Here is a 57,671-nt window from a genome sequence, read left to right on the forward strand (position 1 = left end):
CTCAACCATCAACGGGTGCAGCGAGTTTGGATGGTTTGGTTTGGGCATTCGGCTCAACCATCAACTGGCGCACTATTCTTGGATGGTTGAGCCGGGACCGAGCCGTTAGGCGAGGACCCGTGTCGAAACCCGGTGAGACGAGTGTGTCCGCAACCACCTCCGGCGGCACCGATCACGCGCGACGCAAGATCGCCACCGGGTGGTGGGCCCGTAGGGTCGCCACATCCACCGTGCCACTGTGGGTGTTGTCGTCGAGGACGTCGACCCACGAACCGGGCGGCAGGGTCACGGTGGTGGCGGCCGCGTCGGCCTCGAGCAGGCTGTGGGTGAACCGTGCGGTGATCATCACCACCGACGGGGCCTCGCCGACGACGCCGCGGGCGAACGCGATGATGTGGTCGGCGGCGGTGCCGTCGGCGTGGATGGGCCGGTAGTCGCCTCCTGGGCCGAAGGCCTCCGGGTAGGTGGCGCGTACCCCGAGTGCGGCGGCGACGAGTCGTGTCTTCGGGTGATCGACGGAGCGGTCGTAGTCCACCGGCCGACGGTTGTCCGGGTCGACCAGCGAGTCCTCGAACCATTCGGTGCCCTGATAGATGTCGGGAACCCCGGGTCCGAGTAGGCCGATCGCCTTGCGGGCCAACGCCTCCTGCTCCCAGGCGCTCGCGATCCGGGCGACGAAGGCGTCGATCGGTGTCGAGACCGGCGCGGTGGTGAGGGTGTGAACCCAGGCGTCGAGCGCGGCTTCGAACTCGGTGTCCACATCGATCCACGACGTCCGCAGGCCGGATTCACGTGCTGCCTTGCGTGCGTACGCGCACAGCCGCTCGCGCAGCGCGTCGTCGACGGCCACCGGACGGCCGAACTCGACGGGCCACACGCCGATGACATTCTGTAGCAGGAAGTATCCGGTCAGGTGGTCGGGCGGCGGTGCGGCCGCCCACACCTGGCGCACCAGCTGTGACCAGCGTTCGGGCACCTGGGCGAGCAGGGCGATCCGGGCGCGTACGTCCTCACCGCGCTTGGTGTCGTGGGTCGACGCCGCAGTCATCGCACGGGGCCAGTCGGCGGCGCGGACCACATTGTGGGCGTGGAAATCCCGCAACGGCAAGGTCGGGTCGGCCGGATCGGAGCCCACCTCCTGCGCCGACACCAGTCGCGCCGTGCGGTAGAACAGGCTGTCCTCGACGCTCTTGGCGGTGACCGCCCCACAGGTCTGGGCGAGCCGAGCGGTGGCCGCCGACCCCGGGTTGGTGGTCGCGGTCACGATCGTCGCGAGTGCGTCGGCCAGGTCGGGTCGCCGTTCGGCGATGCGTGCGGCGGTGGCCTCCAGGCGTGGCCGCAGCGACGGATAGTCGGCGCGATACACGCCCAGGCCGGCGATCAGCTCGGCGGTCGCCGCGGTGACGGCGGCGATGTCGGCACTCGGGTCGGAGTGGGTGACGGCGCGCACCAGGCGACGATGCTCGGCCGGGAACATCTCGGTGAGGGTGCTCAGTTTGCGGTTGTGCTCGCTGTCGCGGAGCCAGCCGGCATCACCGGGGATGCCGGTGGTGTGTTCGTGGATCTCCGACAACTCGACGATCCCCGACGGCGCGGTGAACAGGGCGTCGATGATCCGCATCTGGTCGTATCCGGTGGTGCCGTCGACCGGCAGTGCGGGTTCGAGTGGTTCGTCGGCGGCGAGGATCTTCTCGATCCACAGCAGGCGGTCGGTGCCGAGATCGCCGCGCAACCGGCCGAGGTAGTCCACCGGATCCCACAGTCCGTCGGGATGATCCACGCGCACACCGTCGATCAGGTCGGCCTCGACGAGGTCGCGCAACCACGCATGGGTGGCGTCGTAGACCGTCGGGTCCTCCTGCCGTAGCCCGGCGAGCTGGTCGATGGTGAAGAACCGGCGGTAGCCGATCATCCCCGAATCCCAGGGGACGAGCCGATAGTGCTGGCGCGCGTGGACCTCCTGCGGTGTGCCGCCGAGGGTGCCGGGGGCGGTGGGGAAGGCGTGGTCGTGGTACCGCAGGACACCGCGGGTGTCGACGGTGAGCGGGCCCAGATCGCCGTCGGAGGCGAGGACCGGAAGTGCCAGGGCGCCGTCGCATCCGTTGTCGACGGAGAAGTCGGCGTCGAAGAATGCGGCGTACCGCGAACCGGGACCGTGTTGCAGCAGGTCGGCGAACCACGGATTGCGCAGGACCTCGGCGACGCCGGTGTGGTTGGGCACGATGTCGATCACCAGTCCGAGGCCGCGCTCGCGGGCCGCCGACCGGAGGACACGCAGACCGTCACGTCCGCCGAGCGCCGACGCCACCCCGGGTGGGGGGACCCAGTCGTACCCGTGTGTGGAGCCGGGCATCGCCGTTCCGATCGGAGACAGATAGAGATGCGAGACCCCGAGTGCGGCAATGTGATCGAGTGTGTCGATGACGTCGGCGAACCCGAAGTCCGGGGTCAGCTGCGCCCGATAGGTCGCGATCGGCTCCGGTCGGATCATCATGTCAGGCCCTCTTGCGCAGGACCAGCAGTGACCGTTCCCGCACCGACAACACCGACCCCGACACCGCGGAGGTGACCGCGGAATGGCCGGTGGCGTCGGCGGTGTCGAGGACGCCTTCCCATTCGAGGCCGTATCCGGTGGGGGGCAGCCGGAAGTCGATGCTCTCGTAGTGGGCGTTGAAGCAGATCAGGAAGCTGTCGTCGATCACCTTCTCGCCGCGGTCGTCGCTCTCGGCGATCCCGGCCCCGTTGAGGAACACCGCCAGCGACTTGCCGAAGCCGCTGTCCCAGTCGGCGGTGGTCATCTCCGCGCCGGAGGGGGTGAGCCAGGCGATGTCGAGTGCCTGATGTCCCCACCGGATCGGCTTCCCGGCGAAGAACCGGCGCCGTCGGAACACCGGATGCTCGGTACGCAGGGCGATGGCACGCCGGGTGAAGGCCAGCAGGTCGGCGTTCTTCTCCGCCAGTGTCCAATCCATCCAGGCCAATTCGGAGTCCTGGCAGTAGACGTTGTTGTTGCCGAGCTGGGTCCGGCCGATCTCGTCGCCGTGGGCGAGCATCGGTGTGCCCTGCGACAGGAACAGCGTGGCCAGGATGTTGCGTTGCTGGCGGGCTCGCAGCGTGAGGATCTCCGGATCGTCGGTGGGTCCTTCCACGCCGCAGTTCCAGGACCGGTTGTGACTCTCGCCGTCGCGGTTGTCCTCACCGTTGGCCAGATTGTGCTTCTCGTTGTAGGACACCAGATCCCGCAAGGTGAAGCCGTCGTGGGCGATGACGAAGTTGATGCTCGCCGACGGCCGGCGCCCGGTGGCCTCGTACAGATCCGACGACCCGGTGAGTCGAGAGGCGAACTCGCCCAGCGTGGCCGGCTCACCACGCCAGTAGTCGCGGACGGTGTCTCGGTACTTCCCGTTCCACTCGGTCCACAGCGGCGGGAAGTTGCCCACCTGGTAGCCCCCCTCGCCCACGTCCCACGGCTCGGCGATCAGCTTCACCTGGCTGACCACCGGATCCTGTTGCACCAGATCGAAGAACGCCGACAACCGGTCGACGTCGTGGAGTTCGCGGGCCAGGGTCGAGGCCAGATCGAACCGGAATCCGTCGACGTGCATCTCCAGCACCCAGTAGCGCAGCGAGTCCATGATCAGCTGCAGGGTGTGCGGATGCCTGCCGTTGAGACTGTTGCCGGTTCCGGTGTAGTCCATGTACATCGCGGGATCGCCGTCGACGACGCGGTAGTACGCCTTGTTGTCGATACCGCGGAAGCTGATCGTCGGGCCCATGTGGTTGCCCTCGGCGGTGTGGTTGTAGACGACGTCGAGGATGACCTCGATCCCGGCCTTGTGGAACGCCCGTACCATTGCCTTGAACTCGGTGACGGCACTGCCCGGCTGGTGGTTGTAGGCGGCCGCGTACTCGGCATGCGGGGCGAAGAACCCGAAGGTGTTGTAGCCCCAGTAGTTCTGCAGGCCCTTCTCCCGCAGCACGAAGTCGTTCATGAACTGATGCACCGGCATCAGTTCGATGGCGGTGACACCCAACGACTTCAGATGGTCGATGATCACCGGATGGCACAGTCCGGCATATGTTCCGCGCAGGTGCTCGGGGATGTCGGGGTGGGTGGCGGTCATGCCCTTGACGTGGGCCTCGTAGATCACCGTCTGGTGATAGGGCAGGCGCGGCGGACGATCGTTCTGCCAGTCGAAGAACGGGTTGATCACCACCGACAGCATCGTGTGGTGGCGCGAATCGAGCTGTGGCATGGCCGATGACGGTTCGGGGTCGACCTGCCGGTGATCGTCCGGGAACGGCGATTCCGGCTCCTCGAAGATCTCTTCGCCGGTCTCGTCCGGATCGGGGTCGAGGGAGGTTCCGGTCTCATCTGCCTCGTCGGCCGTGTCGGCGGGTCGGCTCTCGGCATCGACGACGAGGCCGTCGGGGTCGGATGCGGCCGCGGCGATGGTCAGGGCGATGTGGTCGGATGAGATGGGCTCGGCGCCAACGGAATCGGGTGAGCTCTCGGGGACGGAGGGGTCGACGGCATCCGACGATACGGTGGACATCGACGCGATCTCGCCGTCGACCTCGGCGTCGACCACCGTGCCGGCGTCGACCTCCGTGCCGGTGGCCTCGACCGAGGTGGCGGACACATCGACGTCGTCGGCGGCCCCGTCGGTGTCGGGATCGGCGGCCGCGACCGGATCCTGCGGTGCGCCATCGGGATCGGGCGCAGAGGGTTCGGGCGCAGAGGAATCGGGCGCAGAGGGTTCGGGTACAGAAGGATCGTCGTCGGCGGTCATCGGGTACGAGAACAGCGACGGGTCGGGATCGAAATCCCCGTAGAAGGCCTTGCCGTAGGGGTCGAGCAGCAGCTTGCTGGGATCACATCGCAGCCCCTGCGACGGGTCGAACGGTCCGTGGACCCGGTACCCGTAGAACTGACCCGGTCCGATCCCCGGCAGGTAGCAGTGCCAGCAGTAGCCGTCGACCTCCTCGAGCGGGATCCGCTGTTCGCTGCCGTCCGGCTCGATCAGGCACAGCTCGACCTTCTCGGCGACCTCGGAGAACAGTGAGAAGTTCGTTCCCGCACCGTCATACGTCGCGCCGAGGGGATAGGCCTGGCCCGGCCACACCGGGAGCGGATGCGGTGCGTGCACACCGGGTCGCGGCGCGGCACCACCGGCTGCGGGGGTGCCGGCGAGGCCGGCGGGATCGAGTGGCGCCTCGCCCGTGGACCGGTCGTCTGCGGTGGGCGGTACGGTCATGCGCGCCGTCCTGTGTTCATGTGTCGACCCTAGCGGCGAAACCGCAGGTCTACATCTCGGACAGGCGTCCCGGCCGTACCGGCGTGATCGGCGTCGCAGTCGGTTCGGCGACCGGTCGGGTCAGGGCTGGGCGCCGACGGTCCACGGCATCGCCCGGCCCATCTGCGCACCGAGTCCGTCGGTGAGGCTGCGGACGTAGGTGGCGCTGAGGTGATGCCAGTCCTTGTAGACGATGATGTTGCCGACGATCGCGGGACACAGGTCGGGGGTGCACACGCCGTTGGACAGGTCCAGTGCGTGGAACAGCGGATTGGTCTCGGCGTATGCGGCGGCCGGATCGGTCGCCGACAGCGCCGCCCAGCGCTGGGTGCCGCACGATTCGGCGGTACCCCCCTCGGCCAGACAGGTTGGGGTGTCGATCAGGCCCTGCGCGTTGTGCGGCCACGGGGTGTCCCGGATTCCGAGCACCGGGATACCGGCACCGGTGAACCGTTCGAAGATCGGGGTGTAGTCGGTGGGCGTCCAGTCGCCGGGCCCGTCGTCGCGCGGTCGTGTGGAGTTGGTGAACACCGCGTCGGGTTTGTCGGAGATGATCATCGGGATCACCCGTTCGACCCAGTCGTGGCACTGCGGATAGGGCACGCCGTTCTGCCGTGGCACCGGATCGGTGGACAGCGGACAACCCATCTTCAGGTAGGTCTTGACCTTGAAGTGGTACCGCTGGCCCAGCAGGTTGAGCGCGCTGATCCACATCTCGGCGTGCGATCCGCCGGCCAGCGCGATGGTCCGTGAGGCGGCCGGATCACCGTAGATGCCGACGTGGATACGCGGATCCTCGAAGTCGCTCATGTACCCGTCGGTGGATGTCTCGGGGAAATCCTTGATCACCGCCAGCGGGGTGGGTTGCGGGTCGAGCGCCGGCACCGGTGCGTTGTCCAGCAGTGCCCGCGCGCCCGGGAACTCGCGGGGATCGAGGTTCTTGGTGTCGACGGCGAGGGTGGTGACATGCCGCTGCCAGACCTGGATGCCGGCCACGCCGACGATGCTCGCGACCACCAGGATCGTGGTGACCAGCGAGGTGTAGCCGAACCATCGACGCCGTGACCATCCGACCAGGGGTCTGGGCAGGGTGGGGGCCTCGCCGTTGCGGAGCGGGTCCTCGACGTAGCGTTTGGTCAGCCAGGCGAGGCCGATGGACGCGGCGAGCAGCACCACCCCCTCGACGAAGTTCGCGTGGTTCTTGTCCCGCCAGCTCAGGTAGAAGATCAGCAGCGGCCAGTGCCACAGGTAGAGGGCGTAGGCGATGGTGCCCAGCCACACCGGACCGGTGGAGGCGAGCATCCGGTTGACCGCCGGCAGCGAGGTGTCCTGCTGCGCGTGCCTGCCCCGCCCGGCGCGTTCGGCGGCCACCGCACCGGACCAGATGATCAGCACCGTCGCCCCGACGGGTACGAGGGCCCAGGGGCCGGGGTAGGCGTCGACGCCGTCGATCCACCAGCCGCAGGTCACGATCAGGGCGAGGGCGACGACGGTCGCGGAGTTACGAATCCAGCGCGGCACCCGCCATGACGGCATCCACACCGCCAGCAGGCCGCCGGCCAGCGGTTCCCACAGGCGGGACAGGGTGTCGTAGTAGTTCCACTGCTGGTTGACCTCCATCCGCATGTGCGCCCAGTAGAACGAGAGCGCGGCGAGCCCGAGCAGCGAGACGCCCACGATCACCCGGATCACGGTGGGACGGGCGATCGGTGCGAAGACGGTGGCGATCAGCTTGATCAGGGCGGCGACGATCACCGCGGCCAGCAGCATGCCGACGAAGAACTGGCCCTGCACCGACATCGACCAGATGTGTTGCAGTGGACTGTTCGCCGAGCTCGCCGCCAGGTAGTCCTGGGAGTTCAGCGCCAGATACCAGTTCTGGTAGTAGAGGCCGCTGGCGATCAGCTCGTGTCCGGTGTTGGCCCACCGCGTCTGCGGCAGCACCACCACGGTGAGCACCAGTACCGCCACGAGCACCGTGAACAAGGCCGGGAGCAGGCGTTTGAGCAGGCGTTTCAGCCGTGGCCACGGGTTGATCGTGTCCCAGTAGGAGACGCGGACCGACTGGCTGTGCACGGCGTGGCGCAGCAACGAACCGATGAAGAAGTAGCCGGACAGGGTGAGGAAGACGTCGACACCGCCGGAGACCCGGCCGAACCAGATGTGGAAGCAGGCGACCAGGGTGATCGCGATACCACGCAGACCGTCGAGATCGGTGCGATACGCGGGCGTGGCGGCAGGCGTCACGACCGTGCGGTCGGAGGTGGGGGTTCGGGTGGTGGCCACAGGGGGAGAAGCGTCTTCCGTGAGGGATCGTCGGGTCCGTGGGTCGGCATCGGGTCACCGACGGCTCGCCACCCGACGCGCGAAAGCCCTGCCGCAGAGGCTACCGGGTCACGCGTCGATGGCGGCGGCACGATGCCGCGCGCCGTCGAGGATCACGTCCAGACCGTCGGCGAACTCGGCGCCGAAGTCGCGGCCCGAGGGACCGATCACGCCGAGCCGTTCCATCTGTGCGCGGGTCTGTTCCTCGATGGTCAGGCCGATGACCAGCTGACAGATCGCGGTGGTGATCGCCTGCGCGTCCCGGTCTGTCAGGCCACCGGCGACGGCGACCGCGGTGATGACATCGGCGACGGCCTTGTCTGACAGGCCCGACGCCCAGCTGGAGGAGACCACCTCGGCGCTGTCGGGCACGGCGAGCAGGGCGGCGCGGATGCCGGTGGCGAGGTCGGCGAGTTGCCGGTCCCACGGCAGGGCCGGGTCGGGGCCGGGAACCGAGGCGAGGATGTCGTCGGCCAGGGCGGCCAGCAGGGTCTGTTTGTTGGGGAAGTGCCAGTACAGCGCGTTGGGCCGGACCCTGACCTCCGCGGCGAGCCGACGCATCGTGAGGTCGGCGAGGGAGTGCCGGGTGAGCACTCCACGGGCGGCCGCGAGGATGTCGGCTCGGCTGTTGCTCACGGGGCCCAGGGTAGTGGTCGTGCGGCATCGCCCGGCGAGCACCCGAGCCGGTCACCGGTGGCCGCGGCATCGATCGGGTCCGGGAACGCGGCGCCCGGAGTGGCGCCACAGCACCACCTGTACACCGTTCAGGAGTTTTCCTGTACGGTGTTCAGGCAGCGGGATGGTGACGACACCCACACCGCATCAGCCCCCGGTACGGAGCCCGTTCTCCGGCCGCCCGGTTCGACCGAAGGATCACCGCCGTGGACCACGCCAGCATCAGTGCCGTCGATGCCGCGCACATCTGGCATCCCTACGGGGCGTTCCCGGCACCCACCGAACCGCTCGTGATCGCCTCCGCACACGGTGTGCGCCTGCGCACCGCCGACGGCCGCGAGCTGATCGACGGGATGAGTTCCTGGTGGGCGGCGATCCACGGCTACGGCAACCCGGTGCTCGACGCCGCCGCCCATCGGCAGCTCGACGCGATGAGTCACGTCATGTTCGGTGGCCTCACCCATGAACCGGCGGCGCGGCTGGCCCGGTTGCTCGTCGAGATCACCCCTGCACCCCTGAACAAGGTCTTCTTCTGCGATTCCGGGTCGGTGTCGGTCGAGGTCGCGATCAAGATGGCGGTGCAGTACTGGCGTGGCCGCGGCCGACCCGGACGCACACGGATGCTCACCTGGCGCGGTGGTTACCACGGCGACACCTTCGCCCCGATGAGCGTGTGCGACCCCGACGGCGGCATGCACGCCTTGTGGACCGACGTGCTCACCCGGCAGGTCTTCGTCGACGCGCCGCCCGCCGACTTCCGGCCCGACTACTTGGCGGCCCTCGAGGCCGAGGTGATCGCCCACCGCGACGAGCTCGCCGCGATCATCGTCGAACCCGTCGTGCAGGGCGCCGGGGGGATGCGCTTCCACGATCCGCAGTACCTGCGCGAACTCCGGCGGATCTGCGACGAGCAGGACGTGCTGCTGATCTTCGACGAGATCGCCACCGGCTTCGGCCGTACCGGCACCCTGTTCGCCGCCGCGCACGCCAGCGTCGACCCCGACATCATGTGCGTGGGCAAAGCGCTGACCGGCGGATACCTGAGCCTCGCGGCCACCCTGTGCACCGACGACGTCGCCGCGGTGATCAGCGCCGGCGAGGCCGGGGGACTGGCGCACGGCCCCACGTTCATGGCCAATCCGCTGGCCTGTGCGATCGCCGTGGCCTCCACCGAGCTCCTGCTCGACGGCCCGTGGGCGCACCGGGTCGCGCGGATCGGGGCCGGCCTCGAACGCGGACTGGGTCCGTTGCGCGGTGTCGACGGCGTCGCCGACGTCCGCGTGTTCGGGGCGATCGGTGTGATCGAGCTCGACTCCCCGGTCGACATGCGGGCGGCCACGGCCGCGGCGGTCGACGCCGGCGTGTGGTTGCGGCCGTTCCGCAACCTCGTCTACGCCATGCCGCCCTACATCTGTTCCGACGACGAGATCGACACCCTCACAAGCGGTATGCGTGCCGCCGCCGAGGCCTGTGTCGCGATTCCGGTGGGAGGACCCCTGTGACCATCACCCAGACCGACGGGCGCGCACGCGCGACCGGTGACGACCAGATCGGGCATCCCGGTGCCGCGGGCCCGATGACCGGCGACGGGCCCGTCGCCCTCGACTGGCTGCACGAGGCCGCCGCGGCCACCCTCGCCGCGGGTCTGCACCGCGAGCCGGTGGTCCGCCGCGAGGGGCAGGAACTGCTGAACCTGGCCTCCAACGACTATCTCGGCCTGTCCACCCATCCGGCCGTCGTCGCCGGGGCACATCTGACCCTCGACCGCTGGGGTGCGGGGGCCACCGCCTCGCGGCTCGTCGCCGGCACCACCGCCGAACACGTCGACTTCGAGCGCGAGATCGCCGACTTCCTGGGTTTCCCTGCGGCCCTGATGTTCTCGTCGGGTTACCTCGGCAACGTCGGTGCCATCACCGCGCTGGTCGGGCGGGGTGACCTCATCGTCAGCGACACCGGCACCCACGCATCGCTGATCGACGGCTGCCGGTTGTCGCGGGCCCGGGTGGTGGTGGTCGACCGGGGCGATCACGAGGCCGTCGCCGCAGCCCTGGCCGAGCGCACCGAGGACCGCGCCCTGGTCGTCTCCGACTCCATCTACAGTGTCGACGGCGCCGCGGCACCGGTCGCCGAACTCTATGCCGCCGCCCGCGCCCACGGTGCGGCCCTGCTGGTCGACGAGGCCCACGGTCTCGGCGTGCGTGGGCCGGGAGGACGTGGCGTGATCGCCGAGGCCGGCCTGTCCGGGGCGCCCGACCTGGTGGTCACCACCGTCGCATCCAAGTCCCTGGGCGCCCAGGGTGGCATCGTGCTCGGGCCGCAGGTGTTGCGCGGCCATCTCGTCGACCGCGCCCGCCCGTTCATCTTCGACACCGGGCTCGCCCCGGCCGCCGTCGGCGGTGCCCGCGCCGCCCTCGGCCTGCTGCGGACCGACCCGGAGATGCCGAACCGTCTGCGCCGCAACGTCATCCACATGGCCGAGCGGTGCGATATCGAACTGCCGCGTCGAGTCGACGGGACGCCCGAGGTGTCGGCGGTGCTCTCGATCGTCGTCGGCGAGCCGCAGCCGGCGGTCGCTGCGGCGGCCGCCTGTCGCGAGCAGGGTGTGCTGGTCGGCTGCTTCCGGCCGCCGTCGGTGCCCGCCGGTACCTCGCGGTTGCGTCTGACCATGCGGGCCGACCTGACCGCCGACGACGTCGATCGCGCCGCCGACGTGGTCCTCGCGGCATTGCGTCGGGTGGGTGCCCGATGAGCGCCCGATCCCTGGTCGTCACCGGTACGTCCACCGACATCGGCAAGACCATCGTCACCGCGGCCCTGGCGGCCGCACTCGCCCCGCGCCTGGACGTCGCGGTGTGCAAGCCGGCCCAGACCGGTGTGCTCGACGGCGAGCCGGGCGATCTCGCGACGGTCACCGCGCTCACCGGTCCGCTGCCGACCCTGGAATGCATCCGCTATCCCGATCCGCTCGCACCCGAGACCGCCGCCCGCGTGGCCGGTGTCGCCCCGGCCGACCCGCACGAGATGCATTCGCGTATCGCCGCTTTCGCCGGACGCCATGATCTCACCCTGGTCGAGGGGGCCGGTGGCGCGCTCGTGCGGCTGGCTCCCGACCACACCATCCTCGACGTGGCGGCCGCACTGAGTGCCGCGGTCCTCGTCGTCGTGCAGGCCGGGCTCGGGGCCCTCAACCACGCCGAACTGACCGTCGCCGCGATCCGTGCCGCGGGACTGCGGCCCGCAGGTCTGGTGATCGGCGCCTGGCCGGAGCAGCCGGATCTCGCGACCCGCTGCAACCGCGACGACCTGCCCCGGCTCACCGGGGTCCCGGTGGTCGGCGTGATCCCCGACGGTGCCGGCCGTCTGTCTGCCGGCCGGTTCCGCCTCGACGCCGCGAGCTGGTTCGACCCGGACTGGCTGATCGGACTGCGCCCCAATGACTTCGAGACATCGAACAGCACCCACCAAGGAGTTCTCGCATGACCCAGGCACCCGTGGACCCGCGCACCGCGACCACCCCGACCGCCGCTGTCCCGACCGCCGCTGTCCCGACCGCCGCTGTCCCGACCGCCGCTGTCCCGACCGGCGCTGTCCAGACCGGCGCGGCCGACATCCTCGCGATCGCCCGCGAGCAGGTCCTCGAGCGTGGGGAGGGGCTCAGCCAGGAGCAGGTGCTCACCGTGCTGCGCCTGCCCGACGAGCGGCTCACCGAACTGCTGCAGCTCGCCCACGACGTGCGGATGCGCTGGTGTGGTCCGGAGGTCGAGGTGGAGGGCATCATCTCGCTCAAAACCGGTGGCTGCCCGGAGGATTGCCACTTCTGTTCACAGTCGGGCCTGTTCGCCTCGCCGGTGCGCAGCGCGTGGATCGACATCCCGTCTCTGGTGGAGGCGGCCAAGCAGACCGCCAAGACCGGTGCCACCGAGTTCTGCATCGTCGCCGCCGTCCGCGGACCCGACAAGCGCCTGCTGAGCCAGGTCGCCGCGGGTATCGAGGCCATCCGCAACGAGGTCGACATCCAGATCGCCTGCAGCCTGGGCATGTTGACCCAGGAACAGGTCGACCAGCTGCGCGACATGGGCGTACACCGCTACAACCACAACCTGGAGACCGCGCGCAGCCACTTCCCCAACGTCGTCACCACCCACACCTGGGAGGAGCGGTGGGACACCCTGCGTATGGTCCGCGACGCGGGTATGGAGGTCTGCTGCGGCGGCATCCTCGGCATGGGTGAGTCGCTCGAGCAGCGTGCCGAGTTCGCCGCCGACCTCGCCGGCCTCGATCCCGACGAGGTGCCGCTGAACTTCCTCAACCCGCGACCGGGCACCCCGTTCGGCGACCTCGACGTGCTGCCGGCGTCGGAGGCACTGAAGTCGGTGGCCGCGTTCCGGCTCGCGCTGCCGCGAACCATCCTGCGCTTCGCCGGTGGCCGCGAGATCACCCTCGGAGATCTGGGCGCCAAGCAGGGCATCCTCGGTGGGATCAACGCGGTCATCGTCGGCAACTACCTCACCACGCTCGGCCGTCCCGCCGAGGACGACCTCGATCTGCTCTCCGATCTGTCGATGCCGATCAAGGCACTCAACGACAGCATCTGACGAGCGGAGCACAGAGGTGGCTAGGCTCGCAGGGGTGGGAGTTGCGATGACGAACCGATCCGACGCCGGGGGAGACCTGATGGTCCCCGGTCCGCTGGATCAGCCGTGCCGATACGGGGTCTACACCGGGATCGAGCTGGAACTGCAGTCGCCGGATGCGGTGCCGACCGCGGCGCGGCTCGGACTGGAACCGCCGCGGTTCTGTGGGCAGTGCGGCCGGCGGATGGTGGTGCAGGTGCGCCCGGACGGCTGGGATGCCCGGTGTTCCCGGCACGGCACCGTCGACTCCACCGAACTGGGCCGACGATGACCGATCCCGCCGGTCCTCCGGCACCGCACGGATCCGGCCGGCCGCAACCGGTACCCGGGCAACCGGGGCATCACGAGCCGGGGTCCTCGGCACCGATCCCCGAATCCCCGGCCGCGCAGAACCCGATGGCCCCGATGACCCCGGTGCCGATGGCGCCGCCGCGGACCGTCCGGCCGGCTCACCGCACCCCGTCGACCCTGGTCGCGGTGGCGGCGGTGACGCTGCTGCTCGGGGTGATCGCCGGTGCGGTGTGGGCGGTGGTGACCCCGGCGATGTCGGGGGTCCGTGCGGCCGACGGCGCGTCGGTCTCCGGTGCCCAGCTCGGTGAGGAGTTCGCCGGTGTCGCCGCGTTCTGCCTGATCATGTGTGCATTCGGGGCGATCGCCGCCGGCGTCTCGTGGTCGGCGGCCCGCGGGTGGCGTGGACTGCCCGGATACGGGGTCACGCTGGCGTCGACGATCGTCGGAACCGGTGTCGCGGGTTGGGTCGGCACCCAGATCGCCGACTGGCATCTGGCCGGGCCCACCGACGTCGCGGTGGGGCAGACCTTCCGGGTGGTCCCGGACCTGTGGCTCGACCAGTCGGTGCGGCAGGGTCCCAGTGGGCCGTGGGTGTTGCTGATCTGCGCGCCGCTCTTCGCGACGCTGGTCTATCTGGTGTGTGCGCTGGCGCAGCGCGACGGCGACCTCGGTGTCGGTGATCAGCCGCAGTGGCCGGCGGTCGGCGACACGCAGGCCGTCACATCGGGGGTTTGAGCGTCGCGAACTCGTCGGTCACGCGCAGCGCCTTGTCGGCGAAGGCGTAGAGCGACGGGGGACGGCCACCCGAACGGCCGGTACGACCGAGCAACCCGGTCGCGACCACCACGCCGCGGCGGCTGAGGATGCGCAGCAGGTTGGTGGTGTCGACGCGGTAGCCCAGGGCGGCGCCGTACACCTCCGACAGCTCCGACATCGCGAACCGCGACGGGGCCAGCGCGAAGGCGATGTTGGTGTAGGAGAGTTTGGCGGCCAGCCGATGTCGGCCGGCCTCGATGATCGCCGCATGGTCGAAGGCCAGATCGTCGGCCTCCAGATCGTCCACCCGATGCCAGGCCGCACCGCTGGGCAGGTCCGTCGCGGCGTCGGAGGGCACCAGCCCCAGATAGGTCGAGGCGATGGTCCGCACGCCCGGGACGCGGTCGGGGGCGGAGAACACCTCCAGCTGTTCGAGGTGCGCGACGGTGCGGACGTCCATCTTCTCGGCGAGCAGGCGGAGTCCGGTCACCGACAGGTCCTCGTCGTCACCGATGTCGCCGCCGGGCAGTGTCCACGGTGCGGTGTGGTCGCCGTGGGTGAGCAGCACCGAGAGTGCGGGCGCGCCGTCGGGTTCGGCCTCGCGGACCTGGAAGACCACACAGAGAACCTCGACGCGCATGGGCGCCTCGACACGTAACGGCGCCTCGACACGCGACGGCAGCTCGACACGCACGGCCGGCGTCCCGGGGTCGGAGGGTTCGGGAGGCGTCGGCATGCCGACGATTCTAGGGGCACCCCGCCGCCGTTCCGACGGTGTGTCGGCCGGTTCGCGCGGCGGGTCGCCGGCTCACAGTTCCTCGAGGGTGACCAGGCCGTCCTGGATCGCGCGGGCGACCAGCGACGCCTTGGTACGGGCGGCGCGACCGGCGTCGGCGTACTTGGTGCGGATGCGGGCGAGGTGGGTGTTGACCGTGCCCACCGAGATGTTCAGCCGCGAGGCGACATCGGCCTTGGAGTCGACCAGCAGCCAGGTCCGCAGCACCTCGACCTCACGGGTGGTCAGCGGCACCGGAAGGGTGCGGGGCTCGGGTCGCGGGGAGGCGATGACGGCGATCGGTTCGACCCGACGCGGGGGCATCACCGGTCGTGCGGCGAGACGTTCGAGGGCCTCCTGGCGGCGGCGTACCGCCTGCAGGGGCGTGGAGTAGCTCCGACGGCCGGGGATGGGGCTCCGCGGCGCGATCGGCGGCATGGGCTGCGCGGAGTTTCCGGTGGCGGTACCGAGGCTTGCGGTCATGATGTCGGACTCCTGAAGTCGTTGGTTGACGGGGATGACGCTGGTGTTTCGGCTGATCAGAACGCTACGGAGTACAACGGTGGATCAAACGAGTAGTGGACTACTTGGAATGGGCTTGGAATGCCCGCAGAGTGACCGGTGTTACGATGACTGCAGGTTTTCGATCAGCAGTCGAAAACCCGCCGCCGGTACACAGCCCGTGCCGTGCGCAGGCCGCAGAGCGGCAGGACAGAGGAGTTCTCCAGATGAGCATCACCAGCGACCGACCCGCGGTGACCGAATCGACTGCTTCGGCTGCGGCGGACATGCAGTGGATCGACGGCCCCGGCGGTTTCACCGGCGTCGAACCCACCCTCGAGTGGGCCGAGGAGGTCCGCAGGCTCGCCAAGGCCCGCAATGCCACCCTGCTCGCGCACAACTACGAGCTCCCGGCCATCCAGGACGTGGCCGATCACGTCGGCGACTCCCTGGCACTGTCGCGGATCGCCGCCGAGGTCGACTCCGACGAGATCGTGTTCTGCGGTGTGCACTTCATGGCCGAGACCGCCAAGATCCTCAGCCCGGACAAGCGCGTCCTGATCCCGGACGCCCGCGCCGGCTGCTCGCTGGCCGATTCGATCACCGCCGACGAGCTGCGCGCCTGGAAGGACGAGTTCCCCGACGCCATGGTGGTCTCGTATGTGAACACCACCGCCGAGGTCAAGGGTCTCACCGACATCTGCTGCACCTCGTCGAACGCCGTCGACGTCGTCGCCTCGATCGATCCCGACCGCGACGTGCTGTTCCTGCCGGATCAGTTCCTCGGCGCGCACGTCAAGCGCGAGACCGGGCGCGACAACATCCACATCTGGGCCGGTGAATGCCACGTCCACGCCGGTATCAACGGTGACGAGCTCACCGAGCAGGCCGCCGCCCACCCCGACGCCGACCTGTTCATCCACCCCGAATGCGGTTGCGCCACCTCGGCGCTGTACCTCGCCGGTGAGGGTGCGGTGCCCGACGACCGGGTCAAGATCCTGTCCACCGGCGGCATGATCGACGCCGCCCGCGAGACCGGCGCCAAGCAGGTCCTGGTGGCCACCGAGATCGGCATGCTGCACCAGCTACGCAAGGCCGCCCCCGGCATCGACTTCCAGGCGGTCAACGACCGTGCGTCGTGCCCCTACATGAAGATGATCACCCCGGCCGCGCTGCTGCGTGCCCTGCGCGAGGGACGCGACGAGGTGTTCGTCGCCGACGACGTCGCCGCCCGCGCCCGCCAGAGCGTCGAGCGCATGATCTCCATCGGCAACCCCGGTTCGGGGGAGTGAGCGCACCGATGAACGCGACCTTCGTGGGGCAGGAAGCGGCGACCGGGGATCTCGATCTGGCCGTCACCGACGAGGTGCGGGCGCTGATCCGCACCGCGCTCGACGAGGACCTGCGGTACGGGCCCGACGTGACCACGGCCGCAACGGTTCCCGCCGACGCGACGGTGGACGCCGCGATCGTCAGCCGGGCACATGGCGTGATCGCCGGCGTGCCGGTGGTGCGTGCGGTGTTCGACGAGGTGATCGGTGCCGACCGGTATCAGGTGACCGCGGCGATCGCCGACGGAACCCCCGTCGCCCCGGGGGATGTGGTGCTGGCCGTGCATGCACCGACGGCCGCACTGCTGACCGCCGAGCGCACCGCGCTGAACCTGATCTGCCATCTGTCGGGTGTCGCCACCGCGACCGCGGCGTGGGTCGCCGCGGTCGACGGCACCGACGCCAGGATTCGTGACTCGCGAAAGACCTTGCCGGGCATGCGGTATCTGCAGAAGTACGCCGTGCGGGCCGGCGGTGGCGTCAATCACCGCATGGGTCTCGGCGATGCGGCACTGATCAAGGACAACCATGTCGCGGCCGCGGGTTCGGTCGGTGCCGCACTGCAGGCGGTGCGCGCTGCGGCACCGGGGCTGCCGGTGGAGGTCGAGGTGGACTCGCTGGAACAGCTCGACGAGGTCCTGGCGTTGTCCCCGCAGCTGGTGTTGCTCGACAACTTCGAGCCGTGGGAGACCCAGATGGCCGTCCAGCGCCGCAACGCGCGGTCGCCGGAGACCAAACTCGAGAGCTCGGGTGGCCTCGCCCTCGAGGTCGCCGCCGACTATGCGCGCACCGGCGTCGACTACCTCGCCGTGGGTGCGCTCACCCACAGCGTCACCGTCCTGGACCTGGGGCTCGACACGGTCGAGTAGGGCGCCGCGGCCGGGCCGCCGTGTCGTCGGGTTCGGTCCGGGGCCGGCACTGCCGGTCCTCGAGCCGATGACGAGCACGCCGACGGTGACCGCGATCATCGAGATCCCAGCATCGGCCGGTGCCCGTACATGTCACCGAGCTGGGACAGTAGCGGTACGCACACGGCGGCCGCGAGGGTCTGGACCGTGAGGAACCAGGTGATGTCGGCGTCGCTCACCCGTGTCCAGTAGGACGTCGACGCCGGTGTCACCCGGACGACCTGTCGGTCGCGGAACTGCGGGGCGTGACATGCCGATGCGGTACGACGCGTTTCATATGTCTGCAGGTCGGACGGTGCAGGCCGTGTGGGTCGGTCGGGTGTCCTCGGTGGGGCGGGCGGACTGTCGCGGGTGGTGCCGGCCGTTCTCTCACGCCCCGATCGCCCGCGCGATCATCGGCCACGATGCGCGTAGTTCCGCCGCGAACAGGCCCCATGAATGGGAACCGAGAGGCCGGATGTCGAGGTGGTGGGCGATGCCCAGCGACGCCAGACGCGCCGACAGTGCTGCATTGCACCCACTGGCCACCGACTCCACGGGCAGGCCGCCGATCAGCGCGCCGGGCAGCTCCAGTGGACCCAGACGATCCACCGGGCCCGGCACACCCGTCGCCGAGCCGAGGTAGATCGCCTTGCCGCGCAATCGGTTCGCGTTGACGATCGGGTCGTGTGCCGCCCATGCCGGTGCACCGGGCGGCCCCCACATGTTGAGCACGTTGCCGCCGCCGCGGGCCACCACCATCGTGTTGGTCAGTACACCGAGCGGGAATCCGGTTGTGGGACAGCCGCTGTAGGCGGCGACGGCCCGGTAGCGCTGCGGTGCCCGGGTGGCCAGGTCGACGGCCGGTCCCGCCGACATCGACACGCCGCTGATCGCATTCGCACCGGTGGTGCGGAAGACCTTGGCGATCGCCGCGGGCAGTTCGTGGTTGATGTAGGTCTGCCATTTGTTGCGGCCCAGGACGGGGTCGTCGTGCTGCCAGTCGGTGAACATGGAGAACCTGCCACCGATCGGCAGGACGACGTTGACACGTTTGCCGGCGAAGAACGGCCGGACACCGCCGTGGTGATACCACGACACCCCGTCCTCGGCGCCGCCTGCGCCGGGCAGCATGTAGAAGACCGGGGCGACGGGTTTACCGGGCAGATGCAGGACCTGGTTTCGGATCACCCGGTTCATCGAGGGGGAGTGCACCAGCACCACCGTCTCGGTGGGTGACACCTCCTGGACCGACACCACATCGGCCCGCGCCGATGTGGCCGGTACCGCCAGGATGGTCGCTGCCGCCGCGGCCACGGCGATCACTGCTCGCGTACACGCTCTCCGAAATCGCGCCATGGTTGGCGATTATCGGTGGCCTGTGGGGTTGCTGTGAACCGGGGTATGGCGGAACGTTAGGCCTTCGTGATGGTTTCGAGTCCGGGGCTACCGGCCGGCTTCGGTCAGCTGCCAGCCCTGCGCGCTCTGCAGCCGATGCCAGAATCGCGCATAGGTCCCGTCGGCCTCGAGCAGTTCGGCATGGGTGCCCTGCGCCTCGATCCCTCCGGTGGCGTCGAGGGCGATGATCGTGTCCGCGCGCGCGATGGTGGCGAGCCGGTGGGCGATCACCACGACCGTCGCCCGCTCCCGCAGTTTCTCCACCGCGGCCACGATGTTCGCCTCGTTCTCCACGTCGAGAGCCGATGTCGCCTCGTCGAGGACGACGATCGGTGCGTCCTTGAGCAGCGCCCGGGCGATCGCAACGCGTTGCCGCTCGCCACCGGAGAGGCCGCGTCCGCCCTCGCCGACCCGGGCCGACCATCCGTCGGGAAGCCGCTCGGCGATCTCGGTGACGCCGGCGATGTCCGCGGCGGCACGGATCTCGCCGGGGGTGGCATCGGCCCGGCCGACGGCGACATTGGCCTCGAGGGTGTCGTCGAAGAGGTAGACGTCCTGGAACACCATCGACAACTGGGCCATCAGCTGTTCGGTGGTCTGCTCGGTGACCGGACGGCCGCCGACGAGGACCTGGCCGCCGGCGACGTCGTAGAAGCGGCAGATCGCCCGCGCGATGGTGGACTTCCCGCTTCCGGACGGGCCGACGAGGGCGACCATCGTGCCCGCCTCGACCGTGAACGACACATCGTGGAGCATCGGTGGGCTCGCCGGCGAGTAGGTGAAGCCCACGTCGACGAATTCCACCGTCCCCGGTGCGGGCAACGCGGCGGCGTCCTCGGGTTCGGGCAGCGGTACCGCGGTCAGGACCCCGTCGAGCTGATCGAGCAGTGGCCGGCGAGACTCCAGGGCCATCGCCCCGGTGGTGATCTCCGACAGCGTGGAGGTGAAGCGCAATGCCAGACTGATGAAGGCCAGCGCCGGGATCGGTTGCAGCGACCCGTCGATGGCGAGCGATCCGGTCAGCGTGATGAGCACGACGATCACACCCTGGGTGACCATTCCGCTGAGCAGCAATCCGACGGTCTCGATCCACAGTGCTCGGGTCTTGGCCGTGTGGGCCGCCGCGAGTGCGTCGTCGAGCGGTCCGAAGTCGTCGCTGCGGCCGCACGAGCGGATCGCGCCCTGGCACTGGACGTACTCCACCACCTGGTTGGCGAGCGCGTTCTCCGTGGGTTCGTGCATCTCGCGGCCCCGACGCATCAGGGCGGTCGAGGCGAGGGTGATGAGCACGAAGACCGGGATCGAGATGGTCAGCACCAGGCCGAGCAACGGATCCCAGAACCAGGCGGCGACGACGATCACCACCGTCGCGGTCCGTCGCGACACCAGCGGACCGAACATGTGCGCAAAGATCTCGCCCGCCGACATCAACTCGGTGGACACCATCCGCGAGAGTGCACCGGCGAGCGGACGGGCGAACCATCCGAGCGGCTGCCGGGCCACCTGATCGCCGACCAGTCGATGCAGGCTGCGCAGGAAGTCCAGTGCAACAGCGTAATTGGTGTACTGGGTGATGTAGTTCAGGCCGAATGCGGCGGCCGACAGGATGCCCAGAATCCACAGCCAGCCGGCCAGTCCGAAGCCCCACACCGGGGTGCCCTGGGCGAGGGTGCTGATGGTCGGCAGCAGGGCGGCCAGCGCGGCACCGTCGACCAGCCCCACCCCGACGGCGGCGGCGATGGCCGGACGCATGCGTTCGGGATGCGAGATCATGCGCTGCATCCGCGGGACGATGTCGATCAGGGGGAGGTTCATCGGTGTGTCCCTTCGGCGGTTCCCGTGGGGCCTGTGGTGCCCGACCCGGGCTCACGCGACCCGGTGCGGTGCGTCCCGGCCAGTCGGGCATCGGCGCCGGCCCGCTGCCACATGCGGGCATAGGCCGGGTGGCCGGCGAGCTCATCGTGGGTTCCGGTGGCCACGACCCGTCCCGACTCGACGACGATGATCTGGTCGACCCCCTTGATCACCTCCGGCCGGTGGGCGATCACCAGCACCGTCCGGCCGCGGACCAGGGTCGAGAGCGCTTGCTGGATCTGGTGTTCGGACTCGGGGTCGGTCAGCGCGGTGGCCTCGTCGAGGACCAGGATCGGGGCGTCCACCAGGACCGCCCGGGCGATCGCGATCCGTTGGGCCTGCCCGCCCGACAGTCCCGAATCCGACCCGTAGACGGTGTCGAAACCGTTGGGCAGGGCTTCGATCTCGTCGAGAATCCTTGCCGCGGAGGCAGCCTCGCGGATCTGCCCGTCGGTGGCGTCCGGTCTGCCGAGCGCGATGTTGTCGCGGATGCTGATGGTCAGCAACTGCGGATCCTGCAGGACCATACCCACCTGCGAGTACAGGTCGTCGATCTCGGTGATGTCGACGCCGCCGATCCGGATGGTGCCCGACGCGGGGTCGTCGAAGCGGGCGAGCAGGGTCGCGATGGTCGACTTCCCCGATCCCGACGGGCCGATGAGTGCGGTGACGGTGCCCTGCGGCAGGGTGAAGCCGACGTCGTCGACGGCGAGCACCGCATCCGGGCCGCTGCCGTAGGAGTAGTGCACCGCCTCGAAGGTGACATCGTGTGCCGTCGGGCGCCGGGCCTGGACGGCATCGGGTTCGGTCAGGATCGGGGTGTCGATGAGCGCGGCGAGACGCGAGGCCGCGGCACCGGCGAGTTGTCGGCTCCACGTCGAATGCATCCACGTCTCGAGCGCATACGGGATCAGCAAGGCGATCAGCGAGGTGGCGAGCACGTCGGCGGTGCTCACCTGATCGTGGTGTACGAGAACCGAACCGACGCCGATGTTGACCAGCAACACGAGCGGGATGGCGAGGAACGAGGTGCCCAGTGCGGAGACGCGGACCAGCGGCCGCACCCAGTCGAGGTAGAAGTCGTAGAACTCGTCGGCCGACTCCTGGTAGTTGCGATGGGCGCGCCCGACCCGCCCGAATGCCTTGACCACGGAGATCCCCGCGACGAACTCGACCATCCGCGCCGACACGGTGGACAGCCGACGGTCCATCTCCACGGTCTTCTCGCCCATACCCCGCATCGACATGGCCATCGCGCCGATGTAGAGCGGCAGTGTGGCGATGGAGAGCAGCCCGAGGCGCCAGTCGATGACGAAGGCGTAGATCATCAGTGCCGCCGGCATCACGACGGCCGCGGTCCCGTCGACCGGCTGGTGGGCGATCAACTGGTGGACGGTGCCGATGTCGTCCTGCATGCCCTTGCGTACGCGACCGGAGTTGGTGGCGGTGAACCACGCGAGCGGTACCTTGGCGAAGCGATGCACCAGCCGGACCTGGATGAGGTGGCCCAGCCGGATGTCGGCGAGGTGGGTGACCAGCAGGGCGACGAAGTAGATCGCGAGCCGTAAGACGAAGGTGATCACCAGGATTCGCAACCAGCGCCGGATCTCGTCGCCGTCGACGTGGGTACCCGCGGACGAGGCGGCGAGGAGTGTGCCGCCGATCTGGACCAGGGCGATGTAGGGGACCACGGCGAGAACCCCGGACACCACGGCGAGCAGCCGGCCGATGGTCAGCGGCACGGCGACCGGTCGCATCAGACGCTTGAGCGCGAGGGCGTCGGCCTTCTGTTTCTCCTTCTCGCTCAGCGCGTTTCCGCCACCGTCGGTGTGCTCACCAGACGGTGGGCGGGCGGCGTCGGAGCTGTGCGGGTCGGAGTCTGCGGGATCGGTGACGGCGTTGGCGGCGGTCATGGCACCTCTCGCGATCCATGGCGACCTGCGGCGTCACATCCCCGTGGTGACTTAGGGTAGCCATACTTAAGTTCGGGTCGCGTTCACCATAGGTCGTGCGCCGATCGCCTGGCAAGGGTCACGAGGTCATCGACGGTCCCGCCTGCCAGGGCGGACGGACCGTGCGCACCAGCGAATAGCGGACGATGTCGGGGCGGTGCAGTTCCGAGGCGTAGAACAGTCGGCGACCGCTCGCGGCGACCCCGATCAGTTCCAGGGTCATCACCGGATCTCCGGCCGACATGTCCAGCAATGCCGCCGATTCCGCGTCGAGCACGTCGGCCCCCGGGGTGGCCACCTCCCAGACCAGCGATTCGCCCCACGCCTGGGCGACGGCGGTGAACACCGAATCGTCGAGTCGTGTCGGCTCGGCGTCGGGGACGAGCAGGTACCCCGTGGCGATCATCACCGGCAGGTCGTCGGCGAACCATCGTTTGGTGGTGTGCACGCAGGGGGCGCCCGGGTCGCAGTCGAGGAGTGCGGCGACGTCGGCGGGGAGTGAACCCCAGGTCTCGGCGACGATCTCGACGCGGGCCTCGTAGCCGAGCCGCTCGAGTAGTTCGGTGTGTTCGAACTGTTCCTCGAGCCGCACACTCATCCGCAGTGCCAGCGGGTCGACCACGGTCGCCGCGCCCTGCCGGCGTCGCAGCAGGCCCTGCCGTTCCAGATCCGCCATCGCCTTGCGCAGCTGCTGGCGGGTGCAGTGGAGGCGGTCCACCAGGTCCATCTCGCCCGCCAGCGGTACCCGGTCGGCGGAGGCGTCGCGGGCCAGGCGCAGCAGTTCCCGGGTGATCCGCCCGTGGGAGGCCGCGTCGTCGGATGCCGAACCGGTGCGGCTAGCCATTCTCCGACGCCTCGCTGACGTCGATCGCGTCGATCTCGGCGAGCAGCCGGTTCGTGAGATCGTCGTCGGCGAAGCTCGCCGTCACCGACGTCCGCGCGAGATCGCGGAGCTCGGATCGGTCGAGACCCCAGATCTGGGACGATACAGACCAATCGGTTTCCAGCGAGGTGCCGAGGACGGCCGGGTCGTCGGTGTTCAGCGTGACCGCGACCCCGGCCTGGCGCAAATGCCGGAACGGGTGCACCTCCCAGGACGGATACAGCCCGAGTGCCACATTCGATCGCGGACACACCCCCAGCGGGATCTGCTGATCGCGCAGGCGGCCGACGAGCGCCGGGTCCTCGACCGCCCGGATTCCGTGGTCGATGCGTTCGGCGTGCAGATGATCGAGCGCATCGCGCACACCCTCGGGTCCCGACGACTCTCCGGCATGGACCGTCCGCCGCAGGCCGCGGTCTCGCGCCAGCGAGAATGCCTCCGCGAAGCGGTGACTCACCGGTCCCGACCGATGCTCGTCGCCGTCGATGGACAAGGCGACCACCCGTGGCGGCCGGGATTCGGTGATCTGTTCGACCAGTTCGCGGGCCGAGGACGCGGACTGCCCCCGGGACAACGACACGCACGTGTTGACCTCGGCCAGGCCGTCGACGCGGGCCTCGTCGAAGCCGTCGGCGAAGGCGGCGAAGAGCGCCGGAACCCGATCGGTCCACTGTCCCCAATGTCCGGGGTTGACGATCGCATCGGTGTACCGGATCCCGGATGCGGTCTGGCGCGCGGCGAACCGGTAGGCCAGCGACGACGCCTGCTCGGGTGTGGCGACCAGTCCGCATCCCCAATCCAGGAAGCGCAGAAAGGAACTCAGCCCGGTCTCGGCGCCGTCGCCGGCACCGGCGGTCGCCCCACCGAACAGCCGGTCGGCCGGGAAGGGGAGTTGCGCGCCTGCGGCCTTGGCCAGGCCGAGGAGATCGGCCAGTCCCAGCGACCCCTCCAGGTGGATGTGCACCTCGGCCTTGGGCAGGGCGCGGATCCAGGCTTCGTCGACGCGTTGTGCCACGGCGGATTTGGTCATGCGCAGAGACTCTACCGAGATCGCCGGACTTATCAACAAGTCTGGGAACCGGTGTTGCGAACCGAGGTGGAGGCATCGGCCAGCCGCCTCTAGCATCGTCGAGTTCTGCAGGTCAAACCGAACTGGTCGTTTGATTCACTGTGGTTCTTCCTCTGTCGCCTCCGGGTTCGACCTCTCAGGATGTCCACTTGTCAACAAGTCGCCGGCGATCGGGTCCCGCATCCCGTCGGACGGCAACGAGAACCCCAGAGGACGTGGTGCACATGAGGATCAGAGCAATCCTGGCGAGTCTGCTCGCCGCCGTCGCGATGGTGGCCACCGCATGTTCACCGGACAGCGGGGCCGACACCTCGTCGGCGCCGAAGGTGGCGATCATCCTGGGTGGCCTGGCCAACGACGGCGGGTTCAACCAGTACGGTGCCGACGCCGTGCACAACCTCGAGAAGGACGACAAGGTCACCGCCCAGGTCCGCGAGTCGGTGCACACCGATGCCGACGCGCAGGCCGCACTGCGCCAGTACGCCGCCGACGGCTACGACCTGATCATCGGCTGGGGCCTGGACTTCGCGAACTCGGTGTTCTCGGTGGCCGAGGAGTTCCCGCAGTCGCACTTCCTGGCCACCGGGTCGGCCGACATCCTCGCCAAGACCACGGCCAATGTGGAGACCTGGACCTATGCCAGCGATCAGCAGGGCTACCTGCTCGGCTGGGTCGCGGGCAAGGCCGGTCTGTCGCCGACCGCCGTCGTCGACGGGCAACTCGCACCCTTCAACGAGATCACCTACAAGGCCTTCTCGGTGGGTCTGAAGACCACCAATCCCGGTGCCACCGAGCTCAAGCCGGTTTTCACCGGCAGCTGGGAGGACCCGGCGCTGGCGAATCAGGCCACCAAGGCCCAGATCGCGGCGGGCGCCAAGCTGATCGTCACCGGCGCCGAGGGCTACACCTCGGGTGTCATCGCCGCGGCCAAGGAGGCGGGCGTGGCGACCATCGGCGCATCGGCCACCTCCTCGTCCGATGCGGCCGAGGTCAACATCGGTTCGGTGGCACTGGACTTCACCCCGACCCTCACCGAGGCCGTCGGCCGCGTCGAGGCCGGTACCTTCGGCAACCACGGCTACACCTCGACCATCGCCAACCACGGCCTGGTGTTCACCGGCTACCACCGCGTCGCCGCCGCGCCCGGACTGCCCGCCGACCTCGAGGCCCAGACCCGGCAGCTGGCCGCCGATCTGGCCAGTGGCAAGGTCACCATCCCGCCGATCTCGTGACCGGTATCGAACTCCGTGCGGTGACCAGACGGTTCGGTCACCAGGTCGCACTGTGCGACGTCGACCTCGCGGTGCGGGCGGGCCGGGTCCACGCGCTGGTCGGGGAGAACGGTGCGGGCAAGTCCACCGCCCTCAAGATCCTCTCGGGCGCCGAACATCCCGACGCCGGAAGCGTGCTGATCGATGCCGGCCCGGTTCGCCTGCGCCACCGGCGCGACGGTATCGACCACGGCATCGGCACGGTGATGCAACAGCTGAGCCTGATCGGTGATCTCACCCTCGCCGAGAACCACATCCTGGCCGGTGACCGGTTCCGTGCCGACCGTGGCCGGGCCGCCCGCGAACTGACCGGCGTCGCCGAGCGTGCGGGTCTGCGGATTCCGGTCGACACGCCCGTCGCCGAACTCGAACTCGCGCAACGGCAACAGGGGGAGCTGGCGATGGCACTGGCGCGCGGTGCGCGGATCCTGTTGCTCGACGAGCCGACCTCGGCGCTCGGGCCACACGAGACCGAGGCCCTGTTCGACACCATCCGCACGCTGGCCGACTCCGGCACCGCGGTGCTGCTGATCACCCATCGGATCGACGAGGTGCGTGCGGTGGCCGACGACGTCACCGTTCTCACCCGCGGACGGGTGACGCTGTCGGGGGCGATGACCGACATCTCCGACGAGCGTCTGGTCGCGGCGATGATCGGTGAACAGGACGACCGTACCGAACCGGTCCGGACGGTGGCACCCCGGACTGCGCTGGTGCTGTCGCTGACAGAGGTCGGGACCGCCGGGTCCAAAGGTCTTGCCGGCGTGGACATCACCGTGCACGCCGGGGAGATCGTGGGCGTCGTCGGGGTGGGCGGCAACGGTCAACGCATCCTCGCCGAGGTCGCTGCCGGACTGGTGACGCCGACGACGGGGAGCGTCCGCGTGGCCGACCGGCCGCTCACCGGCGACGCCGCCCGGCGCGAGACGGTGTCCTATGTGCCCGAGGAGCGGGACGAGGCGCTGCTACCCGACGCCGACGCGGCACACTCGGCGATCCTGCGGACCCTGGGGCGCGGCGGATTCCGCACCCGGGTCCGCACTCTCGACTGGCCGGCGATCCGCACGTTCACCGACACCCTGATGCGGCGACACGATGTGCGGCCGGCATCGTCGACGGTGCGGGTCGGCGCACTCTCGGGCGGCAATCGGCAGAAGCTGGTGGTCGGGCGCGAACTCGATGCGAACCCGGTGGTGGCCGTCCTGCACGGTCCCACCCAGGGACTCGATCCGCGTGCCGCGGTGGCCATTCGCGCCGAGATCCGCGCCGCGGCCGATCGCGGCACCGGCATCCTGCTGATCTCCGCCGACATCGACGAGGTCCGCGAACTCGCCGACCACATCCTGGTCATCTCTCGCGGACGCATCGTCGACGAGTTCGACATCGGGCAGTACTCGCCGACCCGGGTGGGCCGGGCGATGGCGGGCGTGACCGAGGGGGCCGCATGAGCGTGTTCGGTGGGGTCCTCGCCGATCGGTTCGCCGCGCCCCGGTCCCGTCTCCACGTCCAGGCCGCACTGTATGTCGCCGGTGGCGTCGGAGTGGTCGTGGCGCTGATCCTGTCGTCCGGCGCCTACCTGGACACCGCACTGATCGGATGGTTCGACGGCGCATTCGGCAGCAGCTATGCGGCCACCCAGACCATCCAGAACGCGACCACCCTGACCCTCGTCGCACTGGGTGCCGCGGTGGCATTGCGCACCGGGGTGATCAGCATCGGCGGCGAAGGGCAGGTGATCGTCGGGGCGATCGCGGCCACCGCCGTCGCATCGGGACTCGGCGAGGCCGTACCGCACCCGGTGGCGTTGGTGCTCGGCGTCGTCGCCGGTGCCGTCGGCGGCGTGCTGTGGGCGCTCCCGCCGGCGTTCGCGAAGTGGCGGTGGAACGTCAACGAGATCCTGTTCACCCTGCTCATGAACTATGTCGCCGTCGCCGTGCTGGCATATCTGCTGCGGACATCGTTACGCGATCCGCAGTCCAACTCGAGTCCGCAGAGCGCTCCGATCCCGGGATCGTCGATGCTGCCGTTGCTCCCGGTCCCCGGACATCTGCATGCCGGGGTGCTCCTGGTCGTCGCCGCCGTCGCGGCGGGGCTGTGGTTCCACCGGACCGGCGCTGCCTTCCTGCTCGACGTGCACCGGACGAGGCCGGCGCTGGCCTCGCGCGCCGGTCTCGGGCACGGCCGGGCGATCCTCGTCGCGTTCGTGGTGTCCGGTGCTGCGGCCGGTGCCGCCGGATGGGTGCAACTGGCCGGGGTGACCGGCCGCCTCGAACCGAACATCACCGCGGGGCTCGGGTTCTCGGCAGTCGCCGTCGCCGTGCTCGGCCGGTTCCACCCGATCGGCATCGTGATCGCCGCGGTCTTCTACGCATCACTCGGAACCGGCTCGGCCGGAGTGCAATTCGCCACCGGAACCACACCCGCCGCGATCGGCACCGTCTCGCAGGGCATCCTGCTGCTGGCCGCCGCACTCGTCGGCACGGTGATGTACACCGCCCGTCGGACCCCGCGCGGTGCGGGCACGCCGACGGCGACCCCGATCGAGGAGCCGGTCGGATGAGCGCGATCGAGTTCTGGACCGTGGTGATCGCCGGCGCGATCGGGCTGTCGGCACCGATCATCGTCGCCGGTGTCGGCGAGATCGTCTTCGAACGGGCCGGCGGGTTCAACGTCGGCATCGAGGGCATGATGCTGCTCGGTGCGGCCACCGGGGTGGTCGGCGCCCGTGTCGGCGGTGTCTGGGTGGGCCTGCTGTTCGCCCTGCTGGCCGGCGTGGTCGCCGGCGGCGTCCTCGGCTTCGCCCATGCGATCGTCCGCGCCGACATCGTGGTGGTGGGCGTCGCGGTGGGCACCATCACCACCGGGCTGTCGGTGTTCATCTACCAGTGGCTCTCGCCGGCCGGGGCGGTCAACCGCACGGTGCCCACCCAGCCGGTCCTGACGCTCCCGCTGCTGGAACACCTTCCGCTGGTCGGTCGGGGACTGGCGCATGCCGGACTGTTCTTCTACGCATCACTGGTCCTGGTGGTGGTCGTCGGCTGGTTCCTGCGCAACACCCGCGCCGGGTTGCGGCTGACCGCGGTCGGCGCGGCACCCGAGGTCGCCCGGGACCGCGGGATCTCACCGTCGGCGACGCTGTGTACGGCAGCGGTGTTCGCCGGCGGCTGCGCCGGGCTCGGCGGTGCGGTGGTCTCGCTCGGCAGCATCGGCACCTTCTCGCCGGGTATGACCGGCGGCGTCGGATTCATCGCCCTGGCAGTGGTGATCGTCGCCCGGGGACGTCCCGGGGGACTGGTGATCGGCGCCCTGGGATTCGCGTTCTTCAACAGCCTGGCGCTGCTGGCCCAGACCCGTGACCTGGGTCTTCCGGTGGAGCTCTATCAGGGACTGCCCTATGCGGTGGCCCTCGCCGTCCTCTGCGTCGCGGCGTCCGGGCGTGGGGTGGGCGGCCGGCTGCGGCGCCGGCCGCCCCCGGCTGCGACCCGACCCTCCGGCAACACCGGTGACACGAAACCCCCGGTCACCGGGAACGACAAGCACTCTCATCCAGATCAACCACAGGAGGCACTCTCATGACCGTCGGATTCATCGGCGAGGCACGCGATTCCGTCGACGACCGCGAACGCGGCCACATCGACACCGTGATCGGGCTGGCCGAGCAGTTCGCGAAACTCGCGGCCGATCACGACGAGCGCGCCGAGATCAACGTCGCGAACCTCGACGCCCTGCACGATGCCGGGCTGACCGCAGCGGTGTTGCCTGCGGCGGTCGGGGGAGAGGGACTGTCCTATCGGGCATTCGGCGCCATCGTGCGGGCGATCGCGCAGGGCGATCCGGCCACCGCGACGATCTGGGCGATGCACACCGGCGCCGGGGTGGGACTGGCGGAACTGACCCGGGACGGCCTCGGATCGTTCTTCGCCGACGAGTTCCTGGCCGGCCGCCGGTTCGCCAATGCGCTGTCGGAGCCCGCCACCGGCAACGCCTTCCTCAACCCGCAGCAGGATGCGCAGCCGGTCGACGGAGGCTGGACGCTGCACGGAGCCAAGCGATTCGTCTCGGGCAGTGAGATCGCCGATTACCTGCTGGTCAACGCACGCGTCGACGGAGAGCCCGCGTACTTCGCCGTCATCCCCGACGACTCGGTGACCTTCGTGCCGATCTGGGACACGCTGGGCCTGCGCGCCACCCGCAGTCAGCTGGTGTCCTTCGACAACACGCTGCTCGCCGCGGACAAGCGCGGCCGGGTTCCGGGCCCCACCGACTTCGCCGCGATCCCCGCGGCGCTGCCGGCCATCTCGCTGGGGATCGCCGACGCCGCGCTCGCCGCCCTGATCGCACACGCTCGAGGTCGTGAGATCGCCGGTGCACCGTTGTCGCACCAGCAGTGGGTCCAGCACGCCGTCGCCGACGCCGAGATCAAACTGACTGCCGCACATGCCCTCTACGACAAGGCATTGCGTGAGGCCGATGCACATGATCCGGCCTTCTTCCCGGACCTGAACCGGGCCAAGTATCTCGCCAACAAGGTGGCCGTGGAGGTGTCCGGTCTCGGCGTGCGGATCGGTGGCGGCACCGGCTTCCTCAAGACCTCACCCATCCAGCGACATCACCGCGATGCGCAGGCCGGGCAGCTGATGGCACACTCCACCGAGGTGCTGGCGACCATCATCGGCAGCGACGTCCTCGGCGTCGGCGTGCAGGCGCGATGACCGTGGCACGTCCTCGGATGATCTTCAACGCGTTCAACATGTTCACCGTCTCCCATCACGACCAGGGGATGTGGGCGTGGCCGGGAAGCCGTCAGCGCGAATACAACTCGGTCGACTACTGGGTGGACGTCGCACGCCTGCTCGAGCGTGGACATTTCGACACGCTGTTCTTCGCCGATGTGCTCGCCCCGTACGACACCTTCGGTGACAGCAGCGAGCGGGCCATCTCGAGTGGAATGCAGTTCCCGGTCAACGATCCCGGCACCCTGATCCCCGCCCTGGCCCACGCCACCGACGACCTGGGGTTCGTCCTGACCCAGAACATCCTGCAGGAACCGCCGTATGCGTTCGCACGCAAGATGTCGTCGCTCGATCACCTCACCCGCGGACGGATCGCCTGGAACATCGTCACCACGTTCCTGCCCGGTGCGGGCCGCAACCTGGGGTTCGCCGGATTGCCCGACCACGCCGAACGGTATGCGCGCGCAGACGACTTCGTCGACGTCGTCTACAAGTTGTGGGAGGCGTCCTGGGAGGACGACGCCGTCATCGCCGACGCCGCGACCGGCCGATACAACGACCCGGCCAAGATCCATCGCATCGATCACACCGGGCCCTACTACGACGTCGTCGGCCCGCATCTGTGTGAACCGTCGCCGCAGCGCACACCGTTTCTCGTGCAGGCCGGGGTGTCCGCGCGCGGACGTGACTTCGCCGGCCGCAACGCGGAGGCATTGTTCATCAATGCGTTGAGTCCGCAGGAGGCCGCACCCGTCGTCGCCGACGTCCGGGCCGCCGCGGCACGTCACGGGCGTGATCCGGCGAGCGTGGTGCTGTTCGGCATCCTCGGTTTCGTCGTCGGCAGCACAGAGGCCGAGGCCAAGCGATTGCAGGAGGAGATCACCGACTTCCAGAGCATCGACGCCCACCTCGCCAAGCAGAGCGTCTTCCTCGGATACGACTTCGGCCAACTCGACCCGAACGAGCCGATCGGTGAGATCGCCAAACGGCCCGAAGGAAAGGAAGGCGTCGTCGGGCAACTCATCGCGATGTCGCCGAACGATCGCTTCACCATCGGTGAGCTGGTCCGCTGGTACGGCAACCTGCGGGTGGTGGGCACCCCGGAACAGATCGCCGACCACATCGAGGCCTGGCAGGATGCCGGCGTCGGTGGGATGAACGTCCAGTACGTGGTGTCGCCGGGCACCTTCGAGGACTTCGTCGACCACGTCGCCCCCGAACTCGAACGCCGCGGGATCATGCAGGATCGCTACCGGCCGGGAACGTTGCGGGAAAAGATCTTTCCCGGCAACGGGCCGTACCTCCCCGAAGCGCATCCGGCGCGTGGACACCGTCGGGCGGCATTCGGTGTGACCGTCTGATCGAGACCTGCCAGAACCTGGCGTCGTGCCGTGCGCGGTGTGGATAGTCCACGTGGTGTCGGGTTCTCGACCACTTCGTGGAGTGTCGGGGACCCGACAATCGCCATGTCGGACCGCGGCCGAACAAATGGTCGACCACCGTGCGCGGATGGGCGTCCGGCGGGTGCCGTACGGTGCGTCCGGCATCCGGACCGTCGGACTGCCTGCCGTCGACGCGGGGGATCGATCTGCGCGCCAGAACCAGCACAGCGCCCCGAACCGGTGCGGATCATCCCCTCCGCACGCCGTCCGACGCCACATTGTGGACGGCTTCACGAACCCGGTGAAGTCCTCCCGTCGCAGACCGCGAACCGCCGTCGCCACCGTGTGGGAAACCCGGTGGTGCCCGACCCGTAAACTAGGAGGGTAAAACCCCACCCAGACCAGGAGAGACTCATGCTCGCCCGAACCGACCTGCGCGGTAGCACCCCGACGCTCGCTGAGCTGCGTCGTGCGCTGCCCCGCGGGGGCACCGACGTCAACGCCGTACTCGACACGGTGGCGCCGGTGGTCCATTCGGTCGCCGAGCGTGGTGCCGATGCCGCCCTGGAGTACGGCGAGAAGTTCGACGGCGTCAAACCCGCCTCGGTGCGGGTTCCGGCGCAGGTCATCGCCGATGCCCTGGCCGGCCTCGACCCGGCCGTCGCCGATGCGCTGCGCGAATCCATCACCCGTGCCCGCGCCGTGCACGCCGACCAGCGCCGCGAGACCAGCCGCACCCAGGTGGTCGACGGTGGCGTGGTCAGCGAGAAGTGGATTCCGGTCCGTCGCGTCGGTCTGTACGTTCCCGGCGGCAACGCGGTGTACCCGTCGTCGGTGATCATGAACGTCGTCCCGGCCCAGGAGGCGGGCGTCGGTTCGCTCGTCGTCGCCTCGCCGCCGCAGAAGGACTTCGGCGGCTGGCCGCACCCGACCATCCTCGCCGCCTGTGCGCTGCTCGGCGTCGACGAGGTGTGGGCCTGCGGCGGTGCCCAGGGCATCGCGCTGCTCACCTACGGTGGCGTCGACACCGCAGCCGCCGACACCGCCGGCGGTGTGCTCGACCCGGTCGACCTGATCACCGGACCGGGCAACATCTACGTCACCGCCGCCAAGCGACTGTGTCGTGGCGTGGTGGGCATCGACTCCGAGGCCGGCCCCACCGAGATCGCGATCCTCGCCGACTCCACCGCGGTCCCCGAACTCGTCGCCGCCGACCTGATCAGCCAGGCCGAGCACGACGTACTCGCCGCGTCGGTGCTCGTCACCGACTCCATCGAGCTCGCCGACGCCGTCGACGCCGCCCTCGTCGACCAGGTCGCCCAGACCAAGCACCGCGACCGGGTGGCCACCGCCCTGGCCGGCGCCCAGTCGGGCATCGTCCTCGTCGACGATCTCGAAGCCGGGCTCGCCGTGGTCGACGCCTATGCGGCCGAACACCTCGAGATCCAGACCGCCGACGCCGCCGCGGTCGCCGACCGCGTACACAACGCCGGCGCCATCTTCGTCGGCAACTACGCGCCGGTCAGCCTCGGCGACTACTGTGCCGGGTCCAATCACGTCCTGCCGACCTCGGGTTCGGCGCGCTTCGCGTCCGGCCTGTCGGTGCAGACCTTCCTCAAGGGTGTTCACGTCATCGACTACGACGAGGCAGCACTGCGCGACGTCGCCGCCAAGGTCGTCACCCTCGCCCAGGCCGAGGACCTGCCCGCCCACGGCGATGCCATCACCCGACGCTTCGCCGGTGAGGTGACGAGCCGGTGACCGCATCGCGCGACGCGGTGACCACCCCGGCCGTCCCGGGCGCATCGATCACCGTCGACGACCTGCCGTTGCGTGACAACCTGCGCGGTAAGAGTGCGTACGGTGCACCGCAATTGCGGGTTCGGGTGATTCTCAACACCAACGAGAACCCGCACCCGCCGTCGGAGCAGTTGATCGCCGACGTCGCCGAGTCGGCGCGGGCGGCGGCACAGGAACTGCACCGCTACCCCGACCGCGACGCGGTGGCCCTGCGTACCGAGCTCGCCGCGTACCTCACCCGTGCGACCGGTGTGTCGCTCTCGGTCGAGAACGTCTGGGCGGCAAACGGTTCCAACGAGATCCTGCAACAGCTGCTGCAGGCCTTCGGCGGTCCCGGGCGCTCGGCACTGGGCTTCGTCCCGTCGTACTCGATGCATCCGATCATCTCCGACGGCACCGACACCCGGTGGCTCGAGGCCAAGCGCGACGCCGACTTCGGCCTCGACATCGACTACGCCGTCACCGAGATCGTCGCGACCCGTCCCGACGTCGTCTTCGTGACCTCGCCGAACAACCCGACCGGCGCCTCCATCCCGAACGCCGGACTTCGGGCGATCGTCGAGGCCGCACCCGGCATCGTGATCGTCGACGAGGCGTACGGCGAGTTCTCCGAACAGCCGAGCGCCGTCGAACTGATCGACGAGTACCCGGCCAAGGTCGTCGTCAGCCGCACCATGAGCAAGGCCTTCGCCTTCGCCGGCGGTCGCCTGGGATATCTGGCCGCCTCACCGGCGATCGTCGAGGCGCTGCAACTGGTGCGCCTGCCCTACCACCTGTCGGTGCTGACCCAGGCCGCCGCGCGCGCGGCACTGCGGCATTCCACCGAGACCCTCGCCGGGGTCGCGACCATCGTCGCCGAACGCAAGCGGGTGGTGGCCGAACTGGCCGCCGCCGGCTTCGACGTGGCGGAGTCCGACGCCAACTTCGTGCTGTTCGGCCGGTTCACCGACGCCCCGGCCTCCTGGCGCCGCTACCTCGACAACGGGGTGCTCATCCGCGATGTCGGAATCCCCGGCCATCTGCGCGTCACCATCGGCCTGCGCGCCGAGAACGATGCGTTCCTCGACGTCAGCCGTCAGCTCGCCGCCACCGACCTGGGAGAGAAGGGGTAAGTGACCTCAGGACAGCAGCCCGCACCGCGTATCGCGCGGATCGAGCGCACCACCAAGGAATCGTCGATCACCGTCGAGTTGAACCTCGACGGCACCGGCAAGACCGACATCTCCACCGGTATCCCGTTCTACGACCACATGCTCACCGCGTTCGGTGCACACGGCAGCTTCGACCTCACCGTCAAGGCCGAGGGTGACATCGAGGTCGAGGGCCACCACACCATCGAGGACACCGCCATCGTCCTCGGCCAGGCGCTCGGCCAGGCCCTCGGCGACAAGAAGGGCATCCGCCGCTTCGGCGACTGCTTCATCCCGATGGACGAGACCCTCGCCCATGCCGTCGTCGACGTCTCCGGCCGGCCGTACTGCGTGCACACCGGCGAGCCCGAACACATGCTGGCCGCGGTGATCGGCGGCTACCCGGGGGTGCCGTACTCGACGGTGATCAACCGGCACGTGTTCGAGTCGATCGCCCTGAACGCCCGCATCGCATTGCACGTGCGCGTGCTCTACGGGCGCGACCAGCACCACATCACCGAGGCCGAGTTCAAGGCCCTCGCCCGGGCGCTGCGTGAGGCCACCGAGTACGACCCGCGCACCAGCGGTATCCCGTCCACCAAGGGGGCACTGTGAGCGCCCCGAGTATCGCGCTGCTCGACTACGGCAGCGGCAACCTGCGCTCGGCGCACCGCGCCCTCGAACGGGTCGGCGGCGACGTCACCGTGACCAGCGACTTCGACACCGCGCTCGACGCCGACGGCCTCGTGGTCCCCGGTGTGGGTGCCTTCGCCGCCTGCATGGAGGGTCTGCGGGCGGTCAAGGGCGACCGGATCATCGGCCGCCGGCTGGCCGGTGGACGACCGGTGCTCGGCATCTGTGTGGGCATGCAGATCCTCTTCGAGCAGGGCGTCGAATTCGGTGTGGAGGCCGACGGATGCGGCGAGTGGCCCGGTGCGGTCACCCGGCTGCACGCCCCGGTGCTGCCGCACATGGGCTGGAACACCGTTGCCGCGCCGGAGGATTCGGTGTTGTTCGCCGGACTCGACGCCGACACGCGGTTCTATTTCGTGCACTCCTACGCGGCGCAGGAATGGACCATGGACAACGACGGCACCGCGCTGCGGGCACCCGCCCTGACCTGGGCCGACTACGGCGGAAAGTTCTTGGCCGCCATCGAGAACGGGCCGCTGAGTGCGACCCAGTTCCATCCGGAGAAGTCGGGCGATGCCGGAGCGCAACTCCTGCGGAACTGGATCGGGAGCCTGGCATGACCGGCGCCGGTGACGGAAACACGCCCTACCGGTTCTCCTACGGCAAGTTCGTCCTGTACGTGCTGGGCTCGGGAGTGCTGGTGCTGGTGGTGTGCGTGCCCATCATCCTGGTGCTCGCGCACTGGAATTCCGTCGCCGGACTCATCGCCGCACTGGTCACCGTGATCTTGATGATCGCCACGATCGGCACGGTCTCGAAACGACAGATCGGCAAGGCCGAGGCCGCCATGCGCGCCCGCGGTCAGCTACCGCCCACCTGACATCCATCAGACCCGTTACCACCCAACGGAAATCAGCAAAGGACCTACCGATTCATGGGTAACACCCTCGAACTCCTGCCCGCCGTCGACGTCGCCGACGGTCAGGCCGTCCGTCTGGTGCAAGGTGCCGCGGGCACCGAGACCTCCTACGGTTCGCCGCGCGAGGCGGCACTGGCCTGGCAGCGTGACGGCGCCGAGTGGATTCACCTCGTGGATCTCGATGCCGCCTTCGGTCGCGGCGACAACCGGGCCCTGCTGGCCGAGGTGGTCGGCGAGCTCGACGTCAAGGTGGAGCTGTCCGGCGGCATCCGCGACGACGACTCGCTCGAGGCCGCCCTCGCCACCGGCTGCACCCGCGTCAACCTGGGTACCGCCGCACTCGAGAACCCCGAATGGTGTGCCCGCGCGATCGCCCGCCACGGCGACCGGATCGCCGTCGGCCTCGACGTGATCCGCGACGGCTCCTCCTACCGGCTGCGCGGCCGCGGCTGGGTCACCGACGGCGGTGACCTGTGGGAGGTCCTCGAACGACTCAACCGCGACGGCTGCGCCCGCTACGTCGTCACCGACGTCTCCAAGGACGGCACCCTCGCCGGACCCAACCTGGAACTGCTCGGCGAGGTCGCCGCGGCCACCGACGCCCCGATCGTGGCGTCCGGCGGTGTCTCGGCGATCGACGACCTCGTCGCCATCTCCGGCCTGGTCGACCAGGGCGTCGAGGGAGCGATCGTCGGCAAGGCGCTCTACGCCGGCCGGTTCACCCTGCCGGAGGCGCTGCAGGCGGTCGGCGGACGGTGACCATCGGCACCGACCTGGATCTGCCCCGGCTGCTGCACATCGCCGGTGGCATCCTCGACGGCGTCAGTGCCGAGTTCGTCGCCGGGCTCGGCGCACCGAGCGCGGTCAGCAAGGGCCGCACCGACTTCGCCACCCAGGTCGATCTCGACCTGGAACGACGTATCTCCGCCGAGCTCGCCGACCGCACCGGTATCGCGGTACACGGCGAGGAGTTCGGCGGACCACCGGTCGACGAGGGGGTGGTGTGGGTGCTCGACCCGGTCGACGGCACCTTCAACTACTCCGCAGGCATCCCGTTCACGGGCATCCTGCTCGCGCTGCTGGTGGAGGGCCGCAGCGTGCTGGGCCTGACCTGGATGCCGTTGTCGGGACAACGGTTCGCCGGACACGTCGACGGCCCGCTGCTGTGCAACGGTGAACCGGCACTGGTGCAACCACCGGCCCGGCTGTCGGAGGCGGCGATCGCCTTCGGTGCGTTCAACGCCGCACACGGCGGGCGGTACGCCGGTGCCCGTCGCGCCGACCTGCTGCGCGCCCTGTCCGGACGTGTCGCCCGGGTACGGATGACCGGCAGCACCGGTGCCGACATGGCGTATGCGGCGTGCGGTGCCTTCGGTGCCGCGATCGCCTTCGGCCGTCACCCCTGGGACAACGCGGCGGGAGCCGCACTCGTGGCCGCCGCCGGTGGCGTGGCCACCGACCTGGCCGGCAACCCGTGGACGGTCACGTCACCGTCGCTGGTGGCCGGTGCACCCGGCATCCACCGTGAGGTGATGGCCGTCATCGACGAGGTGATCGACGGCGACTGGTCAGGTCGGGACGATCTCGATGAGGAGGAACAGACCCGATGACTTTGGCGGTACGTGTCATTCCCTGCCTGGACGTCGACGACGGCCGGGTGGTCAAGGGCGTCAACTTCCAGAACCTGCGCGACGCCGGTGATCCGGTGGAACTCGCCGCACGCTACGACGCCGAGGGGGCCGACGAGCTCACCTTCCTCGACGTCACCGCGTCGAGTTCGGGTCGCTCGACGATGCTCGACGTGGTGAGCCGCACCGCCGAGCAGATCTTCATCCCGCTCACCGTGGGCGGCGGTATCCGTACCGTCGACGACGTCGACACCATGCTGCGGGCCGGCGCCGACAAGGTCAGTGTCAACACCGCGGCCATCGCCCGTCCCGAGGTGCTCGACGAGATGAGCCGTCGCTTCGGATCACAGTGCATCGTGCTGTCGGTGGATGCGCGCACCGTCCCGGACGGCGACGCACCCACCCCGTCCGGCTGGGAGGTCACCACCCACGGCGGACGGAAGGGCACCGGCATCGACGCTGTCGAATGGGCAAGGCGCGGTGAGGAACTCGGAGTGGGGGAGATCCTGCTCAACTCGATGGACGCCGACGGCACCAAACAGGGCTTCGACCTGAAGATGCTCGCGGCGGTGCGTGCGGCCGTGGCCGTCCCGGTGATCGCCAGCGGTGGTGCCGGTGCGGTCGAGCATTTCCCGCCGGCGGTCTCCGCCGGTGCCGACGCCGTACTCGCCGCGTCGGTCTTCCACTTCGGCGAGCTCACGATCGGGCAGGTCAAGGACTCGATGGCCGCCGCGGGCATCACCGTCCGCACCGCCCGCGACACCGGACTGGAGGTCTGATCCGATGGCCCTCGACCCCGAGTTGTCGGCGAAGCTCAAGCGCAACGACGACGGTCTGTTCGCCGCGATCGCGCAGGAGCGTGAGACCGGCATCGTGCTGATGATGGCGTGGATGGACGACACCGCACTCGAACGCACCCTGGCCACCCGCAAGGCCACCTACTACTCCCGGTCACGGCAGCAGTACTGGGTCAAGGGGGAGACCAGCGGGCACACCCAGTACGTCCACGATGTGCGCGTCGACTGTGACGGTGACACCCTGCTGCTCGTGGTCGACCAGGTGGGTGCGGCCTGCCACACCGGCAACCACAGCTGCTTCGACACGCCATCGCTGCCGTTCGCCGACTCCGCGTCGGCCGGCTGATCGGCGAACGCACGACACCTGGGACAATCGGGGCCGACAGGCTTGCGACCAGGAGCACAATCGGGCCCACGTGAGTCCGCCCCAGATTTGACGACGAAAGGCGAGCAGGTATGCCCCTGATCCAGATCTCGCAGACCCCCGGACTCTCCGACCGGGTCAAACGGGAGACCATTGCCGCGGTCACCGAGGCCTACGCCCGGGCCACCGGCAAGAATCCCGATTCGGTGTGGGTGACGATCAACGAGATCCCGCGCTCGCAGTGGGGCGTCGGCGGCGAGCCGCTCGGATGAGCGCCACCACCGGACCGGGTGCGTCCGACACCACCACGACCCTGGCCGACTTCCTCGACCTGGCGGCCGATCATCGCGTCGTGCCGGTCACCCGCAAGGTGCTCGCCGACTCGGAGACCCCGTTGTCGGCGTACCGCAAACTCGCCGGCGACCGTCCGGGCACCTTCCTGCTGGAGTCGGCGGAGAACGGCCGGTCGTGGTCGCGCTGGTCGTTCATCGGAGCGGGCGCACCGTCGGCGCTGACCGTCGTCGACGGCAAGGCGCACTGGTGGGGCACCGTGCCGTCCGGCGCCCCGGTCGACGGTGACCCGCTGACCGTGCTCGCCGAGTCGCTGAAGCTGCTCGCCACCGACCCGCTGCCCGATCTGCCGCCGCTGACCGGTGGTTTCGTCGGGTTCATGGCCTACGACATGGTGCGGCGTCTGGAGCGGCTGCCGGAGACCACCGTCGACGATCTGGGTCTGCCGGATCTGATGATGCTGCTGGCCACCGACCTGGCCGCGGTCGATCACCACGAGGGCACCATCACCCTGATCGCCAACGCGGTCAACTGGGACGGGAGCGACGAGCGGGCCGCCGAGGCATACGCCGACTCCGTCGCCCGGCTCGACCGGATGACCGCGGCGCTGGCCTCGCCGGCACCGTCGACGGTGTCCCATTTCAGCCGTCCCGCACCGGATTTCACGGTGCAGCGCAGCCGCGAGGAGTATCACGGGATCGTCCGGTCGGTGATCGGCGAGATCGAGGCCGGTGAGGCCTTCCAGGTGGTGCCGTCGATGCGGTTCGAGATGGATTCTGCCGCCGATCCGGTCGACGTGTACCGGGTGCTGCGCGCCTCCAACCCGAGCCCGTACATGTACCTGCTGCGCATGCCGACCGGTCCGGAGGGCAGCGATTCCGAGCCGATCACCATCGTCGGTTCCAGTCCGGAGGCCCTGGTCACCGTGTCCGACCGGGTCGCCACGACGCACCCGATCGCCGGAACCCGCTGGCGTGGCGCCACCGAAGAGGAGGACCAGCTGCTCGGCAAGGGGCTCCTCGAGGACGAGAAGGAGAACGCCGAGCACCTGATGCTCGTCGATCTCGGCCGCAACGACCTGGGCCGGGTGTGCCGTCCGGGCACGGTCAAGGTGAGCGACTACCGGCACATCGAGCGCTACAGCCACGTCATGCACCTGGTGTCGACGGTGTCGGGGACCCTGCGTGAGGACAAGGACGCCCTCGACGCGGTCACCGCCTGCTTCCCGGCGGGCACCCTGACCGGCGCACCCAAGGTGCGTGCGATGGAGATCATCGACGAGCACGAGATCACCCGTCGCGGACTCTACGGCGGCATCGTCGGCTACCTCGACTTCGCGGGCAATGCCGACACCGCCATCGCCATCCGTACCGCACTGATCAAGCAGGGACGTGCCTACGTGCAGGCCGGCGGCGGCGTGGTCGCCGACAGCGATCCCGATTACGAATACAACGAGGCGCGCAACAAGGCGACGGCAGTGCTCAACGCCGTGGCCGCCGCGTCCACGATGCGACGGGTCGGCGCCGCACCGGAGCCCGAGGAGGCGACCCACCCAGATGAGTGACCAGCAGGACCCGACCCCGTCGGATACCCCGGAGCCCGGCCCCGATGCCGACAGCCCCGAGACCGGCAGCACGGCTCCCGGCGGCCCCGATGATGCCGCCGGTGGCGGGAGTACCGGGAGTGCGGCGACGATCCGTCGTACCAAGATCATCGCCGCGGTCCTGATGGCCGCGGCGGCAGCAGCCTTCTGGGGGGCGTCGCGGCTGACCTGGGCGACGGTGTTCGCCGGGGACGGGATGTCGCCGGACCGGTACCTGACGGTGAAGGGCGCCGACTGGAGTCCGTGGCTGACGCCGCTGGCGTTGGTGCTGCTGGCCGGGATCCTGGCGGCGTTCTCGCTGCGGGGATGGGCGCTGCGGGTCCTGGCGGTGCTCGTCGCCGCCGGCGGCGTGCTGGCGGCCTTCCCGGCGTTGTCGATGGCCACGAGTGGTTCGGATTCGCTGTATGCCGCCCGCGCCATCGATCTGGCCGACCGCTACGTCGTGCGGCTGACCACCACCAATGCGTGGGTGGCGATCGTGGTGCTGGCCGGAACGCTCTGCTGCGTCGGCGCGGCCGTGCTGTTGATGCGCGCGGCGTCCGGTGCGGGGATGTCGAGCAAGTACCGCACCCCGGCGGCTCGCCGGGAGGAGCTCGAACGCCAGGTCTTCGCCGACTACGAACGGCGCAAGTCCGGTGGGTCCGACGACGCCGCACCGGCCGGCGACGAGGGCACCGCGGCGGGGTCGGCGGACACGTCGAAGGCCGACCGGAAGCCGCAGGCCAACGAGCGGATGATGTGGGATGCGCTCGACACGGGGATCGACCCGACCGACCCGCACTGACGAACCGCCGGTGCGCAAGGGACTGTGAGGTAACCCGCGCACGGGCCGTCCGGAGTCGCGGACTACCCTGGGGCGGGCAAGGATCGTGGGAAAGGGAACATCTGTCGTGAGCACTCCCAGCGTCCTCGATTCGATCATCGAGGGAGTCAAGGCCGACGTCGCCGCGCGCGAGGCGGTCATCGATTTCGAGGCCGTCAAGGCGGCCTCGCTCAAGGCCCCTGAGCCCAAGGACGTCATGGCGGCCCTGCGGGAACCGGGCATCGGCGTCATCGCCGAGGTGAAGCGGGCCAGCCCGTCCAAGGGTGCGTTGGCGACCATCGCCGACCCGGCCGAACTGGCATCGGCCTACGAGGCCGGCGGGGCACGGATCATCAGCGTGCTGACCGAGGAGCGTCGCTTCCACGGTTCGCTGGCCGACCTCGACGCAGTCCGGGCGGCGGTGAACATCCCGGTGCTGCGCAAGGATTTCATCGTCGGGCCGTACCAGATCCACGAGGCCCGGGCGCACGGTGCCGACATGATCCTGCTGATCGTGGCGGCACTGGAGCAGAACGTGTTGTCGTCGCTGCTCGACCGCACCGAGAGCCTCGGGATGACCGCGCTCGTCGAGGTCCACACCGAGGAAGAGGCCAACCGCGCACTGGAGGCCGGTGCGTCGGTCGTCGGTGTCAACAATCGCAATCTGAAGACCCTCGAGGTCGACCGCGACAACTTCTCCCGCATCGCTCCGGGGCTGCCGACCAAGGTCATCCGCGTGGCCGAGTCGGGCGTCCGCGGTACCGCCGATCTGCTGGCATTCGCCGGTGCCGGCGCCGATGCGGTTCTGGTGGGTGAGGGTTTGGTGACCAGTGGCGACCCGCGTGTGGCGGTGTCCGAGCTGGTCACTGCCGGCACCCATCCGTCCTGTCCGAAACCTGTTCGCTGAGTGCGGCTTCCGGCGTGAGCCGGAGTCGCCGACGAACACTGTGCAGTCAGTGAGTTCTCTGTGACGATCGAGCACGGCGACCAGTCGGTCGCCTCATCCGCCCCTGCTGCCGGTCTGCCGACCGCCAGCCAGGGTGTGTCCACCCGTACGTCGGTCGAACCCGACGAGGACGGGCATTTCGGGGTCTACGGCGGGCGCCATCTGCCCGAGGCGCTGATGGCGGTCATCGACGAGGTGACCGTCACCTACGAGAAGATGCGTACCGACCCCGAGTACCTCGGTGAGCTCGACCGGCTGCAGCGCGACTACACCGGTCGGCCCTCGCCGTTGTACGAGGCCAAGCGGCTGAGCGAATATGCCGGTGGCGCAAGGATCTTCCTCAAGCGTGAGGATCTCAACCACACCGGTTCGCACAAGATCAACAATGTGCTCGGGCAGGCGTTGCTGGCCCAGCGCATGGGCAAGACCCGCGTGATCGCCGAGACCGGTGCCGGCCAGCACGGCGTGGCCACCGCCACCGCCTGTGCGCTGCTCGGTATGGAGTGCGTGGTCTACATGGGTCGCGTGGACACGGACCGGCAGGCCCTCAACGTCGCCCGGATGCGCCTGCTCGGTGCCGAGGTGATCGCCGTCGACACCGGCTCGGCCACCCTCAAGGATGCGATCAACGAGGCGATGCGCGACTGGGTCACCAACGCGCACAACACTTATTACTGCTTCGGTACCGCGGCGGGACCGCACCCGTTCCCGCTGCTGGTCCGCGACCTGCAGCGCATCATCGGGATGGAGGCGCGGGCGCAGATCCTCGCCGCCGAGGGGCGTCTGCCCGACGCCGTGACCGCCTGTATCGGTGGCGGCTCCAACGCGATCGGCATCTTCCATCCGTTCATCGACGACGCCGACGTCCGCCTTGTGGGCTTCGAGGCGGCCGGTGACGGCGTGGAGACCGGCCGGCATGCGGCCACCTTCACCGGTGGAACCCCGGGTGCCTTCCAGGGCGCCTACTCGTATCTGTTGCAGGACGAGGACGGCCAGACCATCGAGTCGCACTCGATCTCGGCCGGTCTGGACTATCCGGGCGTCGGCCCCGAGCACGCCTATCTCAAGGACATCGGCCGCGCCGAGTACCGCCCGATCACCGACACCGAGGCGATGGACGCGCTGGGTCTGCTCAGCCGCCGCGAGGGCATCATCCCGGCCATCGAGTCGGCCCACGCCGTCGCCGGTGCGCTCAAGCTCGGCAAGGAGCTGGGTGAGGGCGCCATCATCGTGGTGTCGCTGTCGGGTCGTGGTGACAAGGACGTCGACACCGCCGCCCGCTGGTTCCACCTGTTCGATCCGCCGCCGTCCGAAGCCGAGGCCGGGGTCACCGCACCGACCGCCGCGAGCACCGAGGAGACCAGCCGATGACCGCCGCCGCGTCGACGCACCGCGCCGCCGACTCCAAGCTGGGTCCGGTGTTCGAGAAGTGCCGCGAGCAGGGGCGGGCCGCGCTGATCGGCTACCTGCCGGTCGGGTTCCCGACGGTGCCCGCGTCGGTGCAGTCGTTCCGCACGATGGTCGAGGCCGGCTGCGACATCATCGAGGTCGGCATCCCGTACTCCGATCCGGTGATGGACGGCCCCACCATCCAGGAGGCCGCCGACCTCGCGCTGACCAACGGTGTGCGGGTGCGTGACGTGTTCACCGCGGTCAAGGCGATCACCGAGGCGGGCGGAACCGCCGTGGTGATGAGCTACTGGAACCTGATCCTGCAGTACGGCGTCGACGAGTTCGCCCGCGATCTCGCCGCGGCCGGTGGTGCCGGCCTGATCACGCCCAACCTGATCCCGGAGGAGGGTGCCGCCTGGCATGCCGCCTCCGACAAGTACGGGATCGACCGCATCTACCTGGTCGCGCCGTCGTCCACACCGGAACGGATCGCGCTCACCGTCGACTCGTGCCGAGGGTTCGTCTACGCGGCGTCGACGATGGGTGTCACCGGTGCCCGCGACGCCGTGTCCGACGCCGCACCGGAGCTGTGCGCCCGTGTCCGTGCCCACTCCGACATCCCGATCGGCGTCGGCCTGGGCGTGCGTAACCGGCAGCAGGCCGCCGACATCGCGTCCTATGCCGACGGTGTGATCGTCGGGTCGGCGCTGGTGACCGCGGCCAAGGCCGGCGACGACCACCTGCGTGCGCTCGTCGCCGAACTGGCCGAGGGCGTGGCCCACCCGACCACACCCCGATAGACCCACACACCGACCGGACCCGGGCATCGCAGGAGCGGTGTCCGGGTTCGGCTAGTGTGTGACCGTGATCGCGCCGACTACCACGCTGCTCGCCTACATTCCGAGTCCACCGCAAGGTGTCTGGCATCTGGGACCGATCCCGCTTCGCGCTTATGCGCTGTGCATCATCGCCGGCATCATCATCGCCGTCTGGTGGGGCGATCGTCGCTGGCAGGCGCGTGGTGGTCAGCCCGGCGAAGTTCTCGACATCGCGATCTGGGCGGTGCCGTTCGGTCTGATCGGTGGCCGCATCTATCACGTCCTGACCGACTGGCAGATCTACTTCGGCGACGGTCCGAAGTCGCCGATGGACGTCTTCCGGATCTGGGACGGTGGTCTCGGAATCTGGGGTGCGGTGATCTTCGGCGCGCTCGGCGCCTGGATCGGTGCCCGCCTGGCCGGGATTCGGCTACCTGCCTTCGGTGACGCGATCGCACCGCCGATCCTGTTGGCGCAGGCCATCGGTCGGCTCGGCAACTACTTCAACCAGGAGCTCTACGGCCGTGAGACCACGCTGCCGTGGGGCCTGGAGATCTACGAACGCACCGACGGCTACCAGACCGGTCCGGGTCTGATCAACGGTCACTCCACCGGCGTCGTCTACTCGGTGGTGCAGCCGACGTTCCTCTACGAGCTGCTCTGGAACGTGCTCGTGGTGGTCGTGCTGGTGCTGCTCGACCGTTATCTGCGGATCGGTCACGGCCGCCTGTTCGCGTTGTACGTCGCCGGCTACTGCGTCGGCCGCTTCGTGGTGGAGCTGCTGCGCTCCGACACCGCGTACACGATGATCGCCGGTGTCCGGATCAACGTGTTCACCGCCGCCGTCCTGTTCGCCGCCGCCGCCATCTACTTCGTGGTGGCCACCAAGGGTCGCGAGCAGGGGCTCGAGATGTACCACCCGCGCCGCGCCGCGGAGCTCAGGGCCGAGGGTGCGGTCGGGTACGTCGACGACCACGCCTTCGAAGACGTCGATGACGAGCCGGTCGACGACGAGAATGCCGATGGCGAGCCCGACGATGTGGTGCCGTCGCTCGCCGAGGACGTGGCGACCGATGACGTCGTCGACGAGGTCCCCGCATCGGCCGGTGAAGACACCGCAGAGCCCGACACCGCAGAGCCCGACACCGCAGAGGCCGACACCGCAGAGGCCGACACGACAGGGGACGACGCGACAGGGGACGAGACGACAGGGGACGAGACCACCGTGATCGCCACGGTCGACGAGTCCCGTGACGGCCAGACTCCCGTGGAGCAGAGCACGGCGGACGACACCGCCGAGGCGGGCGCGGCAGACGAGGAGTCGGGCGCAGAAGAGACAGGCGCAGAGGAGTCGGGCGCAGAGGAGTCGGGCGCAGGGGAGTCGGGCGCAGAGGAGACAGGCGCAGAGGAGACAGGCGCAGGGGAGTCGGGGACGGCCACGTCCGCCGCCGAGACCGCCGATACCGAGGAGTCGGAGGGCGACTCGGGCGATGCCGCCGCGGACGCCACCGATACCGACACCACTGATACCGACACCACCGATACCGACACCACCGATAGCGACACCACTCCGGACACCACCGACGAAACGTCGGAGGAACGTGTCGACGAAGCATCCGAGGACGTCCCCGACGAGGCTCCCGACACCGACGAGGCTCCCGACACCGACGAGGCTCCCGACACCGACGAGGCTCCTGACACCGACGAGATTCCTGACACCGACGAGATTCCTGACACCGGCGGTGGATCCCGACAGGACACCCCGGCCGATTCCGGCATCTCCGGTGAACCGGAAGCCCACTCGTCGGTCGAGCCGGCAGGCGACTCGGCCGACACCACGGGTGAGGACCAGTCACGCACCTCGTGACGTGTTCCGTGCGTCATACGACGAATCCCACACCTGAAATCCGGCCTTCTCCACCGACACCGGGGCCTGTGGTCGGATAAACTCAGGTTTCACGGTCTGCGGCAGCCCCACGTCCGCAGCCCGGTGCAAGCTCCACGGGCCAGCGCTGTCCCTGCGGACATCGACCATACGATTCGTCAGAATCCGGTGGAGGTTAGTGATGTTGTTTTCGGCGCTCCCGGCAAAGCAGGGCCTCTATGACCCCGAGGCCGAGGTCGACTCGTGCGGTGTGGCCATGGTCACCGACATCTACGGCCGTCGATCACATTCGATCGTCGCCGACGGTCTGCTCGCGCTCGAGAATCTCGAGCACCGCGGTGCGGCCGGTGCCGAGGCCAACAGTGGCGACGGCGCCGGCATCCTGATTCAGCTGCCCGACGAGCTCCTGCGGGCCACCGTCGACTTCGCCCTGCCCGCACCGTCGCCGTCGGGCGACAACACCTATGCCGCGGGTACCTGTTTCCTGCCCGCCGATCCCGAACTCCGTGCCGCCGCCCAGGCACGCGTCGCCGAGCTGGCCGACGCCGAGGGCATCACCGTCCTCGGCTGGCGTGATCTGCCGGTCGATCCCACCGGCGCCGACATCGGGGCCACCGCCGTCGACTGCATGCCGTTCATGGCGCAGCTGTTCGTCACCGTCGACCCGTCCACCGGCACCCATCGGCTCTCCGGCGTCGACCTCGACCGCGCCATCTACCCGTTCCGCAAGCAGGCCGAGCGCGTCACCGCGGAGATCGAGGAGGCCGGCACCGGCCTGTACTTCCCGTCGCTGTCGAGCCGGACGATGGTCTACAAGGGCATGCTCACCACCATCCAGCTGCCGCTGTACTACCCGGACCTGCGTGACGAGCGGTGTCTGAGTGCCATCGCGATCGTGCATTCCCGGTTCTCCACCAACACGTTCCCGTCGTGGCCGCTGGCCCACCCGTTCCGCTTCGTCGCCCACAACGGCGAGATCAACACCGTGCGCGGCAACCGCAACCGCATGCGGGCCCGTGAGGCCATGCTGGCCACCGACCTCATCCCCGGCGACCTCAAACGCTGTTTCCCCATCTGCACACCGGAGGCATCGGACTCCGCCTCACTGGACGAGGTCCTCGAACTCCTGCATCTCGGCGGGCGCAGTGTTGCGCACGCGGTGATGCTGATGGTCCCCGAGGCATGGGAGAACGTGCCGTCGATGGATCCCAAGCGTCGGGCCTTCCTGCAGTTCAACGCCTCGCTGATGGAGGCATGGGATGGCCCCGCGTGTGTCACCTTCACCGACGGCAAGGTGGTCGGGGCGGTCCTCGACCGCAACGGTCTGCGTCCGGGCCGCTGGTGGCAGACCCGGGACGGTCGCGTCATCCTGGCCTCGGAGGCCGGGGTGCTCGACGTCCCCGTCGACGACGTCGTCTCCAAGGGCCGTCTCGAGCCCGGCAAGATGTTCCTCGTCGACACCGTCGAGGGCCGGATCATCCCGGACGAGGAGATCAAGGGTTCCCTGATCCACGACGAGCCGTACGACGAATGGCTGCACGCCGGTCTGCTCGACATCGCCACCCTGCCGGACCGTCCGGTCTACAAGCCCAACCACGACACCGTCGTCCGCCGGCAGGTGTCGTTCGGCTACACCGAGGAGGACCTGCGCGTCCTGCTCACCCCGATGGCGGCGTCGGGTTACGAGCCGCTCGGCTCGATGGGCACCGACACCCCGGTCGCGGTGCTCTCCCAGCGCTCCCGGCTGCTCTACGACTACTTCGTGGAACTGTTCGCGCAGGTGACCAACCCGCCGCTGGATGCCATCCGCGAGGAGATCGTCACCTCCATGGGCCGTGTCATGGGGCCCGAGCAGAATCTGCTGACGCCGACGGCGGCGTCGTGCCGGCAGATCATGCTGCACTGGCCGGTGATCGACAACGACGACCTCGCCAAACTCGTCCACATCAACGACGACGGCGAGCACCCGGGACTGTCGGCCAAGGTGCTGCACGGTCTCTACGAGGTCGCCGACGGCGGCGAGGGCCTGGCACGGGCACTCGAGGACCTGCGGCTGCGGGCGAGTCAGGCGATCGCCGAGGGCCACCACACCCTGGTGATCTCCGACCGCCACACCGATCGTGAGCACGCACCGATCCCGTCGCTGCTGGCCACCTCCGCGGTGCACCATCACCTGGTGCGGACCAAGGAACGCACCAAGGTCGCCCTCGTCGTCGAGTCCGGGGACGCCCGCGAGGTCCACCACATCGCGCTGCTGATCGGCTTCGGTGCCGCCGCGGTCAACCCGTACCTGGCGCTCGAGTCCATCGTCGACCTGATCGGCGAGGGCGAGCTGACCGGTGTCGCCTCGTCCAAGGCGATCCGCAACTACATCGAGGCGCTCGGCAAGGGTGTGCTCAAGGTGATGAGCAAGATGGGGATCTCCACCATCTCCTCCTACACCGCCTCGCAGGCCTTCGAGGCGGTCGGGCTGTCGTCGGCGGTGGTCAAGGAATACTTCACCCGCACGGTCTCCCGGATCGAGGGCGTCGGCCTCGACGAACTCGCCGAGGAGGTACGTATCCGCCACCACCGGGCGTTCCCGGAGAACGCCACCGAGCAGGTGTACCGCCGGCTCGAGGTGGGTGGCGAGTACCAGTACCGCCGCGAGGGCGAACTGCACGTGTTCACCCCGGAGACGGTGTTCCTGCTGCAGCACGCCACCAAGACCGGCCGCGACGACGTGTTCGCGAAGTACTCCGCCGAGGTCGACCGTCTGTCGGCCGAGGGCGGCACCCTGCGTGGGCTGTTCGAACTCGACCTCACCTCCCGCGACCCGATCCCGCTCGAGGAGGTCGAGCCGATCGAGTCGATCATGACCCGGTTCAACACCGGTGCCATGAGCTACGGATCGATCTCAGCCGAGGCCCACGAGACCATCGCGATCGCGATGAACCGCATCGGTGCCCGGTCGAACTCGGGGGAGGGCGGCGAGGACGTCGACCGCCTCTACGATCCCGAACGCCGCAGTGCCGTCAAACAGGTCGCCTCCGGTCGGTTCGGCGTGACCAGCGACTACCTGATCAACGCCACCGACATCCAGATCAAGATGGCGCAGGGCGCGAAACCCGGTGAGGGCGGACAACTCCCGGCGTACAAGGTGTACCCGTGGATCGCCAAGACCCGACACTCGACGCCGGGCGTCGCGCTGATCTCGCCGCCGCCACACCACGACATCTACTCGATCGAGGATCTCGCACAGCTGATCCACGATCTGAAGAACGCCAACTCGCAGGCCCGCATCCACGTGAAGCTGGTCAGTGCGGTGGGTGTCGGCACGGTGGCGACCGGGGTGTCCAAGGCGCATGCCGACGTCGTGCTGATCTCCGGCCATGACGGTGGTACCGGCGCATCCCCGCTGACCTCGCTCAAACATGCCGGCACCCCCTGGGAGATCGGTCTGGCCGATGCCCAGCAGACGTTGATGCTCAACGGGTTACGTGACCGCATCACCGTCCAGTGCGACGGCGCCCTGCGGACCGCGCGGGACGTGATCATGGCGGCACTGCTCGGTGCCGAGGAGTACGGCTTCTCCACCGCGCCGCTGATCGTGTCCGGCTGCATCATGATGCGGGTGTGTCACCTCGACACCTGCCCGGTGGGTGTGGCCACCCAGAACCCGCAGCTGCGGTCGCGGTTCACCGGCCAGGCCGAGCATATCGTCAACTTCTTCCGATTCATCGCCGAGGATGTGCGGAAGTACCTGGCGCAGTTGGGATACCGCACCCTCGACGAGGCGATCGGGCAGTCCCAGCGGCTGCACACCGACACCGCCATGGCACATTGGAAGAGCAAGGGACTCGACCTGACCCCGATCTTCCGGCGCATCGAGGGCAAGGGGCCCACCCGCCGTGTGCGCGGTCAGGACCACGGCCTCGACAAGGCCCTCGACCAGACCCTGATCCAGCTCGCCGAGGGCGCGCTCGAGGACGCCCATCCGGTGACCCTGGAGCTGCCGGTCCGCAACGTCAACCGCACCGTCGGGACGCTGCTCGGCTCGGAGGTCACCCGCCGCTACGGTGCCGAGGGGCTCTCCGAGGACACCATCGTCGTCAACCTCGACGGCTCCGCCGGACAGTCCCTCGGCGCTTTCCTGCCGCCGGGCGTCACCATCAACCTGACCGGCGACACCAACGACTACGTCGGAAAGGGCCTGTGCGGCGGCAAGATCGTCGTCGCACCCCACCCCGACGCATGGTTCATCGCCGAAGACCAGGTGATCGCAGGCAACACCATCCTCTACGGCGCCACGTCCGGTGAGCTGTACCTGCGGGGGAAGGTGGGCGAACGGTTCTCCGTGCGCAACTCCGGTGCCACCGCCGTGGTCGAGGGCGTCGGCGACCACGCCTGCGAGTACATGACCGGCGGCCGCGTCGTCATCCTCGGACCGACCGGCCGCAACATGGCCGCGGGTATGTCCGGCGGCATGGCCTACGTCTACGACCTCGACTCGTCGAAGGTCAACATGGCGATGGTCGAGCTCCTACGGCCCGACCCCGACGACCTGTTGTGGCTGCAGCAGACCATCGCCAAACACACCGAGCAGACCGGGTCGGCCATCGGCGCATCGATGCTGGCCGACTGGCCTCGCCGATGCCTCGGCTTCACCAAGGTCATGCCCACCGATTACAAGCGGGTCCTCGACGCGGCCAGAATGGCCGAAGCCGAAGGACGCGACGTCGATTCAGCGATCATGGAGGCGGCACGTGGCTGATCCACGAGGATTCCTCGAAGTCTCGAAGAAAGAGGCCGGCTACCGGCCTGCGACCGAACGCGTCCACGACTGGGAGGACGTCTACGAGCACGCCGCCAACCCGGTCAAGGTGCTCGACGAGGTCGCCGAACAGGCCCGCCGGTGCATGGACTGCGGTATCCCGTTCTGCCACTCCGGATCCGCGGGATGCCCTCTGGGCAACTTGATCCCGGAATGGAACGACCTCGTCCGGCGGGGTCGCTGGGATGCGGCGAGCAGCCGACTGCACGCCACCAACAACTTCCCCGAGTTCACCGGGATGGTCTGTCCCGCACCCTGTGAGGCCGCATGCGTGCTGTCGATCTCCGATCGCACCACCGGCGGCAGCGTCACCATCAAACGCATCGAGAAGACCATCGCCCATGAGTCGTGGGCCGAGGGAATCATCGGTCCGGAGCCGCCCGCGGCCAAGACCGGCAAGTCCGTCGCCGTCGTCGGCTCCGGGCCCGGCGGCCTCGCCGCGGCGCAGCAACTCACCCGCGCCGGCCACGACGTCACCGTCTACGAGAAGGACGACCGGCTCGGCGGCCTGCTGCGATACGGCATCCCCGAGTACAAGCTGCAGAAGTCCGATATCGACCGTCGGATCGCCCAGATGCGTGCTGAGGGAACCGAGTTCGTCACCGGATGTGATGTCGGCACCACGCTCACGGTCGCCGATCTGCGGGCCCGCCACGACGCCGTGGTCCTGGCCATCGGTGCGATGGCCGCCCGCGACAATCCCGTTCCCGGACGCGACCTCAACGGTGTGCACCTCGCGATGGAGCATCTGGTCCCCGCCAACCGTGAATGCGAAGGCGACGGACCGTCGCCGATCACCGCCAAGGGCAAGCATGTCGTGATCATCGGTGGCGGCGACACCGGCGCCGACTGCCTGGGCACCGCCCACCGGCAGGGCGCGGCATCGGTGGTGCAGCTCGACTACAACCCCGAACTGCCCATCGACCGCGACGACGACCGTTCGCCGTGGCCGACCTGGCCACTGGTCATGCGCTCGTCCTCGGCGCACGATGAAGGCGGACAACGCAAATACCAGGTCGCCGTGCAGCGGTTCGTCGGCGACGCCGACGGCAACGTCACCACCCTGGTACTCGCCGAGGTCCAGGTGGTCCGCGAACCCGATGGTCGTCGCGTCATCACCCCGGTCGGCGCCGAGTTCGAGATCCCGTGCGAACTCGCCCTGTTCGCAATCGGTTTCGAGGGAGTCCAGCGCGGCCCCCTGCTGACCGACCTGGCCCTCGAACCCAATCGGCGTGGAGCGCTCTCGTGCGGCAGCGACTGGCAGACCGACGCTCCCGGCGTGTTCGTCTGCGGCGACGCCCACCGGGGTGCATCGCTCGTCGTGTGGGCGATCGCCGAAGGGCGGTCGGCGGCACGTGCCGTCGACGAGTTCCTGATGGGTTCATCCGATCTGCCGTCACCGGTCCGGCCCGCGGCGCTACCACTGTCGGTGCGGTGAAAACCGGTGCGTAACAGGCATGTCGTCCGAACATCGAATGGCCGCACGATGACAAGTCGTGACGGCCGATAGGAAAGCCGAAACGAGCGGACTAAGGTGGACACCGTGACGCGCCGTACGAAAATCGTTTGCACCCTGGGCCCTGCCACCAATACCGAGGAACGACTCAAAGAACTCGTCGAAGCCGGTATGGACGTGGCACGACTGAACTTCAGTCACGGTACCCACGATGACCACCGCACCGTCTACGAGCGAGTGCGGCGAGCAGGTGACGCCACCGAGAAGGCCGTCGGCATCCTCGCGGACCTGCAGGGCCCCAAGATCCGTCTCGGCAAGTTCGTCGACGACGGTGCCCTCAACGGTCAGGTCATGTGGAACACCGGCGACGAGGTCCGGATCACCGTCGACGACATCGTCGGCACCAAGGATCGCGTCTCCACCACCTACGCCCAACTCGCCGAAGACGCCCAGGCCGGTGACCGGCTCCTCGTCGACGACGGCAAGGTGGGCCTCGAGGTCACCGCCATCGACGGCAACGACGTGGTCTGCACCGTCACCGAAGGCGGTCCGGTCAGCAACAACAAGGGCCTGAGCCTGCCCGGCGTCAAGACCTCCATCCCCGCACTGAGCGACAAGGACATCGACGACCTCGAGTTCGCCCTCGAACTCGGCGTCGACCTGATCGCCCTGTCGTTCGTGCGCAGCCCGTCCGACATCGAACTCGTCCACGAGGTCATGGACCGCGTCGGCCGCCGCGTCCCGGTCATCGCCAAGCTCGAGAAGCCCGAGGCCATCGACAATCTCGAGGCCATCGTGCTCGCCTTCGACGGCGTCATGGTCGCCCGCGGCGATCTCGGCGTCGAACTGCCCCTCGAGCAGGTGCCGCTGGTCCAGAAGCGCGCCATCCAGATGGCACGCGAGAACGCCAAACCGGTGATCGTCGCCACCCAGATGCTCGACTCCATGATCGAGAACTCGCGCCCCACCCGCGCCGAGGCCTCCGACGTCGCCAATGCCGTCCTCGACGGCGCCGACGCCGTCATGCTCTCCGGCGAGACCTCGGTCGGCAAATGGCCGCTCGAGACCGTCAGCACCATGAACCGCATCTGTCAGGCCGTCGAATCCGGCTCCCGCGACGTCCCGCCGCTCTCGCACGTGCCCCGCACCAAGCGCGGCGTCATCTCCTACGCCGCCCGCGACATCGGCGAGCGCCTCGAAGTGAAGGCCATGGTCGCCTTCACCCAGTCCGGCGACACCGTCCGACGACTCGCCCGACTGCACTCGCGGCTGCCGCTGCTGGCCTTCACACCCACCCAGGCCGTCCGCAGTCAGCTCGCACTCAGCTGGGGTACCGAGACGTTCATCGTCAGCAAGGTCGACACCACCGATCACATGATCGACCAGGTCGACCACCAGCTCCTCAAGATCGGACGTCTCAAGGTCGGCGACGTCGTCGTCATCGTCGCCGGTGCCCCGCCCGGCACCGTCGGCTCCACCAACATGATCCACGTCCACCGGATCGGCGAACAGGACCACTGAGTCCGGTCACGTCGGAAGCCGCGGTGCGCCCAGGTGCACCGCGGCTTCCTTGTCATCGCAGCGGTTCGGATGCTCGGTCGGCGAATGCGTTGCGAAGCGCAGCGATATCTTCGTGGGCCGGGTTCGCGAGGTGACCAGTGAATACGGTGATTGAGCCGTTGAGGAGCGCAGCGACGAGGCGTGTCGAAATCTTCGTGGGCCGGGTGCGCGAGGTGACCGGCTCTGGGGTGGTCGCTTTCTGAGGTCGGCGAACCGGGTCTCGACACGGGTCCTCGCCCAGGGGCTCGGTCCCGGCTCGACCAGCGAAGACGTTGCGGACCGCAGCGATATCTCCGCGGGCCGGGTGCACAGGGTGACCGGCGAAGACGTTCCGGTGCGTAGCGATATCTCCGTAGGCCGGGTGCCCAAGGTGACCGGCGAATACGTTGCGGCGCGCAGCGATATCTCCGCACGCCGGGTGCGCGAGGTGACCAGCGAATACGGTGATTGAGCCGATGAGGAGCGCAGCGACGAGGCGTGTCGAAATCTTCGCAGGCCGGGTGCGCAAGGTGACCAGCTCTGCGGTGGTCACGTCCTGACGTGGGCCGAGGACGTCCCACTCGACCGGCGCGGGCATGCGCCGGTCGAGCAGTCGTCTTACGCGACAACCGTCGGGCGGGAGGAGGCCGCCTCACTCCTCGATCTTGAATCCGATCTTCAGACGCACCTGGAAGTGTGCGATCTGGCCGTCTTCGATGTGACCGCGGGTCTCGGTGACCTCGAACCAGTCCAGGTGGTTCACCGTCTCCGATGCCCGGGCGATCGCATTGCGGATGGCGTCATCGGTGCCCGACGTCGATGAACCGACGACCTCGATTACTCGATATACATTGCCAGACAAGGGTATTCCTTTCGGTCTCGAGAACTCCGATCGCGATGGGGCGATCGGGCCGACTCGTGCCGACCTCTCCCTTGTCTACCCCGCTTCGCGCTGGTGTCGACCGCGAATCGACAAACCGTGACCGCGCCGCGTCTCTCACGGATGCGTGTCGTCGTCCCCGATGACGCTCCGGCCGAACCCGACGACGCCGGCGTCGGAAGCCCAGTCCAGACGGTGGACCCGAATCCGGCCCATCTCGTTGCCACCGACGGTGGTGGCCGTACCGCCGTCGACGGCGACCACGACATTGGTGTGCTGACCGAATCCGGAGCTCCGGTCGTACAGGACGACGTCACCCACGCGGGGTGTGTATCGGCCGACCGGTTCGAATCGGCCGCTGTCCTCGTAGTACTCCTGCAATGTGTAGACACCCGGGATGCGCCAGTGGCCGGAGTTCGGATTCGACAACGGCTGGCCGGCCTCGCGCAGAACCCAGCTGACGAAGTCCGCGCACCACGGCTCGTCGACACCCTCGGAGTAGAACGTGCCCGGGCGCTGCGCGGCATGCTCGCTGCGCAGGAGTTCGACGATGCGCACCTGTGTCGGAGTGAGACCTGCGGTATCGACCGGGATCTCGGCGGTGTCCCACGGAAACCATCGGTCCGGTGCGGCGCGAACGGCGAGAACCCCCACGCCGACAGCGACGATCAGCGCGACGGCCACCGCAGCCCACACCCGGCGTCGGCGACGCGCGGATCGGGCGACCTCGGTGGTCGTCGATGTCGGCGCGTCGACCTGATCGCTGCTCACCCCGACGAGTGTAGAGATCGTCGATGTGAAGATCGGGTTCCGGAATCGGGATCGCCCCGACCTTCTGACCTCTCCGGCCAGCGCCTAGGGTGGTCGCATGACAGCGGAACGCTCCGGCGACCTCGGCAAACTCCTCGCCCTGCTCGACGTCGAGCAGCGTGACGACGATCTCTTCATCGGCCTGCACCCGGAGCAGAAGACCGCACGTACTTTCGGCGGCCAGATGCTGGGTCAGGGTGTGGTCGCCGCGTCGCGCAGCCTGACCCGCGGACAACCGCCGGTCCACGCCCTGCACGCCCACTTCATCCGCGGCGGCGACGTCAACAAGCCGATGGAGTACCACGTCGCGCGGTTCCGGGACGGCAAGTCGTTTGCCAACCGTCAGGTCACCGCGATGCAGGACGGCGAAGAGATCTTCACGATGCTCGTTGCGTTCCAGGACAATTCGGCGGGACTGGAGCACGCCGTGGAGATCCCGCAGGTGCCCTACCCGGAGGAGTTGCCGCCCTTGGGTGAGCACTTCAAGGGCTTCGAGGACACGATAGCGACCTTCGTGAATGCGCTGCACCCCATCGACATCCGGTTCGCCAACGATCCGTCGTGGAAGATGCGCGAGGCGGGGGAGACGTTGCGCGACAACCGTGTCTGGATGAAGGCCGACGGTGTGATGCCCGACGACCCGATCATGCACGTCGCCGCGATGTGTTACGCCTCCGACACCACCGTGCTGGACTCGATCATCACCACCCACGGATTGTCCTGGGGCATCGACCGGCTCTTCGCCGCCACCGTCAACCACTCGATGTGGTTCCACCGGGACTTCCGGTTCGACGAGTGGATGCTCTACGCCACCCGATCGCCGGTCGCCACCGGTTCCCGCGGGATGGGATCGGGCCGATTCTGGATGCGCGACGGCACTTTGGCCACCTCGGTGGTGCAGGAAGCGCTGATCAAGTACTTCCCGCCCAAGAACTGACGCGGCGTCGCCGGGCGACACCGGCACCCATCCGATCCCATCGTGCGCTGGAAACCGCCACTGCGGGATACACTTCGGCGATCTGACCGACGGCAGCCGGCCGACGTCGAGGGGGGTTGATGGAGTACAGCATCGATTGGGGCACCGAGATCTGGGCGACCCTGCGATGGATGGGTGTGGTCTTCGCGATCACCATCGTCGGATTCATCGTGGT

General features: G+C 69.0%; 48 protein-coding genes and 2 pseudogenes (1 of these 50 running past the window's edge). 36 read left to right on the forward strand and 14 right to left on the reverse strand.

The window, feature by feature from the left end:
• Positions 1-172 precede the first annotated feature (172 nt).
• The 4 genes from treY to GD1_RS07170 form a co-directional block, all read right to left on the reverse strand.
• Positions 173-2,494 carry a malto-oligosyltrehalose synthase gene (gene treY / locus GD1_RS07155; RefSeq protein WP_059036501.1) on the reverse strand — a complete coding sequence of 774 codons (2,322 nt, stop codon included), beginning with the start codon at positions 2,492-2,494 and terminating at the stop codon, positions 173-175.
• A 1-nt stretch (position 2,495) separates the two neighbouring features.
• Positions 2,496-5,258, reverse strand: coding sequence for a glycogen debranching protein GlgX (gene glgX / locus GD1_RS07160; protein ID WP_059036502.1), 2,763 nt, complete (start codon positions 5,256-5,258; stop codon positions 2,496-2,498).
• 120 nt (positions 5,259-5,378) lie between these two features.
• On the reverse strand, positions 5,379-7,583 hold the full coding sequence (locus tag GD1_RS07165; protein ID WP_059036503.1) for an acyltransferase family protein: 2,205 nt from the start codon (positions 7,581-7,583) through the stop codon (positions 5,379-5,381).
• A 108-nt stretch (positions 7,584-7,691) separates the two neighbouring features.
• Entirely contained in the window at positions 7,692-8,258 is a 567-nt protein-coding gene (locus tag GD1_RS07170; protein ID WP_059036504.1) for a TetR/AcrR family transcriptional regulator, read from the reverse strand.
• Positions 8,259-8,503: 245 nt separating this feature from the next.
• Here GD1_RS07170 and GD1_RS07175 point away from each other — a divergent pair, with 245 nt between their 5' ends.
• The 6 genes from GD1_RS07175 to GD1_RS07200 all read left to right on the forward strand — a co-directional run bounded on the left by GD1_RS07175 (position 8,504) and on the right by GD1_RS07200 (position 13,957).
• On the forward strand, positions 8,504-9,799 hold the full coding sequence (locus GD1_RS07175) for an adenosylmethionine--8-amino-7-oxononanoate transaminase (RefSeq protein ID WP_059036505.1): 1,296 nt from the start codon (positions 8,504-8,506) through the stop codon (positions 9,797-9,799).
• 74 nt (positions 9,800-9,873) lie between these two features.
• On the forward strand, positions 9,874-11,046 hold the full coding sequence (locus GD1_RS07180) for an 8-amino-7-oxononanoate synthase (protein WP_059036526.1): 1,173 nt from the start codon (positions 9,874-9,876) through the stop codon (positions 11,044-11,046).
• A complete protein-coding gene (gene bioD, locus GD1_RS07185) occupies positions 11,043-11,777 on the forward strand; it encodes a dethiobiotin synthase (RefSeq protein WP_059036506.1) in 735 nt (244 codons plus the stop codon). The genes GD1_RS07180 and bioD overlap by 4 nt, the downstream gene beginning before the upstream one ends.
• A complete protein-coding gene (bioB, locus tag GD1_RS07190) occupies positions 11,774-12,892 on the forward strand; it encodes a biotin synthase BioB (protein WP_202926921.1) in 1,119 nt (372 codons plus the stop codon). Before bioD ends, bioB begins: the two co-directional genes overlap by 4 nt.
• Positions 12,893-12,938: 46 nt before the next feature.
• On the forward strand, positions 12,939-13,202 hold the full coding sequence (gene bsaP / locus GD1_RS07195) for a biotin synthase auxiliary protein BsaP (protein ID WP_174519027.1): 264 nt from the start codon (positions 12,939-12,941) through the stop codon (positions 13,200-13,202).
• A complete protein-coding gene (locus tag GD1_RS07200) occupies positions 13,199-13,957 on the forward strand; it encodes a DUF2567 domain-containing protein (RefSeq protein WP_238403666.1) in 759 nt (252 codons plus the stop codon). The genes bsaP and GD1_RS07200 overlap by 4 nt, the downstream gene beginning before the upstream one ends.
• Here the strand turns inward: GD1_RS07200 and GD1_RS07205 are convergent.
• Positions 13,941-14,714 carry an NUDIX hydrolase gene (locus GD1_RS07205; protein ID WP_373855260.1) on the reverse strand — a complete coding sequence of 258 codons (774 nt, stop codon included), beginning with the start codon at positions 14,712-14,714 and terminating at the stop codon, positions 13,941-13,943. The two genes, GD1_RS07200 and GD1_RS07205, sit on opposite strands and share 17 nt — an antisense overlap.
• A gap of 72 nt (positions 14,715-14,786) precedes the next feature.
• Entirely contained in the window at positions 14,787-15,236 is a 450-nt protein-coding gene (locus tag GD1_RS07210) for a LuxR C-terminal-related transcriptional regulator (RefSeq protein WP_059036507.1), read from the reverse strand.
• 245 nt (positions 15,237-15,481) lie between these two features.
• Here GD1_RS07210 and nadA point away from each other — a divergent pair, with 245 nt between their 5' ends.
• Together nadA and nadC are read left to right on the forward strand one after the other, a co-directional pair.
• Positions 15,482-16,546 (forward strand): quinolinate synthase NadA, encoded by a 1,065-nt coding sequence (gene nadA, locus GD1_RS07215; RefSeq protein WP_053777788.1) that lies wholly within the window; start codon positions 15,482-15,484, stop codon positions 16,544-16,546.
• 8 nt (positions 16,547-16,554) lie between these two features.
• Entirely contained in the window at positions 16,555-17,454 is a 900-nt protein-coding gene (gene nadC / locus GD1_RS07220; protein ID WP_059036528.1) for a carboxylating nicotinate-nucleotide diphosphorylase, read from the forward strand.
• 95 nt (positions 17,455-17,549) lie between these two features.
• On the opposite strand, the gene GD1_RS25635 is transcribed toward nadC, so the two are convergent.
• The 6 genes from GD1_RS25635 to add all read right to left on the reverse strand — a co-directional run bounded on the left by GD1_RS25635 (position 17,550) and on the right by add (position 24,589).
• Positions 17,550-17,672, reverse strand: coding sequence for an MFS transporter (locus tag GD1_RS25635; protein WP_162128783.1), 123 nt, complete (start codon positions 17,670-17,672; stop codon positions 17,550-17,552).
• 190 nt (positions 17,673-17,862) lie between these two features.
• Positions 17,863-18,789, reverse strand: a complete 927-nt coding sequence (locus GD1_RS07225; RefSeq protein WP_244882576.1) for an alpha/beta hydrolase — start codon at positions 18,787-18,789, stop codon at positions 17,863-17,865.
• 129 nt (positions 18,790-18,918) lie between these two features.
• Positions 18,919-20,685: an ABC transporter ATP-binding protein gene (locus GD1_RS07230; RefSeq protein ID WP_059036509.1), complete on the reverse strand. Its 1,767-nt coding sequence runs from the start codon at positions 20,683-20,685 to the stop codon at positions 18,919-18,921.
• Entirely contained in the window at positions 20,682-22,637 is a 1,956-nt protein-coding gene (locus tag GD1_RS07235) for an ABC transporter ATP-binding protein (RefSeq protein WP_083533939.1), read from the reverse strand. Before GD1_RS07235 ends, GD1_RS07230 begins: the two co-directional genes overlap by 4 nt.
• A 118-nt stretch (positions 22,638-22,755) precedes the next feature.
• On the reverse strand, positions 22,756-23,520 hold the full coding sequence (locus tag GD1_RS07240; RefSeq protein WP_059036510.1) for a GntR family transcriptional regulator: 765 nt from the start codon (positions 23,518-23,520) through the stop codon (positions 22,756-22,758).
• Entirely contained in the window at positions 23,513-24,589 is a 1,077-nt protein-coding gene (add, locus tag GD1_RS07245) for an adenosine deaminase (protein ID WP_059036511.1), read from the reverse strand. The genes GD1_RS07240 and add overlap by 8 nt, the downstream gene beginning before the upstream one ends.
• A 263-nt stretch (positions 24,590-24,852) precedes the next feature.
• On the opposite strand from add, the gene GD1_RS07250 reads away from it, so the two are divergent.
• The 26 genes and pseudogenes from GD1_RS07250 (at position 24,853) to GD1_RS24635 (ending at position 55,302) form a co-directional block, all read left to right on the forward strand.
• Positions 24,853-25,860 (forward strand): BMP family ABC transporter substrate-binding protein, encoded by a 1,008-nt coding sequence (locus GD1_RS07250; RefSeq protein WP_157079398.1) that lies wholly within the window; start codon positions 24,853-24,855, stop codon positions 25,858-25,860.
• Positions 25,857-27,347 (forward strand): ABC transporter ATP-binding protein, encoded by a 1,491-nt coding sequence (locus tag GD1_RS24975; protein WP_059036513.1) that lies wholly within the window; start codon positions 25,857-25,859, stop codon positions 27,345-27,347. The genes GD1_RS07250 and GD1_RS24975 overlap by 4 nt, the downstream gene beginning before the upstream one ends.
• Entirely contained in the window at positions 27,344-28,459 is a 1,116-nt protein-coding gene (locus GD1_RS07260; RefSeq protein ID WP_059036514.1) for an ABC transporter permease, read from the forward strand. Before GD1_RS24975 ends, GD1_RS07260 begins: the two co-directional genes overlap by 4 nt.
• Complete coding sequence (locus GD1_RS07265) at positions 28,456-29,475, forward strand: ABC transporter permease (protein WP_059036515.1); 1,020 nt, start codon at positions 28,456-28,458, stop codon at positions 29,473-29,475. Before GD1_RS07260 ends, GD1_RS07265 begins: the two co-directional genes overlap by 4 nt.
• Positions 29,472-30,611, forward strand: coding sequence for an acyl-CoA dehydrogenase family protein (locus tag GD1_RS07270; protein ID WP_059036516.1), 1,140 nt, complete (start codon positions 29,472-29,474; stop codon positions 30,609-30,611). The genes GD1_RS07265 and GD1_RS07270 overlap by 4 nt, the downstream gene beginning before the upstream one ends.
• Complete coding sequence (locus GD1_RS07275) at positions 30,608-31,993, forward strand: NtaA/DmoA family FMN-dependent monooxygenase (RefSeq protein WP_020792193.1); 1,386 nt, start codon at positions 30,608-30,610, stop codon at positions 31,991-31,993. The genes GD1_RS07270 and GD1_RS07275 overlap by 4 nt, the downstream gene beginning before the upstream one ends.
• Before the next feature lie 435 nt (positions 31,994-32,428).
• Positions 32,429-33,775 carry a histidinol dehydrogenase gene (gene hisD, locus GD1_RS07280; protein WP_059036517.1) on the forward strand — a complete coding sequence of 449 codons (1,347 nt, stop codon included), beginning with the start codon at positions 32,429-32,431 and terminating at the stop codon, positions 33,773-33,775.
• Positions 33,772-34,926: a histidinol-phosphate transaminase gene (locus tag GD1_RS07285; protein WP_059036518.1), complete on the forward strand. Its 1,155-nt coding sequence runs from the start codon at positions 33,772-33,774 to the stop codon at positions 34,924-34,926. Before hisD ends, GD1_RS07285 begins: the two co-directional genes overlap by 4 nt.
• A complete protein-coding gene (gene hisB / locus GD1_RS07290; protein ID WP_020792190.1) occupies positions 34,927-35,559 on the forward strand; it encodes an imidazoleglycerol-phosphate dehydratase HisB in 633 nt (210 codons plus the stop codon).
• Positions 35,556-36,197 (forward strand): imidazole glycerol phosphate synthase subunit HisH, encoded by a 642-nt coding sequence (gene hisH / locus GD1_RS07295; RefSeq protein WP_053777798.1) that lies wholly within the window; start codon positions 35,556-35,558, stop codon positions 36,195-36,197. The genes hisB and hisH overlap by 4 nt, the downstream gene beginning before the upstream one ends.
• A complete protein-coding gene (locus GD1_RS07300; RefSeq protein ID WP_059036519.1) occupies positions 36,194-36,457 on the forward strand; it encodes a hypothetical protein in 264 nt (87 codons plus the stop codon). Before hisH ends, GD1_RS07300 begins: the two co-directional genes overlap by 4 nt.
• A 54-nt stretch (positions 36,458-36,511) precedes the next feature.
• Positions 36,512-37,255, forward strand: a complete 744-nt coding sequence (gene priA / locus GD1_RS07305) for a bifunctional 1-(5-phosphoribosyl)-5-((5-phosphoribosylamino)methylideneamino)imidazole-4-carboxamide isomerase/phosphoribosylanthranilate isomerase PriA (protein WP_053777799.1) — start codon at positions 36,512-36,514, stop codon at positions 37,253-37,255.
• Positions 37,252-38,106 (forward strand): inositol monophosphatase family protein, encoded by an 855-nt coding sequence (locus tag GD1_RS07310; RefSeq protein ID WP_053777800.1) that lies wholly within the window; start codon positions 37,252-37,254, stop codon positions 38,104-38,106. The genes priA and GD1_RS07310 overlap by 4 nt, the downstream gene beginning before the upstream one ends.
• Entirely contained in the window at positions 38,103-38,903 is an 801-nt protein-coding gene (hisF, locus tag GD1_RS07315) for an imidazole glycerol phosphate synthase subunit HisF (RefSeq protein ID WP_059036520.1), read from the forward strand. Before GD1_RS07310 ends, hisF begins: the two co-directional genes overlap by 4 nt.
• A gap of 4 nt (positions 38,904-38,907) precedes the next feature.
• On the forward strand, positions 38,908-39,267 hold the full coding sequence (hisI, locus tag GD1_RS07320; RefSeq protein WP_053777802.1) for a phosphoribosyl-AMP cyclohydrolase: 360 nt from the start codon (positions 38,908-38,910) through the stop codon (positions 39,265-39,267).
• Between the two features lie 98 nt (positions 39,268-39,365).
• Positions 39,366-39,557 (forward strand): annotated as a pseudogene (locus GD1_RS07325) (tautomerase family protein); the annotation flags it as partial.
• A complete protein-coding gene (locus GD1_RS07330; RefSeq protein ID WP_059036521.1) occupies positions 39,554-41,140 on the forward strand; it encodes an anthranilate synthase component I in 1,587 nt (528 codons plus the stop codon). The pseudogene GD1_RS07325 and the gene GD1_RS07330, both read left to right, overlap by 4 nt.
• The gene (locus GD1_RS07335; protein ID WP_083533941.1) at positions 41,133-41,963 is read left to right on the forward strand and encodes a TIGR02234 family membrane protein; all 831 of its coding nucleotides are present in this window, start codon (positions 41,133-41,135) and stop codon (positions 41,961-41,963) included. The genes GD1_RS07330 and GD1_RS07335 overlap by 8 nt, the downstream gene beginning before the upstream one ends.
• 106 nt (positions 41,964-42,069) lie before the next feature.
• On the forward strand, positions 42,070-42,888 hold the full coding sequence (trpC, locus tag GD1_RS07340) for an indole-3-glycerol phosphate synthase TrpC (protein ID WP_059036522.1): 819 nt from the start codon (positions 42,070-42,072) through the stop codon (positions 42,886-42,888).
• Positions 42,889-42,954: 66 nt separating this feature from the next.
• Positions 42,955-44,298 (forward strand): tryptophan synthase subunit beta, encoded by a 1,344-nt coding sequence (gene trpB / locus GD1_RS07345; RefSeq protein ID WP_059036530.1) that lies wholly within the window; start codon positions 42,955-42,957, stop codon positions 44,296-44,298.
• Positions 44,295-45,119 (forward strand): tryptophan synthase subunit alpha, encoded by an 825-nt coding sequence (gene trpA, locus GD1_RS07350; RefSeq protein WP_053777805.1) that lies wholly within the window; start codon positions 44,295-44,297, stop codon positions 45,117-45,119. The genes trpB and trpA overlap by 4 nt, the downstream gene beginning before the upstream one ends.
• Before the next feature lie 64 nt (positions 45,120-45,183).
• The gene (gene lgt, locus GD1_RS07355; RefSeq protein ID WP_083533942.1) at positions 45,184-47,004 is read left to right on the forward strand and encodes a prolipoprotein diacylglyceryl transferase; all 1,821 of its coding nucleotides are present in this window, start codon (positions 45,184-45,186) and stop codon (positions 47,002-47,004) included.
• Positions 47,005-47,203: 199 nt separating this feature from the next.
• The gene (gene gltB / locus GD1_RS07360; protein WP_053777806.1) at positions 47,204-51,775 is read left to right on the forward strand and encodes a glutamate synthase large subunit; all 4,572 of its coding nucleotides are present in this window, start codon (positions 47,204-47,206) and stop codon (positions 51,773-51,775) included.
• Positions 51,768-53,273 (forward strand): glutamate synthase subunit beta, encoded by a 1,506-nt coding sequence (locus GD1_RS07365; RefSeq protein ID WP_059036524.1) that lies wholly within the window; start codon positions 51,768-51,770, stop codon positions 53,271-53,273. The genes gltB and GD1_RS07365 overlap by 8 nt, the downstream gene beginning before the upstream one ends.
• A gap of 105 nt (positions 53,274-53,378) precedes the next feature.
• The gene (gene pyk / locus GD1_RS07370; RefSeq protein ID WP_053777865.1) at positions 53,379-54,812 is read left to right on the forward strand and encodes a pyruvate kinase; all 1,434 of its coding nucleotides are present in this window, start codon (positions 53,379-53,381) and stop codon (positions 54,810-54,812) included.
• Positions 54,813-55,164: 352 nt separating this feature from the next.
• Positions 55,165-55,302, forward strand: coding sequence for a hypothetical protein (locus GD1_RS24635; RefSeq protein ID WP_157079399.1), 138 nt, complete (start codon positions 55,165-55,167; stop codon positions 55,300-55,302).
• Positions 55,303-55,482: 180 nt separating this feature from the next.
• Here the strand turns inward: GD1_RS24635 and GD1_RS07375 are convergent, their stop codons facing one another.
• Positions 55,483-55,692: a dodecin gene (locus tag GD1_RS07375; RefSeq protein WP_053777808.1), complete on the reverse strand. Its 210-nt coding sequence runs from the start codon at positions 55,690-55,692 to the stop codon at positions 55,483-55,485.
• A gap of 135 nt (positions 55,693-55,827) precedes the next feature.
• Positions 55,828-56,406, reverse strand: coding sequence for a CHAP domain-containing protein (locus GD1_RS07380; RefSeq protein ID WP_059036531.1), 579 nt, complete (start codon positions 56,404-56,406; stop codon positions 55,828-55,830).
• 172 nt (positions 56,407-56,578) lie between these two features.
• On the opposite strand from GD1_RS07380, the gene GD1_RS07385 reads away from it, so the two are divergent.
• The gene (locus GD1_RS07385; protein WP_059036525.1) at positions 56,579-57,457 is read left to right on the forward strand and encodes an acyl-CoA thioesterase; all 879 of its coding nucleotides are present in this window, start codon (positions 56,579-56,581) and stop codon (positions 57,455-57,457) included.
• Between the two features lie 119 nt (positions 57,458-57,576).
• Positions 57,577-57,671: pseudogene (locus tag GD1_RS07390) on the forward strand (ABC transporter ATP-binding protein/permease) (its annotated part continues 354 nt past the right edge of the window); the annotation flags it as partial.

It is taken from the genome of Gordonia desulfuricans NBRC 100010, assembly GCF_001485495.1.
Classification (GTDB): Bacteria; Actinomycetota; Actinomycetes; order Mycobacteriales; family Mycobacteriaceae; genus Gordonia; species Gordonia desulfuricans.

What these genes read in the sequence shown, in the direction of transcription:
- treY (WP_059036501.1), bottom strand. Translation starts at nt 2,494, where the DNA reads ATGATGATCCGACCGGAGCCGATCGCGACCTATCGGGCGCAGCTGACC.
- glgX (WP_059036502.1), bottom strand. Translation starts at nt 5,258, where the DNA reads ATGACCGTACCGCCCACCGCAGACGACCGGTCCACGGGCGAGGCGCCA.
- GD1_RS07180 (WP_059036526.1), top strand. Translation starts at nt 9,874, where the DNA reads ATGACCGGCGACGGGCCCGTCGCCCTCGACTGGCTGCACGAGGCCGCC.
- bioD (WP_059036506.1), top strand. Translation starts at nt 11,043, where the DNA reads ATGAGCGCCCGATCCCTGGTCGTCACCGGTACGTCCACCGACATCGGC.
- bioB (WP_202926921.1), top strand. Translation starts at nt 11,774, where the DNA reads ATGACCCAGGCACCCGTGGACCCGCGCACCGCGACCACCCCGACCGCC.
- bsaP (WP_174519027.1), top strand. Translation starts at nt 12,939, where the DNA reads ATGACGAACCGATCCGACGCCGGGGGAGACCTGATGGTCCCCGGTCCG.
- GD1_RS07200 (WP_238403666.1), top strand. Translation starts at nt 13,199, where the DNA reads ATGACCGATCCCGCCGGTCCTCCGGCACCGCACGGATCCGGCCGGCCG.
- GD1_RS07205 (WP_373855260.1), bottom strand. Translation starts at nt 14,714, where the DNA reads ATGCCGACGCCTCCCGAACCCTCCGACCCCGGGACGCCGGCCGTGCGT.
- GD1_RS07210 (WP_059036507.1), bottom strand. Translation starts at nt 15,236, where the DNA reads ATGACCGCAAGCCTCGGTACCGCCACCGGAAACTCCGCGCAGCCCATG.
- nadA (WP_053777788.1), top strand. Translation starts at nt 15,482, where the DNA reads ATGAGCATCACCAGCGACCGACCCGCGGTGACCGAATCGACTGCTTCG.
- nadC (WP_059036528.1), top strand. Translation starts at nt 16,555, where the DNA reads ATGAACGCGACCTTCGTGGGGCAGGAAGCGGCGACCGGGGATCTCGAT.
- GD1_RS07230 (WP_059036509.1), bottom strand. Translation starts at nt 20,685, where the DNA reads ATGAACCTCCCCCTGATCGACATCGTCCCGCGGATGCAGCGCATGATC.
- GD1_RS07235 (WP_083533939.1), bottom strand. Translation starts at nt 22,637, where the DNA reads ATGACCGCCGCCAACGCCGTCACCGATCCCGCAGACTCCGACCCGCAC.
- GD1_RS07240 (WP_059036510.1), bottom strand. Translation starts at nt 23,520, where the DNA reads ATGGCTAGCCGCACCGGTTCGGCATCCGACGACGCGGCCTCCCACGGG.
- add (WP_059036511.1), bottom strand. Translation starts at nt 24,589, where the DNA reads ATGACCAAATCCGCCGTGGCACAACGCGTCGACGAAGCCTGGATCCGC.
- GD1_RS07250 (WP_157079398.1), top strand. Translation starts at nt 24,853, where the DNA reads ATGAGGATCAGAGCAATCCTGGCGAGTCTGCTCGCCGCCGTCGCGATG.
- GD1_RS07260 (WP_059036514.1), top strand. Translation starts at nt 27,344, where the DNA reads ATGAGCGTGTTCGGTGGGGTCCTCGCCGATCGGTTCGCCGCGCCCCGG.
- GD1_RS07265 (WP_059036515.1), top strand. Translation starts at nt 28,456, where the DNA reads ATGAGCGCGATCGAGTTCTGGACCGTGGTGATCGCCGGCGCGATCGGG.
- GD1_RS07270 (WP_059036516.1), top strand. Translation starts at nt 29,472, where the DNA reads ATGACCGTCGGATTCATCGGCGAGGCACGCGATTCCGTCGACGACCGC.
- GD1_RS07275 (WP_020792193.1), top strand. Translation starts at nt 30,608, where the DNA reads ATGACCGTGGCACGTCCTCGGATGATCTTCAACGCGTTCAACATGTTC.
- hisD (WP_059036517.1), top strand. Translation starts at nt 32,429, where the DNA reads ATGCTCGCCCGAACCGACCTGCGCGGTAGCACCCCGACGCTCGCTGAG.
- GD1_RS07300 (WP_059036519.1), top strand. Translation starts at nt 36,194, where the DNA reads ATGACCGGCGCCGGTGACGGAAACACGCCCTACCGGTTCTCCTACGGC.
- priA (WP_053777799.1), top strand. Translation starts at nt 36,512, where the DNA reads ATGGGTAACACCCTCGAACTCCTGCCCGCCGTCGACGTCGCCGACGGT.
- hisF (WP_059036520.1), top strand. Translation starts at nt 38,103, where the DNA reads ATGACTTTGGCGGTACGTGTCATTCCCTGCCTGGACGTCGACGACGGC.
- hisI (WP_053777802.1), top strand. Translation starts at nt 38,908, where the DNA reads ATGGCCCTCGACCCCGAGTTGTCGGCGAAGCTCAAGCGCAACGACGAC.
- GD1_RS07330 (WP_059036521.1), top strand. Translation starts at nt 39,554, where the DNA reads ATGAGCGCCACCACCGGACCGGGTGCGTCCGACACCACCACGACCCTG.
- GD1_RS07335 (WP_083533941.1), top strand. Translation starts at nt 41,133, where the DNA reads ATGAGTGACCAGCAGGACCCGACCCCGTCGGATACCCCGGAGCCCGGC.
- trpA (WP_053777805.1), top strand. Translation starts at nt 44,295, where the DNA reads ATGACCGCCGCCGCGTCGACGCACCGCGCCGCCGACTCCAAGCTGGGT.
- gltB (WP_053777806.1), top strand. Translation starts at nt 47,204, where the DNA reads ATGTTGTTTTCGGCGCTCCCGGCAAAGCAGGGCCTCTATGACCCCGAG.
- GD1_RS07385 (WP_059036525.1), top strand. Translation starts at nt 56,579, where the DNA reads ATGACAGCGGAACGCTCCGGCGACCTCGGCAAACTCCTCGCCCTGCTC.